The organism is Xanthomonas bonasiae (genome assembly GCF_014836395.1).
Classification (GTDB): Bacteria; Pseudomonadota; Gammaproteobacteria; order Xanthomonadales; family Xanthomonadaceae; genus Xanthomonas_A; species Xanthomonas_A bonasiae.
The window spans coordinates 273,719-329,921 of record NZ_JACSQX010000006.1 but is presented as its reverse complement, the minus strand read 5'-3'; the positions used below and the strand labels follow the sequence as shown (position 1 = coordinate 329,921).

Below are 56,203 nucleotides of genomic sequence, written 5' to 3'. Positions count from 1 at the left end.
TCGGTGGTTTCGTGCAGGTCGATGTGCATCGCGACGCGCCCGCGCAACGGCGCGACCAAGCGCAGCAGCGCGGCCGATTCCTGCGCCGGGCTGTCCTCGCGGAACGACCGGTTGGGATCGATGGCATCCGCATTCCAGCGATGGATGCGCTCGTAGGCCCATGGACTCACGCACGGCACCACCAGCAGGTTGGCGCGGCCGGCGTGCTCGGACGCGTGGCGGTCGGCGAACTGCAGCGCACCATGCACGCCGCTGGTTTCGTAACCATGCACGCCGCCGGTCACCAGCATGCACGGCAACGCGTCGTCCCACGCGCGGCTGCGCAACGCCAGCAGCGAATAACGCTCCCCGGCGTACTCCAGCACGCCGTACTCGACGATCTCCAGCGGCCCGCGCATGCGCTCGATCGCCGCCACCACGTCCGTTTGGTAGCTGCGCTGGCGACGCTGCCGCGCCAGCCACGCCGCCTTTTCCCCTTGCCCCCAGGGAATGCCGGGCGTGCCGATCGGATAAAAGGGATCGAGTGTCATCGTGCGAGTCCGCATGTACAGGTGAGGCGGATGACTTTAGCACCGGGAAACGCCGGCCACCGCGGCCACGTAAGCTCGCGGCCGCATCGACATGTATGCCTCGCATGCAATGCGCTCGCGCGCCGCACAGCGCCGACAGAACCAGATGCCGATCCCGCTTTGCATCGGCCAATGCAATGAATACGTATGTAGCCCGCGCATGCTGCGCCGCGATGCGCGCTTAGCATCCACGCAGCGCCGCACGCCGTGTGCGGCGCGTCCGGAAGGGGGCCGGATTTCCCGACGCCACGCAGCGCGCCCGGCATGCGCGGCGTCCCGACCGAAGGAGATCTGTGTGATGCGCGAACTGCCCGCCGCTGCAATCGCTCCATTGCGCCCGCACCGCTGGCGCCTGTTCCTCGTCGGCCTGCTGCTGACCCTGGCCACCGCCAGCGCCCAGGCCGATGTCATCCTGCACGCCTTCAATTGGCCCTATGCCACCGTGGAAGCGAGGGCGGCGCAGATCGCCGCGGCCGGCTATCACAAGGTGATGGTGGCGCCGGCCTACCGCTCGCAGGGCAGCGCCTGGTGGGCGCGCTACCAGCCGCAGGACATGCGCGTGATCGACAACCCGCTCGGCGACACCGAGGACTTCGCCAGCATGGTGCAGGCGCTGGCCGATGTCGGCGTGGAAACCTATGCCGACGTGGTGCTCAACCACATGGCCAACGAGGCGGCGACGCGCCCGGACCTGAACTATCCCGGCAGCGCGGTGCTGTCGCAGTACGCCGCGGATCCGTCGCGCTACGCATCGCTGCGGCTGTTCGGCGACCTGTCGGTGAACTTCCTCGGCGCCGGCGATTTCGGTCCGGCGCAATGCATCACCGATTACAACGACGCCTACCAGGTCCGCACCTACCGCATCTGCGGCGGCGGCAGCGATCCGGGCCTGCCCGACCTGGTCGGCAACGACTGGGTGGTGCAGCAGGAGCGCAGCTATCTGCAGGCGCTGAAGGCGCTGGGCGTCACCGGCTTCCGCATCGACGCGGCCAAGCACATGACCTTCGACCACCTCAACCGCGTGCTCGATGCCGGCATCCGTTCCGGGGTGCACGTGTTCGGCGAGGTCATCACCGGCGGCGGCAGCGGCAACGCCGACTACGACCAGTTCCTCGCGCCCTACCTGCAGGCCACGCCGCACGCGGCCTACGATTTCCCGCTGTTCAATTCGATCCGCAACGCCTTCGCCTACGGCGGCAGCATGGACCTGCTGGTCGATCCGGGCGCCTACGGCCAGGCGCTGCCCGGCAACCGCGCGGTGACCTTCGCGGTCACCCACGACATTCCCAACAACGCCGGCTTCCGCTACGCGATCCTCGACCCGGTCGACGAGACCCTGGCCTACGCGTATCTGCTCGGCCGCGACGGCGGCGTGCCGATGGTGTACTCGGACAACAACGAGAGCGGCGACAACCGTTGGGTGGACGCCTACCAGCGCGACGACCTCAAGCGCATGATCGGCTTCCACAACGCCGCGCAGGGCAGCGACATGCAGGTGCTGTCGCACGATGCCTGCCACCTGCTGTTCCGCCGCGGCGATCTGGGCATCGTCGGCATCAACAAGTGCGGTACCGCGGTCAGCGCCACGGTGGCGATGAGCGGCAGCGTGCTGCGCTGGAACGTGGACTACAGCGACGCGCTCGGCTCGGGCAGCGTGGTGCGCATTTCCAGCAGCAGCTACACCTTCAGCCTGCCGCCGCGGCAGGCGCGGATGTGGAAGCGCTGATCCTGGCGCACCTTGCGTAGCCGTGCGGCGGCGACCGCTGCCGCACGGCTGTGCCGCAGCCGGTGCCCCCCGCGCGATCCCGGCTGGCGTTTGCAGGCCGGCACTCACGAACAGCGGCGATTCGCGCGCACACCATGCACATCGGTCGCAGCCGACTGCATTGCGCGCTTGCCACGGCGCCCATCGACCGCGCGATGACGCATATGGGCGGCATTTCGACCATCTTCCATGCAGCACCGCCGCTCGTGAGCCGGCCGGCCAGCGGACAGCCGGAATCGGACCTGATCGCACATCCATCCGGATGAAGAGATATACTCCGGCAATCACCTGACGCGCCGCGCCCATGACCGCCATCAGCTTCGAGTTCTACCCGCCCAAGACCGACGAACAGCGTGCGCAGCTGGACCGCACCGCCGCACGCCTGAAGACCTACGCACCGGAGTACGTGTCGTGCACCTTCGGCGCTGGCGGCTCGACGCTGAGCTACACCTCCGAGACGGTGCGCCATCTGAAGCAGCACCACGGCTTCGAGGCCGCGCCGCACCTGTCCTGCGTCGGCGGCAGCCGCGAAGAGATCCGCGAGTTGCTCAAGCTGTACCGCGCGATCGGCTGCCGGCGCCTGGTCGCGCTGCGCGGCGATCTGCCCTCGGGCATGGGCCACCCCGGCGACCTGCGCTACGCCGCGGACCTGATCGCCTTCATCCGCGCCGAGCACGGCGACGCCTTCCATCTGGAGGTCGGTGCGTATCCGGAGACGCATCCGCAGGCCAGCGACGCGTTGAGCGACCTGCGCCACTTCAAGGCCAAGGTCGACGCCGGCGCCGACGGCGCGATCACCCAGTACTTCTACAACGCCGACGCGTATTTCCATTTCGTCGACGCGGTGCGCAAGCTCGGCGTGCAGATCCCGATCGTGCCGGGGATCATGCCGATCTCCAATTTCAGCCAGCTGAGGCGTTTCTCCGAGCAATGCGGCGCGGAGATCCCGCGCTGGATCGGCAAGCGCATGCAGGCCCTGGGCGACGATGCCGAGGCGATCCGCGAGTTCGGCGCCGACCTGGTCGCGGCGCTGTGCGAACGCCTGCTCGCCGGCGGCGCGCCGTCGCTGCACTTCTACACGCTCAACCTGGCCAAGCCCACCGTCGGCGTGCTGTCGCGTTTGGCGTGAGCGGCGTCTGCGTCTGCAGCTTCAGCGCGAATCGGCGAAGCAGCAGCATCCCGATAGTGCACAGCGTCGGGACTGAAGTCCCTGCCACAAAAGCCTTCGCAGCGCCTCGCACAACCCCCTGCAGGAGCGGCTTCAGCCGCGACAAACGGAGCGGGAAACCTGGCCGGCGTCGGAACCGATCGGTCGGGGCTGAAGCCCCTCCTACAAGACTCCTGGCGCCCGCACGTCCGAACCTTGTAGGAGCGGCTTCAGCCGCGACGAGCGAAGCAGTCAGACACACCATGCTCGCGAAGGATCAGGACCGATGTCCTTATCCCTCAGTGCGCGCTCACATGCCTCGCCCACGTTGCCACCTTCACCTGGCGCAGCTTCCCACACACCAGGCCTGCGGCTAGGCTGGCGCGATGCGCGCGCCCCCGTCGATCCTGTTGTTGCTGTGCCTGTGCGCCGCGCCTGCCGCCGCGCAGAAGGTGAATCGCTGCACCGGCGCCGACGGCGCCACCGTGTTCAGCGATCGCCGTTGCGAAGACCTGGGTGCGATCGACCGTTTGCCGCCGCGCACCGCGCCCAGTGCGGCCAGCGAAGGCGCCAGCGGCCTGTACCGGCCGCAATGCGTGCGCCGGCTCAGCGAACTGGCGCAGCAGATCCGCACCGCGGTGGACGCGCGCGACGTCAATCGCCTGTCCACGCTGTATTGGTGGAACGGGGTCTCGGACGAGGCGGCGCGGCGCATCCTCGACCGCCTCGACGCGATCACCCAGCGTCCGTTGGTGGCGATCGTGCCGGTGTTGCCGGACCCGTCGGCGCAGGCGGCTTACCCCGCGGCCACGCGCCCGGCGTCCGGCACGTTGGCCGCTGCCGAGCAACGCACACCCGATGCCGCCGCCGGAACACCCCAAACATCGGCCGGCGACAACGTCACACCGCCGCGCGCACGCGCGACCGGCTTGCGCCTGGAGCAGACCCTCGGCAGCAGTGCGACCCCGACATCGACGGTGCTGGGCCTGCGCCGCCAGTACAACTGTTTCTGGATCAGTTTCTAGCGCGCTTTCGGCTTGGGAATTCGCAATCGGCGCGATGCTGGAGGAGTTACTTCGATCGCGGCAGGCATCACTTGTAATGCCCGTCGCGACTGAAGCCGCTCCCACAACCCCCGCTCAGGCGGCGTCCACGTCCAACGGCCACAGCCCACGGATCGCGGCGATTCCCTGGCCGCCATGGCGGCGCGCTTCGGCCACCTGCGCCGGCAGCAGGCCGCCGATCGGGTACAGCGGCAGCGCCACTTCCTCGCGCAGGCGCTCGAACGCCTCCCACCCCAGCGGCGCGGCGCCGGGATGACTGGCGGTGGCGGCCAGCGGGCCGACCACGGCGAAATCGCAGCCGAGCCGCTGCGCCGCGTGCAGCTCTTCGACGCGATGGCAGGACGCGGCAACGCATTGCCCCGCCGGCAGCGGACGCGCGTCGAACTGCGGCAACTGCTCCGCGCCGAGGTGCACGCCGACCCCCAACTCCTGCGCCAGCGCGAGATCGCGATTGACCAGCACCTGCGCGCCGCGCGCCGCGCACAGCGCCGCCGCGGCCCGCGCCAGCGGCTGCCAGTGCCCGGCCGGCAGGCTGCGCGCACGCAACTGCACGCGCTGCACGCCGCCTTGCAGCGCGCGTTCCAGCGACGCCAGCCAGCGCTCGGGATCGACCGGCTCCGGCGTCACCAGATAGCGATCGGGCTGGCGCAGCATCGCCACCACCGGCTGGTCGGCCGGCGGCATCGCGTAGCGGCTCAGCTTGTCCGGCGCCACCCAGGTCAGCGCCTGGCCCTCGCGGCCGCGGGCGATGCCCTTCCACGACAGTACCTGGCGCATCTCCAGACGCAGCCGTTTGTCCGGATAGCGCTGCGGCACTTCCATCAGCTGCGCGCCGACCGTCGCCTCGATGCCCAGTTCCTCCTGCAGCTCGCGCACCAGGGCCTGCTCGGAGGTCTCGCCCGGTTCGCGCTTGCCGCCGGGGAACTCCCACAGGCCGGCGAGGTCGCGCCCCTCGGTACGCCGGGCCAGCAAGATACGGCCGCGGGCATCGGTGATGACCCCGGCGACGACATGGATGGATCTGAGCGGTTCGGACATGGCGCAAGCTTGCCGTCTTCGGCGGTGCCAACGCAATGAATCCGGTTCACATCGTCGGCGATCCGCGTATCGCGGCAGCGATCCGCACGCATTCGGCCAACGTACGGCGAGGCGACGGCCTGGACGACGCGGCAACAACGACGAAACCGACCGCATGCGGCCATGCGAATGGATACACCCACGGACAGCTGTGCCGGCGGTACCGCCACCGCCCGGACGCCCGCTCCCCGCTCACCCGGGCAAGTCGTGCCCGATCCGCCACAGCACCCCGCCCGGATCGTGCAGGGTGAAGTCGCGCATGCCCCACGGCCGATCCTCCGGCTCACCAAGGCGCGCGCCAAAGCGGCCGGCCAGATCCGCGGCACCCAGCCGCCGCCACCAGGCATCGGCATCCTCCACCCACAGGTGCAGCATCAGGTTGTGCGCCAGTGCCTGCTCGTAGGAATCCTGCAGCAGGAACGCACAGCGCTCGCCATGGCGGAAACAGACGAGGCCGTCGCCAAGCGGCTCCGCCACGAATCCCACCTCGCGATAGAACTCCACGGACAGCGCGAAGTCCCGCGCCGGCACGAACACCTTCAATTCAAAACTGGCGGAACGCTCCACGGCATGCATCCAACGGCAATGGCGACACCCGGCACCCTACCCGCAGAACGCGCGACACGCCACACAGGCAAGCCCTCGTCCGGACCGCCACCAAAACAAAGCGCCCCGCACAAGGCGGGGCTGCAGATACAAGGGTTTGACCAATCACCGCACCCCGTCTGGAGCCGAGCCCCCTTTAGTGAAGGGGGCGCGCCGATAGGCGCGGGGATTTGGGGAGAGATGAGCCGGGACCCACGTTTTGCGAAGCCAAACGTGGGGCTGTTGCGCGATTGCGCAACAGCGCTCTTAACTCAACTGCCCATGGCAATGCTTGTACTTCTTGCCGCTCCCGCACGGGCACGGATCGTTGCGGCCGACCTTGGGCGCCTCGCGGGTGACCTGCGCCACCTGCGGCGCGTTGGCGCCCAGCGCGACCTGCTCAGCCTCCTCGTCGGCGCTGTAGCCGCCGACGTCCTGGTGCTGGAACTGCGCCTGGCGCAACTGCGCCTCCATCTGCTGCCGTTCCTGCGCTTCCAGCGCCGCCACCTCTTCCTCGCTGCGGATGCGCACGCGCGCCAGCAAGGTCACCACCTCGCGCTTGGCGTGCTCGAGCATCTCCGAGAACAGTTCGAAGGCTTCCTTCTTGTATTCCTGCTTGGGCTGCTTCTGCGCGTAGCCGCGCAGGTGGATGCCCTGGCGCAGGTAGTCCATGCGCGCCAGATGCTCCTTCCAGCTCTGGTCGAGCACGGTCAGCATCACGTGCTTCTCCAGCGCGCGCATGGTCTCGCCGCCGACCGCGGTCTCCTTCTCCTGGAAGTGGCGATCGACTTCCTCGCGCACCTTCTCGGCGATGCCGGCCGCGTCCAGTTCCTCGTGGCGCTTGACCAGGTCAGTCAGCGACAGCGACAGGCCCAGGTCGCTGGCCAGGGTCGCTTCCAGCCCGGCCAGGTCCCACTGCTCGTCGATCGAATTCGGCGGCACGAAGCGCGCCACCAGGTCGTAGATCACGTCGTCGCGGATGCCGTCGACGTTGTCCTTGACCGACTCGGCGTCGAGCAGTTCGTCGCGCTGCGCGTAGATCACCTTGCGCTGGTCGTTGTTGACGTCGTCGAAGTCGAGCAGGTTCTTGCGGATGTCGAAGTTGTGCGCCTCGACCTTGCGCTGCGCCTTCTCGATCTGGCGGCTGACCATGCGGTCCTCGATGACGTCGTCTTCCTTCATGCCCATCATCCGCATCGCCTTCTGCACCCAGTCGGAGGCGAAGATGCGCATCAGGTTGTCTTCCAGCGACAGGTAGAAGCGCGAGGAACCCGGATCGCCCTGGCGGCCGGAACGGCCGCGCAGCTGGTTGTCGATACGCCGCGATTCGTGGCGCTCGGTGCCGATGATGTGCAGGCCGCCGGCGGCCTTGACCGCGTCGTGGCGCTCCTGCCAGGCCGCCTTCAGGCGCGCGCGCTCGGCGTCGCTCAGGTCCTCGCCCAGCGCGTGCAGCTCCGCTTCCAGCGAGCCGCCGAGCACGATGTCGGTACCGCGACCGGCCATGTTGGTGGCGATGGTCACCGCGCCCGGCTGGCCGGCGTTGGCGACGATCTGCGCCTCGCGCTCGTGCTGCTTGGCGTTGAGCACCTCGTGCTTGACCCCGGCCTTGCGCAGGTGCTCGGACAGCATCTCCGAGGTCTCGATCGAGGTGGTGCCGACCAGCACCGGCTGGCCGCGCTTGGCGCAATCCTCGATGTCGGCGAGCACCGCGTTGAACTTGCCCTGGCGGTTGAGGAACACCTGGTCCGGCCAGTCCTTGCGGATGGTCGGGCGGTTGGTCGGGATCACCACCACTTCCAGGTTGTAGATGCTCTGGAATTCGTAGGCTTCGGTGTCGGCCGTACCGGTCATGCCGGACAGCTTCTTGTACATGCGGAACAGGTTCTGGAAGGTGATGCTGGCCAGGGTCTGGTTCTCGCGCTGCACCGGCACGCCTTCCTTCGCTTCCACCGCCTGGTGCAGGCCGTCGGACCAGCGCCGGCCCGGCAGGGTGCGGCCGGTGAATTCGTCGACGATGACCACTTCGCCGTCGCGCACGATGTAGTCCACATCGCGCTGGTAGATCGCATGCGCGCGCAGCGCGGCGTTGAGGTGATGCACCACGCTGAGGTTCTGCGCGCCGTACAGGCGGTCCTCGTCGTTGGTCAGGATGCCGGCGGCGCGCAGCAGCTCTTCGGCGTGCTCCATGCCCGCCTCGGACAGGTGCACCTGCTTGCCCTTCTCGTCGACCCAGAAGTCGCCCTCGCCTTCCTCGGACTCCTGCTTGGTCAGCTGCGGCACGATGCGGTTGACGCGGATGTACAGCTCCGGCGAATCGTCGGCCGGGCCGGAGATGATCAGCGGGGTGCGCGCCTCGTCGATCAGGATCGAGTCCACTTCGTCGACGATGGCGTAGTTCAGGCCGCGCTGGTAGCGGTCGGCCTTGGACAGCGCCATGTTGTCGCGCAGGTAGTCGAAGCCGAATTCGTTGTTGGTGCCGTAGGTGATGTCGGCGGCGTAGGCGGCGTGCTTGTCGCTGTGCGGCATGCCCGGATAGACCACGCCCACGCTCAGCCCCAGCCAGTTGTACAGCTTGCCCATCTGCGCGGCGTCGCGGCGTGCCAGGTAGTCGTTGACGGTGACGACGTGCACGCCCTTGTCTTCCAGCGCGTTGAGGTACACCGGCAGCGTCGCCACCAGGGTCTTGCCTTCGCCGGTGCGCATTTCCGCGATCTTGCCCAGGTGCAGGACCATGCCGCCGATCAGCTGCACATCGTAGTGGCGCATGCCGAGCACGCGGCGGCTGGCCTCGCGGCACACCGCGAACGCTTCCGGCAGCACCTTGTCCAGGCTCTCGCCGCCGGCGATGCGCCCGCGCAGTTCCGGGGTCTTGGCCTGCAGCTGCGCGTCGGAGAGCTGCTCCATCTCCGGTTCCAGCGCATTGACCTTGGCGACGATACGGTGGAGCTGACGCAGCTGGCGTTCGTTGCGACTACCGAAAACGCGAGTAAGCAGACTGTTGATCATTGAAGGAACCGGTTGGAAAGGAACGCCCATACGGCCCGATCCCCCAGGGAATCGGCGGGCCGCAAACGAAACAGGGCGCGAGGCGCCCTGTCGTGGCAAAGCCTATTGTAGCTTGGGGCGGGCTCCGGCGATTCAAGCGCCGGCATCGCCGCCCCAGCGCTGCGTCAGCCGCGGCCGCGGCGGCCCACCGGCGTGGCGCCATCGCCGAGGAACTTGGCCGGATTCATCACCACGCCGTCCTTCCACACCTCGAAATGCACGTGCGCACCGGTGGAACGGCCGGTGGAGCCGGCCTTGGCCACTTCCTGGCCGACCCGCACCAGGTCGCCGACCTTCACCGACAAGCGCGAATTGTGCGCGTAGCGGGTGACATACCCGTTGCCGTGATCGACCTCGACCACGTTGCCGTAGCCGCCGCGCACGCCCGAGTAGCTGACCACGCCGTCGGCCACGGCCAGCACCGGGTCGCCGACGTTGGCGTGGAAGTCGATGCCCTTGTGGTTGCCGGCGCCGCGACCGAACGGATCGGCGCGGCCGCCGAAACCGGAGGTGATGTAGCTGTTGCGGATCGGCATCCGCGACGGCACCGCGTTCTGGTCGAGCTGGTGGTCGAACAGCAGCGATTCGAGCACCGACAGCTGCTGGCCGGAGGTGGCGAACTGCTGCTGCAGCCCGTCCAGTTCCTTGCTCAGCTGCGGCGCCGGCATGTCCTGGCTGACCTCGTCGTCGCCGCCACCGACGCCGACCGGCTGGTCGAAGTCGAATTCGCCGTCCTGCAGCTTGCCCATGCGGGTCAGGCGTTCGCCCAGCGCGTTCAGGCGCGTGGCCTGCGCCTGCAGCTCGCCCAGCCGCGCGGCCAGCGCGTTGACCTGGGTCTGCGCGTCGCGGCGCACCTGCGCCAGCTCCGCGTCCTGCCGCTCCACCTTGGCCCGCAGCTGCGCCGAACCGACGAAGCCGGTCGCGGCGCTGACGCCGATGCCGAGTACCATGCCCACCGCCAGCACCGTGCCCAGCACGGCCAGGGGACGCCGGTCTGCGAACTCGCGCAGCCGCCACGGCAGGTCCTTTATCCCCTTTTCACGCGAATTGATTACGATCTTCTTAAACGCCATATGAGTTTTCATGTCTAAGCGAAAGTCCGGCGAGGGCCATACCACCGCGCCGATGCCGGCGTTGGACGCCGCATTGGCGGACAAGGTGGGCGACCCGTTGCGGCGTGCCTTGTGGCTCGACGCGCTGGACCGACAGTTGCGCCCCCATCTGCCGCCGAACCTGGCCTCCCGGTGTCGGTTGGCCAATGTGAACGGCGAACAGCTCGTTTTTCTCGTTGACTCTCCGGTCTGGCACGCCCGGGTAAGGCTCGCCGAGGCCGATATCCTCGCTGCGGCCCGGTCCCTCGGGCTGAAGGCCACCAGGGTGACCGTCAAGACTGCGACTGCATCCGCGCATTCCCCAATGCAACAGGCAAGAAGCAAGCCAGCACCGGTTTCCGCGGCGACGCACAAGGGATTGCGCGACGCGCTGGCGTCCTTGCAGGACGTCGATTCCACGACGCCTGAAGCAGCGACGGCCTCCGGCCGGCGCGGTCTGCGTACGTAGACACGCACGTCACGACCCGACGCATCCTAGCGGGCGCCGGCGTCGCGGTCGTTATCGATTCGTTAAATAGAAGTTAAGAGGGGTCAAAGGTGCGACGGATCGCCCATTCCGTGATCCCGGACCGCCCCCGGCCGCGGGGCGGAAAACTTTAGGCGTAAGCCACGGCCCCGTAGGCCACCGGTGCCGGCACGGCCTTGGAATCGAAGCTCACCCACTCCCACGCGGCCTGCTCGGCGAGCAGCGCGCGCACCAGCTTGTTGTTCAGCGCATGGCCGGATTTGTAGCCTTCGTAGGCACCGAGGATGGCGCCGCCGGCCAGGTACAGATCGCCGATCGCATCGAGGATCTTGTGCCGCACGAACTCGTCGGCGTAGCGCAGGCCATCGTCGTTGAGCACGCGGAACTCGTCGAGCACGATGGCGTTGTCCATCGACCCGCCCAGGCCCAGATTGCGCTCGCGCATGTACTCCAGGTCGCGCATGAACCCGAAGGTGCGCGCGCGGGAGATTTCCTTGATGTAGGCCATGGTCGAGAACTCGATTTCCTGGCGCGACTGCTTGGCCGGGATCATCGGGTGATCGAACTGGATGGTGAAGCCCAGCTTGTAGCCGTCGTACGGCTCGAAGCGGGCGATCTTGTCGCCGTCGCGCACTTCCACCGGATGCTTGATGCGGATGAAACGCTTGGGCTTGCCCTGCTCGACGATGCCTGCCGACTGCAGCAGGAACACGAACGGGCCGGACGAGCCGTCCATGATCGGCAATTCGGCCGAGGACAGCTCGACGATGGCGTTGTCCACGCCGAGGCCGGCCATCGCCGACATCAGGTGTTCCACCGTCTGGATCTTGGCGTCGCCGCGACTGAGCCCGGTGCACAGCGTGGTCTCGGTGACCAGCTCGGCATCGGCCGGCACTTCCACTGCCGGTTCCAGGTCGACGCGCCGGAACACGATGCCGTGATCGGCCGGCGCAGGACGCAGGGTCATGTACACCTTGTCGCCGCTATGCAGGCCCACGCCGGTGGCGCGGATCGTGTTCTTGAGGGTGCGTTGCTGGGTCATGGGAGACAGTCTGGGAACGTCCGCTCAGACGGGAACTGAACGGAATTGAGAATATCACGCGTTTAGCCAAATTTTAACAAGACGGTCACAGCGTCCTATTTGCGCAACGCTGGCGCAGGCCGGCGTCGCGGTCGCAAAAACCTGCCGGGTCGAAACGACCCGGCAGCAAAGGACACGGCGCGCCGCCCGGGCGGACAGGCCCGATCGGCGGTGTTGCGGCCGGCGCAGGGCCGGCCTGGCGAAACGTCAGTCGGCCTGGCGGCGCAGGGCGGGCGGCGTGCTTGCGAAGCACTGCCTCGCACGCCGACCCGCGCCTGGCCACGGATGGCCAGGCCGGGCCATCCGCAAGCCGACCTGTCGCGCCAGGGACGGCATCAGTCGGCCTGGCGACGCAGGAACGCGGGAATATCCAGGTAGTCGTTGGGCAGATCGGCCGCCGCCGGTGCCGGTGCCGAAGACCCCATCGCATCGCTGCTCGGGCGCCGCAGGCCCAGGCCCATCGCGCCGCCGACCGCCTTGGACACGGCGTCGCCGCCATGCTCGAAGTCGCCGAATTCCGGCTGACCGGTGGTCGCGTTGCGCACCAGCTTGATCGGCGCGCGCTGCTCCGGACGCTGGGTCTGGCGCGACACGGCACGGTTCAGGCCGGTGGCGACCACGGTCACGCGCACTTCGTCCTGCATGTCCGGGTCGAGCACGGTGCCGACCACGACGGTCGCGTCTTCCGAGGCGAAGCCTTCGATGGTGCGGCCGATCTCGTCGAACTCGGCCATGGTGAAGTCCGGACCGGCGGTGATGTTGACCAGGATGCCGTTGGCGCCGGCCAGGTTGACGTCGTCCAGCAGCGGGTTCTGGATCGCCGCTTCGGCCGCGGCCTGCGCGCGGTCGTCGCCGCGGGCCGAGCCGGTGCCCATCATCGCCAGGCCCATTTCCGACATCACGGTGCGCACGTCGGCGAAGTCGACGTTGATCAGGCCCGGACGCACGATCAGGTCGGCGATGCCCTGCACGGCGCCCTGCAGCACGTCGTTGGCGGCGCGGAACGCCTGGATCATGGTGGCGTTGCGGCCGAGCACGGTGATCAGTTTTTCGTTGGGGATGGTGATCAGCGAGTCGCAATGCTGGCTCAGTTCCTCGATGCCCTTCAGCGCGACCTGCATGCGCCGGCGGCCTTCGAACGGGAACGGCTTGGTGACCACGGCGACGGTCAGGATGCCCATCTCCTTGGCCAGCTGCGCGACCACGGGGGCAGCGCCGGTGCCGGTGCCGCCGCCCATACCGGCGGTGATGAACACCATGTCCGCGCCCTGCAGCGCGTCCATGATGCGTTCGCGGTCTTCCAGCGCGGCCTGGCGGCCGACTTCCGGGTTCGCGCCGGCGCCCAGGCCCTTGGTGACGTTGGTGCCGAGCTGCAGCTGCAGCTTGGCGCCGCAGTTCTTGATCGCCTGCGAGTCGGTGTTGGCGGTGATGAACTCCACGCCGTCCACGCTGCTGCTGACCATGTGCGCGACCGCGTTGCCGCCGCCGCCGCCCACGCCGACCACCTTGATTACCGCGTTGGGTGCCATCTTTTCAATCAGTTCGAAATGCGCCATGTCCGTGTCCTCTTTGAGCCGGGATTCGGGATTCGGGAGTGGGGATTCGGAAGCACTCCGATCCTGCATCCCGCCTCTCCGTCCGGCGAGTGTTGTTGTTTGGAAGCCGGGATTCGGGATTCGGGAGTGAGGATTCGCAAAAGCGCGATCGCCCAACACCGTTGCCCGCTCCGCGGCGGAATCACTACAAAAAAAACCTGTCGCCTACCCTCTCTCCGCTCTCCGCTTTCTTGCTTTTGCTTTTGCTATTGCTCTTACGAATCCCAAATCCTGAATCCCGAATCCCGGCCCTCAAAACTCACCGCGATACCAGTTCTTCAATTTCTTGAACAGGCTGCCGGCGCGCCCGGTGGGCAGCGACGGACGCCGTGGGTGTTCGATCTGGCTGCCCATCAGCAGCAGGCCCACGCCGGTGGCGTGCACCGGGTTGCCGACCACTTCGCCCAGGCCGGTGACGTGCTGCGGGATGCCCACGCGGACCGGCATCTGCACCATTTCCTCGGCCAGTTCGACCACGCCTTCCATCTTCGAGGCGCCGCCGGTCAACACCATGCCGGCACGCACCAGTTCCTCGAAACCGGAGCGGCGCAGCTCGGCCTGCACCATCTCGAAGATCTCCTCGTAGCGGCCCTGCACCGCCTGCGCCAGCGAGTGGCGCGGCATGCGCCGCGGCGGGCGGTCGCCGACGCTCGGCACCTGGATGCTTTCCTCGGCGGTGGCCAGCTGCGCCAGCGCGCAGGCGTAGCGCACCTTGATCTGCTCGGCTTCCGGGGTGGGCGTGCGCAACATGTGCGCGATGTCGTTGGTGACGTGGTCGCCGGCGATCGGCAGCGAGGCGGTGTGGCAGATCGCGCCCTGCACGAACACCGCCAGGTCGGTGGTGCCGGCGCCCATGTCCACCAGCACCACGCCCAGCTCGCGCTCGTCGGCGGTCAGCACCGCGACCGAGGACGCCAGCGAGGACAGGATCAGGTCGTCCACCTGCAGGCCGCAGCGCTGCACGCACTTGCTGATGTTGGCCGCGGCCGACTGCGCGCACACCACCAGGTGCGCGTGCACCTCCAGGCGCACGCCGGTCATGCCGACCGGGTTGCGGATGCCTTCCTGCGAATCGTCGAGCACGTACTCGCGCGGGATCGCGTGCAGGATGCGCTGGTCGGCCGGGATCGCCACCGCCTTGGCCGCTTCCAGCACCCGGTCCAGGTCGTTCCAGGTGACCTCGCCGTCGCGGATCGGCACGATGCCGGGCGAGTTCTTGCATTGCACGTGGTTGCCGGAGATCGACGCGTACACCGAGCGGATCTCGCAGCCGGCCATCAGCTCCGCTTCCTCGACCGCGCGCTGGATCGACTGCACGGTGGATTCGATGTCCACCACCACGCCGCGCTTGAGCCCGCGCGATTCGTGCGAACCGATGCCGATCACCTCGATCGGATTGCCGGGCGAGTACTCGCCGACCAGCGCGACGACCTTGGAGGTGCCGATGTCCAGTCCAACGATGAGGGATTTGTCGCCTTTGCGGTTCATGTCTTGGAGCCGGGAATAGAGAATGGGGAATGGGGAATGGGGAAGAGCGGGCTCATGCGCGGGGATGGAGGGCCGGCCAATGCCGCATGGCGCGCGGGTTGGGTCGGAGCCGTGGGCTTTTTCTCCATTCCCGGTTCCCGATTCTCGATTCCCCGCTCCACCGTGAATCCATTGGTGTAGCGCAGGTCGGCGCGCGCGATCGGCGCCTGTTCCGGCGTGGCCAGTTGCGGCAGCACGCGTGCGAAGCGCGCCAGGCGGGCGCGGGCGTCGTCGCGGCCGACCACGACCTGCACGCCGTTGCCCAGCTGCAGCGACCAGCTGCCGCGCGCGTCCATCGCCACGCCGTCGACCTGCAGCCCGGCCGGCGCGAACAGCGCGCGCGATTCGTTGTACAGCGCGACCACGTCCTGCGCCTTGGCGTCCGGGCCGGCCAGTTGCGGCAACGCCATGCCGCGCAGTTCGCTCGGCAGCGCGAAGATGCGGCCCTGCTCGGACAGCATGCGGTCGCTGCCCCAGCGCGCGAACGGTCGGTGTTCAGTGACGCGCACTTCCAGCACGTCCGGCCAGCGCTTGCGCACCCGCGCGCTTTCCACCCACGGCAACCGTTCGATCGCGTCCTGCGCGTCCTGCAGGCGGACCGCGAAGAACCCGCGGCGCGCATACGGCAGCACCACCTGGCGCAACTGCTCGGCCGGCACGCGCTTGAAATCGCCGCTGACCTGCAGCCGGCTCAGCGGCCAGCGCTCGGCACCGACCCAGCCGTTGAGCACCGCCACCACCGGCAGCGCGACCAATGCCAGCGCCAGCAGCCAGGCGAGGATGCGCAGGAGGGCGGTCATGCGGCACTCCGTGCCGCGGGATTCGGGATTCGGAATTCGGGATTCGCGCAAGACACGCACGCGAGCGCACAGGCAGCGCGACGCTGCCGCTGTGCGAATCCCCAATCCCCAATCCCGAATCCCGGCTTCACAGCGTCTGCTCCAGCACGCGCCACACCAGCTCTTCGAAGCCGATGCCGGCCTGGCGTGCGGCCTTGGGCACCAGCGAGTGGCTGGTCATGCCCGGGGCGGTGTTGGCTTCCAGCAGGGCGAAATCGCCGCTGGCGCCGTCGCGCATCACGTCCACGCGGCCCCAGCCGCGGCAGCCGGCGGCGCGGAATGCGGCCAGCGCCAGTTCGCCCAGGGCAAGCTCGTCCTCACCGTCCAGGCCCGGGCACAGGTACTGGGTGTCCTCGGCCACGTACTTGGCGTGGTAGTCGTACCACTGGCCCTTGGGCACGATGCGGATCGACGGCAGCGCGGTGTCGCCGAGGATGGCCACGGTCAGTTCGTCGCCGACGATCATCTGCTCCATCAGCAGTTCGCCGTCGTAGCGCGCGGCCAGCGCCACCGCCTCGTCCAGCTGCGCCGGCTCGAACACGCGGGTCACGCCGACGCTGGAGCCTTCGTTGGCCGGCTTGACGATCACCGGCAGGCCCAGCTGCGCGGCCGCGGCGCGGATCGCGTCCGCCTGCGCGGTCGCCGCCAGGCGCACGTAGCGCGGCGTCGGCAGGCCCAGCGACAGCCACACCTGCTTGGTCCGCACCTTGTCCATGCTCAGCGCCGAGCCGAGCACCGGCGAGCCGGTGTAGGGCACGCCGAACGCGTCCATCAGACCCTGCACGATGCCGTCTTCGCCGCCGCCGTTGTGGCCGTGCAGCACGTTGAACACGCGGTCGAAGCGCTTGTCCACCAGCGCCTGCGCCAACGCCGGAATGCCGTCCACCGCCACCGCGTCGACGCCGCGCGCGCGCAGCGCCTCGAGCACGTTGCGGCCCGAATCCAGCGACACCTCGCGTTCGCTGGAAGTACCGCCGAGCAGCACCGCGACGCGGCCGAACACGGCCGGGTCGGTGTGGCGCGGCGGCGGGAAGTTCTGCGCGCTCATGGCTTGGCTCCGACGACGAACCCGTCCTGCGCGATGTGCTGGGCGACGTAGCCGATGTCGCCAGCGCCCATCATCAGCAGCAGGTCGCCGTCCTGCAGCACGTCCGGCAGCACTTCGCTCAGTTCGGCGACCTGCCCGACCACCACCGGCTCGCTGCGCCCGCGCGCACGGATCGCGCGCGCCAGCGAACGCGCGTCGGCGCCGGGGATCGGCGCTTCGCCGGCCGGATAGACCTCGCTGAGCACCAGTGCGTCCACTTCCGACAACACCGCGGCGAACGCGTCGAACTGGTCGCGGGTGCGGCTGTAGCGGTGCGGCTGGAACGCGACCACCAGGCGCTTGTCCGGCCAGCCGCCGCGCGCGGCGGCGAACACCGCGGCCAGTTCGCGCGGATGGTGGCCGTAGTCGTCGACCAGGCGCACGCGTGCGCCGGCGGCGGTGGTCACTTCACCCAGGTCGTTGAAGCGGCGGCCGATGCCGGCGAAGCTCTGCAGCGCGCTGGCGATCGCCTCAGGCGCCACGCCCAGCTGCCAGCCGATCGCGGCGGCGGCCAGCGCGTTGAGCACGTTGTGCCGGCCCGGCAAGGCCAGCGTCACCGGGGTGCTGCTGCCTTCCGGCAGGCGCAGGGTGAAGCGCATGCGCGGGCCGTCCTGGACCACGTCCTCGGCGCGCACGTCGGCGTTCTCGCTGAGCCCGTAGCTCATCACGTGGCGCGGGGTCTTGGCGGCCAGCGCGGCCACTTCCGGATCGTCGATGCACAGCACGGCCAGGCCGTAGAACGGCAGCCGCTGCAGGAATTCGGCGAACGCGGCCTGGACGCGGGCGAAATCGTTGCCGTAGTTCTCCAGGTGATCGGCGTCGATGTTGGTGATCACCGAGATCAGCGGGTTCAGGCGCAGGAAGCTGCCGTCGCTCTCGTCGGCCTCGGCCACCAGCCACTGGCCGCCGCCGAGCTTGGCGTTGGCGCCAGCGGCGAGCAGCTGCCCGCCGATCACGAAGGTCGGGTCCAGCCCGCCTTCGCTGAGCACCGCCGCGGCCAGGCTGGTGGTGGTGGTCTTGCCGTGCGTGCCGGCCACCGCGATGCCGCGGCGGAAGCGCATCAGCTCGGCCAGCATCGCCGCGCGCGGCATGATCGGGATGCGCTGGCTGCGCGCCTCCATCAGTTCCGGGTTGTCGTCGCGGATCGCGCTGGACACCACCACGCAGTCGGTGCCGAGCACGTTGGCCGCCGAATGCCCGCGCATCACCCGCGCGCCGAGCGTGACCAGGCGCCGCGTCGCCGCGTTGTCGGCGTTGTCCGAGCCGGACACCTCGTAGCCCAGGGTCAGCATGACCTCGGCGATGCCGCTCATGCCGGTGCCGCCGATGCCGACGAAATGCACGCGCGGAAACGCGCGGACCAGGTCGCCGGTGTCGTGGAGACGGCGGATCACAGGGCACCTCCTGCGGAGGTGCCGGGATTCGGAATTCGGGATTGGGGATTGGTGGCGTCGCCGGTGGCCTGTTGCCGCGGCGCATCGCCATGTACGGATGTCTGCATAGTGTCCTGCTTGTGCTCCTGCTCTTTACGAATCCCCAATCCCGAATCCCGACTCCCGGCCTCTTCCAGAATGATGTCCGCAATCCGCTCGGCCGCATCCGGCTTGGCCAGGCGGCGGGCGGCGTCGGCCATCGACAGGCGGCGTGCGGGGTTGCCGAGCAGGTCGCGCAGCACGCCCTGCAGGTTGGTCGCCAGGGCGTCGTCCTGCTTCAGCAGCACCGCGGCGCCGCGTTCGACCAGGTATTCGGCATTGCGGGTCTGGTGGTCGTCGACGGCGGCGGCGAACGGCACCAGCACGCTGCCGATGCCGACCGCGCACAGTTCGGCCAGGGTCGAGGCGCCGGCGCGGCACACGATCAGGTCGGCCCAGGCGTAGGCGGCGGCCATGTCGCCGATGAAGGCTTCGACGCTGGCAGCGACGCCGGCCTCGGCATAGGCCTGGGCCGCTTCGTCGCGCAATTTCTCGCCGCACTGGTGGCGCACTTCGACCTGCGCACCGAGCGCGGCCAGCGCGCGCGGCAGCGCCTGGTTCAGCGCGCGCGCGCCCTGGCTGCCGCCTAGCACCAGCAGGCGCACCGCGCCGTCGCGCGCGGCGAAGCGCTGCGCCGGCGGCGCCAGCGCGGCGATCTCGGCGCGCACCGGATTGCCCACCGCTTCCTCGCGCGCGGCGAAGCTGCCCGGGAACCCGGTCAGCACGCGACGCGCGACGCGCGACAGCACCTTGTTGGTCAGGCCCGGCGCGCGGTTCTGTTCGTGCACCAGCAGCGGCAGTTTCAGCAGGCGCGCAGCGATGCCGCCGGGGCCGGCGGCGAAGCCGCCGAAGCTGACCACTGCGCGCGGCATGCGCCGGCGCAACACGAAGCCGGCGGCGCGGATCGCACGCATCACCCGCAGCGGCGCGCCGAACAGCGCCAGCGCGCCCTTGCCGCGCAGGCCGCCGATTTCGATGGTGTCGATCTCGATGCCGTGCTGCGGCACCAGTTGCGTTTCCATGCGCCCGGCCGCGCCCAGCCACACCACCGGCACGCCGCGCGCGCGCAGCACCTTGGCCACCGCCAGCGCCGGGAAGATGTGCCCGCCGGTGCCACCAGCGAGGATCATCACCGGACGCGATGCAGCGTCGGTCATGGCGGTGCCGGTCATCGGCACGGACACACTCATCCCAGCCTCCCGAAGGTCGGCTCGACCCGCGGCTGCATGCGGCTGGTGCCGCGCGCCGGGGTGCCGGCCTGGATCGCCGCGGCCACCGCGCTGGCGCTGGCCTCGCGCGCGGCCTGCAGGTCCTCGGCGCTGTCCACGGTCTGCCTGACCGGCGGCGCGGCATCGCTGCGCACCTTCGCCACCTGGCGTTCGGCGCGATCGAGTTCGTAGGACACGCGCAGCAGCAGGCCCATCGCCACGCAAGTCATCAGCACGCTGGAACCGCCGGCGGAGATCAGCGGCAGGGTCAGGCCCTTGGTCGGCAGGATGCCCAGGTTGACGCCGACCGACACGAAGCTCTGCAGGCTGATCCACAGGCCGATGCCGAAGGCGATGTAGCCGGAGAAGTGGCGCTTCATTTCCACGCAGCGCATGCCCAGCCAGAACGCGCGCCCGACCAGCAGCGCGTACAGCGCGATGATCAGGCACACGCCGGTGAAGCCCAGCTCCTCGGCGATCACCGAGAAGATGAAGTCGGTATGCGCCTCGGGCAGGTAGTTGAGCTTCTGCACCGAGCCGCCCAGGCCGACCCCGAACAGTTCGCCGCGGCCCACCGCCATCAGCGCATTGGACAGCTGGTAGCCGGAACCGAGCTGGTCGGCCCACGGGTCCAGGAACGAGGTGATGCGGCGCAGGCGGTACGGTTCCAGGATCGCGATGAAGGCGAACACCGGCAGCCCGATCACGATCGGCATCGACATGCGCGGCAGGTTGACCCCACCCAGCACCAGCATGCCGGCGGTGATCGCCAGCAGCAGCGTGGAGGAACCGAAGTCCGGCTGCAGCAGCAGCAGGCCGACCAGCGCCACCGCCACGCCCAGCGGCTTGAGCATCGCCGGCCAGGTGGCGTTGACCTCGTCGCGGAAGCGCACCAGGTAGCTGGACAGCCACACGATGTACAGCACCTTCACCGCTTCCACGGTCTGGAAGCGGGAGATGCCCAGGTTGATCCAGCGCCGCGCGCCGTTGACGGTGCTGCCCAGCCCCGGCACGAACACCACCAGCAGCAGGCCGAAACAGGCCAGCAGCAGCAACTGGTTGTACTGCTCGATGTTCTTCAGCTCGGTGCGCATCGCCCAGATCGCCAGGCCGATGCCGCCGGCCAGGAACAGCAGGTGCCGGGTCAGGTAGTAGAACGGGCTGACGGTCAGCTCGATCGAGCTGGAACCGACCATCACCACGCCCAGCGACGCCAGCGCCACCACGGCGCCGAGCAGCCACGGGTCGTAGCGGCCGCCGATGGCCTCGAGTCGGGTTGCCTGGCGCGCGGCGTCGTTCATCAGCGCACCTTCAACGTGGCCAGGCCGACCAGCACCAGCACCACCGAGATGATCCAGAAGCGCACGATCACCCGCGGCTCGGGCCAGCCCTTCAGTTCGAAGTGGTGGTGGATCGGCGCCATGCGGAACACGCGCTTGCCGGTGAGCTTGAACGAAGCGACCTGGATCATCACCGACAGCGTCTCGACCACGAACACGCCGCCCATGATCACCAGCACCAGTTCCTGGCGCACGATCACCGCGATGGTGCCGAGCACCGCGCCCAGCGCCAGCGCGCCGATGTCGCCCATGAACACCATCGCCGGGTAGGTGTTGAACCACAGGAAGCCCAGACCCGCGCCGGCGATCGCCGCGCAGATGATGATCAGCTCGCCGGCGCCGGGAATCGAGGGAATCTTCAGATAAGCGGAGAACACCGCGTTGCCCGAGGCGTAGGCGAACACGCCCAGCGCGCAGGCCACCAGCACGGTCGGCATGATCGCCAGCCCGTCCAGGCCGTCGGTCAGATTGACCGCGTTGGAGAAGCCGACGATCCAGAAGTAGGCGATGGCGACGAAGCTGATCCCGGCCAGCGGCAGCGCGATCGACTTGAACATCGGGATGTAGAAAGTGATCGCGGCCGGCACGTCGGCGCTGTAGTACAGGAACAGGCCCGCGGCCAGGCCGAAGATCGACTGCAGCAGGTACTTCCAGCGCGACTTCAGCCCGTTCGGGTCGCGGCGCACGATCTTGATCCAGTCGTCGTACCAACCGATCACGCCGAACGCCAGCATCACCGCCAGCACCAGCCACACGTAGCGGTTGCGCAGGTCGCCCCACAGCAGCACCGACAGCAGCACGGTCAGCAGGATCATCGAGCCGCCCATGGTCGGCGTGCCGGCCTTGGAGAAATGGCTCTGCGGGCCGTCCTGGCGGATCGGCTGGCCGCCCTTGAACTGCGCCAGCTTGCGGATCACCGCCGGGCCCAGCCACAGCGACAGGAACAGCGAGGTCAGCGCCGCGAGGATGCCGCGGAAGGTGAGGTAGCCGAACAGCCCGAACAGGCTCTCCAGCTGCTGCAGCCAGCGGGACAGTTCAAGCAGCATGCGGCGCCTCCTCTCCCTGCGCCAGCAGCGCGCTCACGATCTTGTCCATGGCGCTGCCGCGCGAACCTTTGATCAGGAGGGTGGGAGGAGCCGGGAATCGGGAATCGGGAATCGGGAGTCGGGGGGGCAAAACGTCGTCTGCCACCGCGCCGGTGTTCTCATCCATCAGCTCTGTTTCCTGCTCTTGATCTTGCTCTTCACGAATCCCCAATCCCGCTCGCTGTTCGACAGCCGCAGGCTGGCCATCCCTACTCCCGGCCGCGCGCAGATCCGCACGCAGCGCGGCGATCAGCGCCGCATGGCTGTCGAACACGCGTCCGTTCTCGCCGAAGGCCTGCGCGGCGACGGCGCTGAGCGGGCCCAGCGCGTACAGCCGGGTCAGGCCGGCGTCGCGGGCGCGGCGGCCGCCGCTGGCGTGCAGCGCTTCGGCACCGTCGCCGAGTTCGCGCATGTCGCCCAGCACCAGCCAGCGCTCGCCGCCGGCGGCGGCCAGCGCGTCGATCGCCGCGGCCAGCGAACCGGGGTTGGCGTTGTAGCTGTCGTCGATCAGCACCGCGCCGCCGGGCAGCGTATGCGCGATCTGCCGGCCCGGCACCGGCTGCACCTGCGCCAGGCCCGCGGCGATCAGCGCCGGCGCGATGTCCAGCGCCAGCGCCAGCGAGGCGGCGGCCAGTGCGTTCATCAGGTTGTGCCGGCCCGGCAATGGCAGCGTCGTTTCGATCTCGCCCTGCGGGGTGACCAGCACGAACTGCGAGCGGTCCGGGCGCATGCGCAGCTGCGTGGCGGTGACCTCGGCGCTGGCCTGCAGGCCGAAGCGCAGCACGCGCGGGGCCAGCGGCGCCGGCAGGCGCTGCTCGAACCACAGCCCGAACGCGTCGTCGGCATTGATCACCGCGGTGCCGCCGGCGGTCAGCGCGGCGTAGATCGCGCCCTTGGTCGCGGCGACGCCGAGCAGGCTGCCCATCCGCTCCAGATGCGCCGGGGCGATGTTGTTCACCAGCGCCGCATGCGGGGCGACGATGTCGGTCAGGTAGGCGATGTCGCCCGGCTTGCCGGCGCCCATCTCGTAGATCGCGTAGTCGGCCGCGTCCGGCGCTTCGATCACCGCCAGCGGCAGGCCGATCTCGTTGTTGCGGTTGCCGGGATTGGCGTAGACGCTGCCGCCCTGGACCCGGCAGGCATGCTGCAGGATCGCCAGCAGCAGCGCCTTGACGCTGGTCTTGCCGTTGCTGCCGGTGATCGCAGCCACCCGCGTGGCGCGGCCGCGCTGCATGCCGGCGGCGATCCGCGCGAGCGCCAACTGGGTGTCGGCGACCAGGATCTGCGGCAGTTCGCTGTGCGGCTGCAGCAGCTCCACCAGCAACGCGCTGGCGCCGCGCGCGGCGGCATCGGCGACGAAGTCGTGGCCGTCGAAACGCTCGCCGCGCAGCGCCACGTACAGGCTGCCCGGCGCCAGCGTGCGGGTGTCGTGGGCGATCGCGTCGATCGCCACGTCGTCGCCGTGCAGCTCGGCGCCGGCCCAGTGCGCGATCATCGACAGCGGCAGACGCTTCATCGGGCGTGCTCCACTGACCGTGCGGCGCGCGCCTGCAGGGCCTGCGCGGCGATCTCGGTGTCGTCGAACGGATGCTGGATGCCGGCGATCTCCTGGTACGGCTCGTGGCCCTTGCCGGCGATCAGCACGATGTCGTCGGGGCCGGCTTCGGCCACGGCCAGGGCGATGGCCTGCGCGCGGTCGCGCTGCACGCGCACCGCCTGCAGGTCGGTGAACCCGGCCAGGATGTCGGCGACGATGCGGTCGCCATCCTCGCCACGCGGATTGTCGTCGGTGACGATCACCGCATCGGCCAGGCGCTGCGCGATCGCCGCCATTTGCGGGCGCTTGCCGGTGTCGCGCTCGCCGCCGCAGCCGAACACGCACAGCAGGCGGCCGTGGGCGTGGCCGCGCAGGCTGTCCAGCGCCTGCTCCAGCGCGTCCGGGGTGTGCGCGTAGTCGATCACCAGCAGCGGCTGCGCGTCGCTGCCGCCGAGGCGGTTCATGCGCCCGCGGATCGGCTGCAGCTGCGACAGCGTCGCGGCGATGCGCGCCGGCGCCACGTCCAGCGCGTGCAGCACGCCGGCCACCGCCAGCAGGTTGTCCACGTTGAAGCGGCCGAGCAGCGGCGACTGCAGCGGATGCCGCGCGTCGCCGATCAGCAGGTCGAAACCGATGCCGCGCGCGTCCAGGCGCAGCGCCTCGGCGCGCAGCGTGGCGTCGGCCTGGCCGCGCGAGCTGACGCCGATGCGGCGCAGCGCCGGGGCCAGCGTCGCCAGCAGCTCGCGGCCGAATGCGTCGTCGAGATTAACCACCGCTGCCTTCAGCCCCGGCGTGGCGAACAGGCGCGCCTTGGCTGCGCCATAGCCGGCCATGTCGCCGTGGTAGTCCAGATGGTCGCGGGTGAGATTGGTGAACACCGCCACGTCGAAGTGCACCGCATCGACGCGGCCCTGGTCCAGCGCGTGCGAACTCACTTCCATCGCCACCGCCTGCGCGCCGGCGTCGCGCAGCTGCGCCAGCAGCGCGTGCGTCTGCAGCACCAGCGGCGTGGTGAAACCGGTCGGCACCACGTCGCCGTACAGGCCGACGCCGAGCGTGCCGATGCTGCCGCTGCGCGTGCCCAGGCACTGCCAGGCCTGCGCCAGCAACTGCACGGTGGAAGTCTTGCCGTTGGTGCCGGTGACCCCGACCATGGTCATCGTCCGCGACGGATGGCCGTGGAACTGGTCGGCCATCGCGCCCATGCGCGCGCGCAGGCCCGGCACCGCGATCGCGTCGGCCGGCACCGGCAATTCGGCCGGGGCCGGCGGTTCGAACAGGATCGCCGCGGCGCCATTGGCCTGCGCCTGCGCGACGAAGCCCAGCCCGTGCGCGCCGAACCCGGCGATCGCCACGAACGCATCGCCGGCGCGCACCGCGCGGCTGTCCATGACCAGCCCGGACACCTGCACGTCGCGCGCCAGCGCCACGTCCGGCAGCAACTGCGACAGCGGCAGCGCGCGGCTCACTGGCGGGTCTCCTGCAACGGCACCGGCTGCGCGGCCGGCGGCGGCGTGACGGCACGGGCGATGGGCAGCGCCGCTTCCACTTCGGCGGCGGCATCGGGCACCACGGCCGGATCCGGCTCCACCGGCGCCGGCGGCGGCGCATGGCCGCTCTTGCCGGCGGCCTGCGCCGCCAGCCATGCCTGGATGTCGTCCGGCGGCACGTCCATCAGCCGCAGCGCACCTTCCATCACGTTGTGGAACACCGGCGCCGAAACCAGGCCGCCGTAGTACTTGGCGCCCTGCGGATCGTTGATCACGATGACCGTGGCGAAGCGCGGATTGGTCGCCGGCACCAGGCCGGCGAACAGCGCGTTGTAGTGGCCGCGGATATAGCCGCCGGGACCGTTCAGGCGCGCGGTGCCGGTCTTGCCGGCGACGTGATAGCCGAGGATCGCCGCGCCCTTGGCGCCGCCCTGGGTCACCACGGTTTCCATCATCGACACCACTTCCTTGGCGATCGCCGGGCTCAGCACTTCCTTGGTGTCCTCGTGCTGGCCCTTGACGAAGGTCGGCGTGACCAGCTTGCCGCCGTTGCCCAGCGCGCAGTACGCGCGCGCGATCTGCAGCGGCGTCACCGACAGGCCGTAGCCGTAGGACATGGTGGTCTTGGACGACCCGCTCCAGCGTGCCGGCGAGGGCAGCACGCCGGCCGATTCGCCGGGGAAGCCGCTGTGCGGGGCGCTGCCGTAGCCGTAGCTGTGGATCTGGTCGTAGAAGGTCTGGTCCGGCAGCTTGGCCGCGATCTTGGCCGCGCCGATGTTGGAGCTGCGGGTGATTACCCCGGTCACGGTCAGCACGCCGTTGTTGCGCGGCACGTCCTTGATGGTGAAGCGGCCGATCGCCATGTAGCCCGGGTTGGTGTCGATCAGCGTGTCCTTGGTCACCACCCCGGCCTTGAGCGCGGTGGAGATGGTCAACGGCTTCATCGTCGAACCCGGCTCGACCAGGTCGGTGACCGCGCGGTTGCGGCGCGCATCGGAATTGACCCCGGTGACCGAGTTCGGGTTGTAGGTCGGCAGGTTGACCATGGCCATGATCTCGCCGGTGGCCACGTCCATCACCACGATCGAACCGCCGGCGGCGTTGTTTTCCACCAGCGCGTTGCGCAGTTCCTTGTAGGCCAGGAACTGGATGCGGCGATCGATGCTGAGGGTCAAGTCCTTGCCCGGCTCGGCCGGTTTGACCAGGTCGATGCTTTCCACGATCGCGCCCTTGCGGTCGCGGATCACGCGCTTGGAGCCGGGCTTGCCGCGCAGCCATTCGTCGAACGCCAGCTCCAGCCCTTCCTGGCCGCGGTCGTCGATGTTGGTGAAGCCGAGCACGTGCGCCATCGCTTCGCCCTGCGGGTAGAAGCGGCGGAACTCGCGCTGCGAGAACACGCCCGGGATGCCCAGCGCGACCACCGCATGCGCCTTGTCCGGATTGATCCGGCGCTTGAGGTACATGAACTCCTTGTCCGACTTCTGCGACAGCTTGGCGGTCAGCTCGTCGCTGGGCAGTTCCAGCGCCTGCGCCAGCTGCGGGATGCGGTCGGGATTGCGCAGCAGCTCCTGCGGATTGACCCAGATCGACTCCACCGGCGTGGACACCGCCAGCGGCTCGCCGTTGCGGTCGGTGATCATGCCGCGCGAGGTCGCGATCGGCAGCTCGCGCAGGTAGCGCGCCTCGCCCTGGCGCTGGTAGAAGTCGCTGTTGATGATCTGCACGTAGGCGGCGCGACCGATCAGGGTGACCGAGCACAGGCTCAGCGCCGCACCGACCAGCACCAGCCGGCCACGGAGATTGAAGTTGCTGCGCGGGCGGTTGCGGCCGGTCTTGCTCATGGCCGCACCACCACGATGTCGCCGGTTTCCGGAAACTTCATGCCCAGCCGCTCGCGCGCGACCTGGTCGACGCGGTTGCTTTCGGCCCAGGTCGCCTGCTCCAGCTGCAGCCGGCCGAACTCGATGTTCAGCTCGTCGCGGTTGTGCTCCAGCCGCGACAGCTCGACGAACAGCTGGCGATGGCGATGGCGCATGTACACCACCCCGATCGCCGAGGCGATGGTGCAGGCGAGCAGGACGATCAACAGCAGCCGGCTCATTGGGCGTCTCCTGGCGGAGACGCCGGGATTGGGGATTCGGAATTGGGGATTGGAGAAGAGCGCTCGCCCAATCCCCAATCCCCAATCCCCAATCCCAGCTTCTCGGCCACTCGAAGCACCGCACTGCGCGCGCGCGGATTGAGCGCCAGCTCGGCGCCGTCGGCCTTGATCGCGCCGCCGTGCAGTTGCAGGGTCGGCACGAACGGCTGGGCCTCGGGCAGGCGGCGGTTGCTCGGCGGGGCCTTGGCGTGGCGGTTCATGAACTGCTTGACGATGCGGTCTTCCAGCGAGTGGAAGCTGATCACCGCCAGGCGCCCGCCCGGCTTGAGCTTGGCCAGCGCCGCGTCCAGCCCGGCTTCGAGGTCGGCCAGTTCGCGGTTGATGTGGATGCGGATCGCCTGGAAGCTGCGCGTGGCCGGATGGGTCTTGCTGTCGCCGCGCGGCATCACGCTGGCGATCAGGTCGGCCAGCTGCGCGGTGCGGGTCAGCGGCTGCTCGGCGCGGCGCGCCACGATCGCGCGGGCGATGCGCCGGCTCTGGCGTTCGTCGCCATAGGTCCACAGCACGTCGGCGATGGCGCGCTCGTCGGCGCGCGCCAGCCACTGCGCGGCGCTCTCGCCGGCGTCCGGATCCATGCGCATGTCCAGCGGGCCGTCCTTGCCGAACGAGAAGCCGCGCTCGGCCACGTCCAGCTGCGGCGAGGACACGCCCAGGTCGAACAGCACGCCGTCCAGATCGGCGGCGGCGTCCCACTGCGCCAGTTCGGCGAAGCTGCCGCGGCGGATGCGCACGCGCGCGTCGCCACCGAACGCATGTTCGGCTTCGGCGATCGCCTCGGGATCCTTGTCCATCAACAGCAGCCGGCCTCCTGGGCCGAGTTTGTGCAGCACCCCGCGCGCGTGTCCGCCACGCCCGAACGTGCCATCCAGATAGATTCCGTCTTCGATCACCTGCAGCCCGTCCATGACCTGCGCGAACAACACCGGCACATGCGCCGCCGGCGGTTGCGACACCGGAAGGTGACCGGCCTGCGCCTGTCCGCGCATCCGGACACCCCGGCTCACAACTTCAGATCGAGCAATCCATCGCCCAGATCCTCGTCAGACAATGTCTGCTGGATCAGTGCGCGATGAGCCTGCTCGCTCCATAGTTCGAACTTGTCGCCCATGCCCAACAGCACGGCGCGCTTTTCGATGCCCACCGCAGCGCGGTGGCTCGGCGGGATGGTGATGCGGCTGTTGGCGTCCAGCTCCAGCGCGGCCGAGGAACCGACCAGCTTCTGCTGCAGGACCCGCACCACGCGCTGGGTATTGGGCTTGGCCATGACGTCGTCACGGACCCGCTCCCATTCCTTCTCCGCGTACAGCCACAGGCATCCGGCCTCGAACGGGTTGTAGGTCAGCACCAGCCGATTGCCGCTCGCACGCACGACGAGGTCGCGGTACGCGGTGGGAACCGCCATACGCCCCTTGTCGTCCACTGTGATTGCGGTCTCGCCCTGAAACACGACGCCTACACCTTTCAAATCCGCCTGGACGGTCATTGAACCACGAAAAACCACAAAAAACCCGGTTTTCCCTCGAGTGCCCACCTTAGCAGCGCGCGAAAGGTTGTCAACAACTTTGCGAGCGATAAATCGCTAGCCACATCAATGGCTTGCGCCATTCTTTAGAGACTTGTTCAAAGCTTATCCACAAGTTGCTGTTTCGTCTCATATTTTGAGATTGAGCGGAAATTCAGCCCTGTGCACAAGGCGTTAAGACAGCGGCCAGCTGCCGCGGCCACGACCGACCGGCTCGCCTGCCGCTGCGCAAAACCGCACAATCGGCGGCCTATGTGCCTGGTCGCCCTCGCCCTCGAATCGCACCCGCGCTGGCGCCTGCTGCTGGTCGGCAACCGCGACGAATTCCACGCCCGCCCGACCGCGCCGCTGCAGCGCTGGGCGGCGCCGGCGCAGCGCGTGCTGGCCGGGCGCGACCTGCGTTCCGGCGGCAGCTGGGTGGGCCTGGACGACGCCGGCCGCTGCACCGTGGTCACCAACGTGCGCGACCCGCTGGCGTCGATGTCCGGCGCTTCGCGCGGCGCCCTGGTCGCCGACTACCTGGCCGGCGCCGCGCCGGCGGGCGCCTTCGCCGACGCCCTGGCGCTGCGCGCCGACGCCTACCCGCCGTTCAACCTGCTGCTGGCCGACGCCGAAGGCGCGCAATACCTGGGCAACCACCCGCCTGCCCGGCAGCGCCTGGCGCCCGGCATCCACGGCATGTCCAATGGCGCGCTGGACGCGCCATGGCCGAAGACGGTGCGCCTGTGCGAGGTCCTGGCGGGGTGGATCGCCGCCGGCGACGAGGACCTGTCCCCGCTGTGGCGCGCGCTGGCCGACGAGACAATCGCCGCCGACGCGCAGTTGCCCGACACCGGCGTGGGCCTGGAACTGGAGCGGCGCCTGTCGCCGGCCTTCATCCGCGGCCACGACTACGGCACCCGCGCCAGCACCATCGTTGCGGTGGACGGCGACGGATACGGCTGGATCCACGAGCGCCGCTTCGGCGCCGATGGGGTGTTCCTGGGGGAGAAGCGGCTGGAGGGGCTCGGGACCGGGGACTCGGGACTCGGGGCCCGGTAAGAGTTGCGTTGCGGCCATTCGCTTTTCCGGACATCCGATTCCGCGCGGCGCAGTGGCGCCGCACATGCGACAATGCCCACGGCGGAGTCGGCCAGACAGTCGCGTCATCCCGGTGCATTTCGGTGCAGTGGGGTGCCGAGGAAAGTCCGGGCTCCATAGGGCAAGGTGCCAGGTAACGCCTGGGCGGCGCGAGCCGACGGATCAGTGCAACAGAAAGATACCGCCTAAGTCTGCGCAAGCAGGCCGGTAAGGGTGAAATGGTGCGGTAAGAGCGCACCGCGAGTCCGGTAACGGACCGGTACGGCAAACCCCACCTGGAGCAAGACCAAATAGGGACCTCATGGCGCTGCCCGCGTCGGGTCCGGGTAGGTTGCTCGAGCGCCGCGGTGACGCGGCGCCTAGAAGAATGACTGTCCACGACAGAACCCGGCTTATCGGCCGGCTCCGCCACTTTCTCAAAAAATCTCCAGACTCCGGGCCAGACTCCCGGGTCCGGAGGCTTTAGCCCCTGTGCCGAAACATCTTTCAGACTGACGCACACGCCCAGGGCATCTCATTGATGACCTGGCGCTCGCCAGCGACAACCTGCGAGCACTCGCCATCGAGCAGGCCGGCGACTACTCGCACCAGCAGATCGTCGCCTGGATGCATCGCCACGACCTGACGCTGGATTCGGCCGCCGCGGCATTGGGTGTGAGCCGGCGCATGCTGGCCTACTACCGCAGCGGCGAGAAGCCCGTCCCCAGGAGCATCGGGTTGGCGATGCTGGGATGGGAAGCCGAACAGGCAGGGTTCCGATTCCCGGCAGTCGCCTGACAGCGCATTCGCCTGGGAACGGCAGGTTTGCGATCGCCTGTTGCAGGCCAGTCGGCACCGGCTCGGTTTACAGCCGCCTCATCCCCCATACAACGCCTTGCGCGGCGCCCCGGTGATCTCCGCGGCCAGCTTGGCGGCGGTGGACGGCGGCAGGTGCGCGCTGAGCGTGGCGTAGACGCGGCGACCCTCGGCCAGTTGCGCGTCGGCATCGTCGCCGGCGCCCTGCACGATCAGCACGAACTCGCCCTTGCGCTGATTGTCGTCGGCTTCCACCTGCGCCTGCAGCTCGGCCAGGCTGCCGTCGAGCACGGTCTCGAACAGCTTGGTCAGCTCGCGCGCCAGCACCGCCGGCCGCGCGTCGCCGAACGCGGCACGGCAGTCGGCCAGGGATTCGACGATGCGGTGCGCCGATTCGTAGAACACCAGGGTGCGCGGCTCGCCGGCCAGGCGCGCCAGGCGCTCGCGGCGGCCGGAGGCCTTGGCCGGCAGGAAGCCCTCGAAGCTGAAACGGTCGCTGGGCAGGCCGGCCACGCTGAGCGCGGCGATCGCCGCGCAGGCGCCGGGCACCGGGCTGACCCGCACCCCGGCCTCGCGCGCCGCGCGCACCAGCCGGTAGCCGGGATCGCTGACCAGCGGGGTGCCGGCATCGCTGACCAGGGCCAGCGACTCGCCGCCGAGCAGGCGCGCGACGATGCGCTGCGCCAGCGCGTCCTCGTTGTGCTCGTGCAGCGCGACCAGCGGCTTGTCGATGCCGAAATGCGCCAGCAGCTGGCCGCTGCGGCGGGTGTCCTCGGCGCAGATCGCGGCGACCGCGCGCAGCACCTCCTGCGCGCGCGGCGTCAGGTCGGCGAGATTGCCGATCGGCGTGGCGACGACATGCAGGGTTCCGGGCTGGGCGCTCATCTACGGCTTTCCATGGTCAAGGGTAGAATCGTAGCGGTTTTCCCCGGCACGCCCCGGCGTGCCCTGCCGAATGGACCAGAAATGAACAAGCGATTCGCAAGGATTTCCGCCCTGTCGCTGCTGGCGCTGCTGTTCGCCGGCTGCGCCACCACCAGCGTGACGCAGAGCGCGTCCTCGCCGGCCCAATCCGCGGCGCTGGCGCTGCTCGACCAGGGCAAGCCGCGGGAAGCGGCGCAGCAGCTCGAGGCGCAGGCCGCCACGGCCACCGGCAGCGAGCGCAACCAGCTGCTGGCCGATGCCGCCTTCGCCTGGTACGAGGGCGGCGACGTCGCCCGCGCGCGCAGCCTGGCCGCGCAGGTGCAGCCGCGCCAGCTATCGGGCCTGAGCAAGGTCCGGCTGGCTCTGGTCAACGCCGAACTGGCCCTGGTCGACCGCCAGCCGGCGCAGGCGCTGCAGGCGCTGGGCAGCGATCCGCAGGCGGTGCCGCAGAACCTGCGCGCGCGCTGGCACCTGGCCCGCGCGCAGGCGCTGGAAGGCACCGGCGACGCCACCGCGGCGCTGGACGAACGCGCCCGCGCCGATATCGGCCTGACCGGCCAGGCGCGCAGCGACAACCAGCGCGCCATCGTGCGCCAGCTGGCGGCGTTGAACGACGCCACGCTGCAGGCGCGCGCCGCCGCGCTGCCGGCCGGCGATCCGCTGTACAACTTCGCCGGGCGCGCGCTGATCAGCCGCGGCCTGGCGCTGCCGCGGCCGTTCGACCGCGGCGAGCAGTGGGGCTTCGACACCAGCAAGCGGCCGCCGGCCGAGCGCGACGGCTACCGCCCGCCGGCCAAGCTGGCGGTGCTGCTGCCGCTGAGCGGCACCCTGGCGACCGCGGCCGCGCCGGTGCGCGACGGCCTGCTCGCCGGCTACTACGGCGAGACCCGGCGCCGCCCGGAGATCAACTTCATCGACACCACCGGCACCCCCGCCGGCGCGCTGGCCGCCTACCAGAAGGCGATCGATGGCGGCGCCGACTTCGTGGTCGGCCCGCTCGGCCGCGACGAGGTCACGGCGCTGTTCGCGCGCGACGCGCTGCCGGTGCCGTTGCTGGCGCTGAACCGCGGCACCGGCGCCCCGCCCGCCGGCAGCGCCGGCTTCTCGCTGGCGCCGGAAGACGACGGCATCGCCGCCGCCGAATACCTGCTGGCGCACGAGCGCCGCAACGCGCTGGTGATCGGCAGCAACGACGACAACGGCCGCCGCGCGGTGGCCGCGTTCCGCGAGCGCTTCAGCGAGCGCGGCGGCAAGGTCGCCGCCAGCGTCAGCGTGGCCGAGGTGCCGGGCGATGTCGGCGCGCAGCTGCGCAACGCCGGTGCCGCCGACGCGGTGTTCCTGGCGGTGAAGGGCAGCACCGCGCGCGCGCTGGCGCCGCAGCTGGCGCTGGCCGGTTTCGCCGGCAAGAGCAGGGTGGCGACCTCGCAGCTGGTGCTCGGCACCGGCAAGCCGGAGGACGACCTGGTGCTGGATGGCATCGCCTACCCGAGCGAACTGTGGAGCGTGCGCGGCGTCGGCGGCCTGCCGGCGGCGACCAGCGTGGCCGAGACGCTGCCGACCGCGCGCGGCCCGGCCGCGCGCCTGTTCGCGTTCGGCTACGACGCCTGGCAGATCAGCGCCTACCTGGAGAAGCTCGCCACCGGCGCCGAGGCCAATCTGCGCGGCGCCACCGGCGTGCTGCACCTGGACGGCTTCGGCAACATCCTGCGCACCCCGGCCTGGTCCACCTTCAGCGGCGGGCGCGCGACGCCGCTGCCCGATGGGCGTTGACCGCCGGCAGCGCGGCAACGATGTGGAAGCGGCGGCGCGCGCCGAACTGGAGCGCGCCGGCCTGCAACTGATCGCCGCGAACGTGCGCTATCGCGGTGGCGAACTGGATCTGGTGATGCAGCAGGCGCAGTGCCTGGTGTTCGTCGAGGTGCGCTACCGGCGCAACGACGCGTTCGGTGGCGGCGCCGCCTCGGTCGACCTGCGCAAGCGCCGCCGGCTGGTGTTGGCGGCGCAGTTGTTCCTGGCCGCGCATCCGCACTACGCGGACTGGCCGTGCCGCTTCGACGTGGTCGAGGCCGAAGGCGAACCGCCGCGGCTGACCTGGCTGCGCGACGCGTTTCGCGCCGACGACTGCTGACGTGCCCAGCATCTTCACCCACGCCGCGATCCCGCTGGCGCTGTGGGCCGCCGCCGATCGCGGACGCATTTCCGCGCGCCTGCTCGGCGCCGGCATCGGCGCATCGATGCTGCCCGATCTGGACGTGGTCGCGTTCGCCCTGCACATTCCCTACGCCGATACGTTCGGCCATCGCGGCGCCAGCCATTCGCTGCTGTTCGCCGCGGCGCTGGGCGTGTTGGGTGCCCTGCTGCACCGACCGCTGCGTGCCGGCGCGCTGCAGGCGGCGACCTGGATATTCGTCTGCACGCTCTCGCACCCGCTGCTCGATGCGCTGACCTCCGGCGGCCTCGGCGTCGCCCTGGCCTGGCCGTGGAGCGAGCAGCGCTGGTTCGCGCCGTGGCGGCCGATCCGCGTCTCGCCGTTCGCCAACGGCTTCTTCGGCGCGCGCGGCATGGCCACGCTGTTGTCCGAGTTGCGCTGGGTGTGGCTGCCGCTGGCAGTGACGGTCGGCACCTGGAAACTGCTGCAGCTGCCGCCCTCTTCCGCTTCGCGATCCCAGCCATGACCACGCCGCTGCCTGCCGCCCTGACCGACACCCTCGCCGCGCTGCTCGGCGCCGACGGCTGGCGCACCGACGACGCCAGCCGCCGCAGCTACGGCGAGGACGATTCGCGGCGCTGGGCGCTGGCCGACGCGGTGGCGCTGCCGCAGACCCGCGACCAGGTGCAGGCGATCGTGCGTGCCTGCCGCGAACACCGCGTGCCGATCGTCGCGCGCGGCGCCGGCACCGGCACCGCCGGCGCCGCGGTGCCGTTCGACGGCGGTGTGGTGCTGTCGTTCGCGCGCATGAACCGCATCGTGCAGCTGCGCCCGCAGGACCGCTGCGCGGTGGTCGAGCCGGGCGTGCTCAACGGCGACCTGCAACAGGCGCTGGCGCCGCACGGCCTGTTCTGGCCGCCGGACCCGTCCAGCGCCGAGATCTGCAGCATCGGCGGCAACCTGTCGACCAACGCCGGCGGCCCGCGTGCGGTGAAGTACGGCGCCACCCGCGACAACGTGCTCGGCGTGGTCGCGGTGACCGGCGCCGGCGAACTGATCCGCTGTGGCGGCGCCTACACCAAGGACGCCACCGGCTACGACCTGAGCCACCTGCTGGTCGGCAGCGAAGGCACCCTGGCGCTGATCGTGGAGGCCACCCTGAAACTGTCGCCGCGGCCGCTGGCGCAGGCCGGGCTGCGCGCGTTCTACCGCGATGCCGGCAGCGCCGCGGCGGCGGTGTCGCGACTGATGGCGCAGCCGACCACGCCGGCGATGCTGGAATTCATGGACCGCAGCGCGATCGCGCTGCTGCGCCGCAACGGCAGCGACGTGCCCGAGGCCGGCGCGATGCTGTTGATCGAGGCCGACGGCGACCACGACACCCTGCCCTACGCGCTGCAGGCGCTGGGCGCGGCCGCCGAAGGCGACGGCCTGCTGTCGCTGGACGTGGCCACCGACGGCGCCGCGCGCGACCGGCTGTGGGCGGCGCGCCGCGCGCTGTCGCCGGCGCTGCGCACGATCAAGCCAGGCAAGATCAACGAAGACGTGGTGGTGCCGGTGTCGCGCATTCCCGAGCTGGTCGCAGGAGTCGAGGCACTGGCGGCGGAATTCGAGCTGCCGATCGTCGCCTTCGGCCACGCCGGCAACGGCAACCTGCACGTCAACATCATGTACGCGCCCGACGACGCCGCCGAGACCGCGCGTGCGCACGCCGCGCTGCCGCGCCTGTTCGCGCTGGTGCTGGCGCTGGAAGGCACGCTGTCGGGCGAGCACGGCATCGGCGTGGCCAAGCGCGACTACATGGCGCAGGCCTTCGACGCGGCCACGCTGGACGCGATGCGCGCGGTGAAGCGCGCGCTGGACCCGGACGGCATCCTCAATCCGGGGAAGGTGTTGCCGGACAGATAGCGGGACTCGGGACTCGGGACTCGGGACTCGCAAGAATCGGCCCGATACCGCGCGCAGGCGACCGGCGACCGTTTTTTTTGTAGGAGCGGCTTCAGCCGCGACGAACGAAGTGGAAAAAGCTGACGACCTGGGAATCTGTCGGGGCTGAAGCCCCTCCTACAGTGCACCGGGCCGGGTTATCGACCGTCTTGCAGAACCGGCTCCGATTAACCGCGCGTCTCAGCCGCTGCGCTCGCTCATCCCGATGAAGCGCAGGCCCACGCCCGGCTCGGTGGCGATGTAGCGCGGCGCCACCGCGCTGTCGCCGAGTTTCTGCCGCAGTTTGCCGACCAGGATGCGCAGGTAGTGGGTGTCCTCCTGGTGGGTCGGCCCCCACACTTCGCGCAGCAGTTGCGGCTGGGTGAGCACGCGCCCGCTGTGCCGCAGCAGCAGCGCGAGCAGCGCGTATTCCTTGCGGCTCAGCGGCAGCGGCTCGCCGTCCAGGCGCACCTCGCGCAGGCCCAGGTGGATGTGCAGGTGGCCGTCGTCGAACACCGGCTCGGCCTCGCCGGCGGCCGGCTGCATGCGCAGCAGCACGCGGATGCGCGCCATCAGTTCCTGCACGCCGAACGGCTTGGTCACGTAGTCGTTGGCGCCGGCGTCCAGCGCCTGCACTTTCTCCGCTTCGCCGGCGCGCACGGTGAGCATGATCACCGGCACCGCGGACCACTGCCGCAGTTCGCGCAGCACGCTGTGCCCGTCCTGGTCGGGCAGGCCCACGTCGAGCACCACCAGTTCGGCGCCGTGCGCGGCCAGTTGCGCCAGGCCGTCGCCGCCGCTGGCCGCCTGCAGCACGCGGTAACCCTGCGCGCGCAGGCTGATGTCCAGGAAACGCCGGATCTGCGGCTCGTCGTCGATGACCAGCACGCGCGGCGGCGGAATCGGATCGGCGTGGGACTCAGTCGGCATCGGGGCGGGGCGGCGGGGCGGCGGGTTCGATCAACGGCAGAGTAATGCGGATCGTGGTGCCGCAGCCATCGGCGCCGGGCAGCGCCTCGACACTGCCGCCGTGCGCGCCGATCATGCCCTGGCAGATGGTCAGGCCCAGGCCGGTGCCGTGGCGGCCGCGGTCGCCGCGTTCGACGCTGTAGAACATGTCGAAGATGCGCGCGCGCTCGTCCTCGGGAATGCCCGGGCCGCGGTCGCCGATGTCGATGCGCAGGCGCCCGTCGACCATCGCCGCGGCGACCCGGATCGCCTCGCCCTCCGGCGAAAATTTCGCCGCGTTCTCCAGCACGTTGAAGATCGCCTGTTCGACCAGCGCCGGATGCACCCACAGCGTCGGCAGCTCGGCGGCCAGGGCGATGTCCAGCCGCACCTGCGGCTGGTAGCGCTGCAGCCGCCGCGCGGCCGAGCCGATCAGTTCGTCCACATCGATCCAGTCGCGGTTCAAGGTCAGCCCGGTGTGGCCGAGCCGGGTCATGTCGAGCAGGTTCTGGATGTAGCGGTCCAGGCGCTCGCCTTCCAGCTGGATCGTCTCCAGCAGGCTGCGGCGGTCGTCGGCGTCCATCGCCTGGCCGTAGCTGGACAGGCTGCTGGCCGCGCCGATCATCGCCGCCAGCGGCGAGCGCAGGTCGTGCGACACCGACGACAGCAGCGCCGAGCGCAGGCGTTCGGTCTCGCCGCTGACCCGCGCGCTTTCCAGGTCGGCGACCAGCCGCGTGCGCAGTGCGGCCTGGCCGATGTCCTCGACCATGGCTTCGGCCAGGCGCTGCTGCTCCAGCCCGGGACGCTGCACGCCGGCGGCGAATTTCAGCCCGACCACGCCGATCGCGCCGCGCTCGTGGCGCACCGGCAGGAACCACCAACTGGCGCCGGCCAGGGTGTCGGTGAAGCGGCCGGTAGCCTGGCCGTGGCGCTGCGCCCAGTCGGCGGCGCTGCGGTCCACCGCAGCCATCGACGCCGCGTAGTCGTGCGCGCCGTCCTGCGCCGCGGCGTGCGCCGCTTCCAGCGGCTGCAGCCGCACCCAGGCCTCGGCCTCGAGCGTTGCCGCCAGCGCGCGGCGCCCGGCCTCCAGCACCTGGCCCAGGTCGGCGGCGCTGGTCAGTTCGCGACCCAGCCGCTGCAGTGCGGTGGTCTGCGCGTTGGCCGCGCGCAGCGCCAGCACCTGCATGCGCAGCCGCGATGCCAGCCGCCCGGCGACCAGCGCCGCGACCAGGAACAGCAGCACCGTGACCACGCCCTGGCGCGCGCCGATGTGCAGCGTGTAGCGCGGTTCGATGAAGAAGAAGTTGTAGGCGAAGAAGCTCAGCAGCGCCGACAGCACCGCCGCGGCCATGCGCGTCTTCGCCGCGACCATCACCACCGCGACGATGAACACCATCGACAGGTCGTCGATGCCGACCCAGCGTTCGGCGATCCAGGCCACCGCCACCGCCAGCAGCGACGCGACGGTGGCGAACGCCAGGTCGTCGCGCGACAGCCAGTGGCCGGGACTGCGCCAGCGCCGCCGCGCGCGTGCGCGCGCCTCCGGCGAGCTGATGATGACCAGTTCGTAGTGCGCGCCGCGCTGCAGCAGTTGCTGGGTGAGCGTGCGGTTGATCATCCGCGCCAGCGGCCGTTCGCGGGTGCGGCCGAGCAGCAACGTGGACACGCCGTTGTGCGCGGCGTGGTCGAGCAATGCATCGGCCACGCTGGCGCCGTGCAGCAGCGCGGCGTCGCCGCCGAGCCGCCGCGCCAGCGCGAAGGCGCGATCGACTTCCAGTTGCCAGGCTTCCTCCGGCTGCGCCTGGGTCTGCACGGTGACCACGCTCCACGGCGCGCCGCGGCGCTCGGCCAGGCGCCGCGCCACCCGCACCAGATAGTCGGACTGGCCGCGCCCGTCGATCGCCACCAGCACCCGCCGCCGCAACGCCACGCCGGGCCGGCCCTGCGCGGCGTGCTCGTCGCGCAGATCGTTGTCGACGCGGTCGGCCGCGGTCTGCATCGCCAGTTCGCGCAGCGCGGCCAGGTTCGACGGCGAGAAGAACGCCTGCAGCGCCTGTCCCGCCTGCTCGGGCAGATACACCTTGCCCTGCTGCAGGCGTTCGATCAGTTCGCGCGGCGGCAGGTCGACCAGCACGATGTCGCGCAGCCGGTCGAAGATCGCATCGGGCACGGTCTCGCCGACGCGGATGCCGGTGATGCGGTGGACCACGTCGTTGAGGCTTTCCAGGTGCTGGATGTTGACCGTGCTGTAGACGTCGATGCCGGCGTCGAGCAGCTCCTGCACGTCCTGCCAGCGCCGCTCGTGGCGGCTGCCGGGCGCGTTGCGGTGGGCCAGTTCGTCGACCAGCACCAGCGGCGGGCGCCGCGCCAGCAGCGCGTCCAGGTCCATTTCCTCGAGGGTGCGGCCGCGGTACTCCACGCGCTGCCGCGGCTGCACGGCCAGCCCGTCCAGCAATGCCGCGGTTTCGGCGCGGCCATGGGTCTCGACCACGCCGACCACCACCTCGCTGCCCTGCTGCTGCAGCTGGCGCGCGCGCGACAGCATCGCGTAGGTCTTGCCGACGCCGGGCGCCGCACCCAGAAACACGGTCAGCCGTCCACCGCGTTCGCGCTGGAGTGCGCCGATCAAGGCGTCGGCCTGCTGGGTTCGTGAATCGGACATGTGAGCGCCGGGATTGGGGATCGTGAGTCGGGATTCGCAGAGCCTACAGCCTTGGGCCGCCGGGACTACTGCTTTTGCTTTTCTCCATTCTTGATTCCCGCCTCCCCGTTCCCGGCTCCATCCAATGCCAGATTCAGCGCCAGCACATTCACCCGCGGCTGACCGAGCACGCCGAACTGGCGCGGCTGCGCCTGTGCGGCGACCAGCGCGGCGACGGTCGCCACCGGCAGGTCGCGCGCCTTGGCCACGCGCGCGACCTGCTGCTGCGCCGCGGCCACGCTGATGTCCGGGTCCATGCCGCTGCCGGACTGGGTCAGCAGGTCGTCCGCCACCTGCGCCGGGGCGACGCCGTCGCGCGCGGCCACGCTGGCGCGCGCGTCGGCGATGCGCTGCTGCAGCTCCGGATTGCTGCGCGCCTGGTTGCTGCCGGCCGCGGCCATCGGGTCGAACTTGGCCGCCGACGGACGCGGCTGGAAATAGCCGGGCGCGGCGAACGGCTGCGCGACCAGCGCCGAACCGAACACGCGGCCATCGCGTTGCAGCAGGCTGCCGTTGGCCTGCGCCGGGAACAGCGCGCCGGCGAGCAGGGTGGACAGCAGCGAGTACAGCGCGGCGGCGCCCAGCACCAGCAGCGGCAGCAGCAGCGCCGCGCGCCAGCGCAGCGGTTCGCGGTAGGAAGAGGAAACCGGGGAAACGTTCATCGCGGGAGGTCCGGAAAGGAAGCGGAAGATCGGCGCCGGGTTCAGCCCAGCGCCACCAGCAGCAGGTCGATGAGCTTGATCCCGACGAACGGCAGCAGCACGCCGCCGACGCCGTAGATCAGCATGTTCCGGCGCAGCAGCGAGGTCGCCGTGGCCGGGGTGAAGCGCACGCCGCGCAACGCCAGCGGGATCAGCGCCGGGATCACCAGCGCGTTGAAGATCAACGCGGCCAGCACCGCATGCACCGGGCTGGACAGGCGCATCACGTTCAGCGCCGCCATCTGCGGGATCGAGGCGGCGAACAGAGCCGGCAGGATCGCGAAGTACTTGGACACGTCGTTGGCCAGCGAGAACGTGGTCAGCGCGCCGCGGGTGATCAGCTGCTGCTTGCCCACTTCCACCACCGCCAGCAGCTTGGCCGGATCCGAATCCAGGTCGACCATGTTGCCGGCTTCCTTGGCCGCCTGCGTGCCCGAGTTCATCGCCAGGCCGACGTCGGCCTGCGCGAGTGCCGGCGCATCGTTGGTGCCGTCGCCGACCATCGCCACCAGCCGGCCGCCGGCCTGCTCGGCGCGAATGCGCGCGAGCTTGTCTTCCGGCGTGGCCTCGGCGATGTAGTCGTCGACGCCGGCCTCGGCGGCGATCGCCGCGGCGGTGAGCGGGTTGTCGCCGGTGATCATCACCGTCTTCACCCCCATCGCGCGCAGCCGTGCGAACTTCTCGCGCACGCCATGCTTGACCACGTCCGACAGCTCGACCACGCCGAGCACGTGTCGGCCCTCGGCCACCACCAGCGGCGTGGCGCCGCTGCGCGCGACCTGCTCCACGCGGCCCTTCAGTTCCGCCGGCACCAGCCCGCCCAGCGCGGTGACGTGGCGGATCACCGCATCGGCCGCGCCCTTGCGGATCGAACGCGGCGGCTGTTGCCCATGCGCGGCCAGATCGACGCCGGACATGCGCGTCTGCGCGGTGAAGGCGACGAAGCTGGCGCCGTCCGGATCGGCCGGCGGCATGCCCTGCTCGCGCGCCAGGCGCACGATCGACTTGCCTTCCGGGGTCGGGTCGGCCAGCGAGGACAGCATCGCCGCCTCGCGCAGTTGCACCGCATCGACGCCGCTGAGCGCATGGAACGCGGTGGCCTGGCGGTCGCCGTAGGTGATGGTGCCGGTCTTGTCCAGCAGCAGCACATCGACGTCGCCGGCCACTTCCACCGCCTTGCCCGACTTGGCCAGCACGTTCGCCGACAGCGCGCGGTTCATGCCGGCGATGCCGATCGCCGGCAGCAGCCCGCCGATGGTGGTCGGGATCAGGCACACCAGCAGCGCGATCAGCAGCAGCGGATCGATGCGCACGCCGACGTAGCCGGCGATGACCGGCAAGGTCGCGACCACGATCAGGAAGGTCAGGGTCATCGCCGCCAGCAGCATGGTCAGCGCGATCTCGTTCGGGGTCTTCTGCCGGTTGGCGCCTTCGACCAGCGCGATCATGCGGTCCAGGAAGCTGTGGCCGGGCTCGGCGGTGACCTTCACCACGATCTCGTCGGACAGCACCTTGGTGCCGCCGATCACGCCGGAACGGTCGGTGCCGGCCTCGCGCAGCACCGGCGCCGATTCGCCGGTGACCGCCGCTTCGTTGATCGTGGCCACGCCGTGCACGATCTCGCCGTCGGCCGGGATCAGTTCGCCGGCGGAGATCACCACCAGGTCGCCGGGCTTCAGTTCGGCGGCGGGAATGCTGGTTTCGCCGTCCAGTTGCGCGCTGCTCACCCGGCGCGCCACCAGGTCCTTGCGCGCGCGTCGCAGCGAGGCGGCCTGGCCGCGGCCGCGCGCCTCGGCCACCGCTTCGGCGAAATTGCCGAACAGCACGGTGATCAGCAGGATCGCGGTCACCGCCCAGCCGAACGCGGGCGCGCCCTGCCCGGCCACGGTGATCAGGGCCGACAGCAAGGTGCCGGCGAACACCACCGCCATCACCGGACTGCCGAGCAGATGGCGTGGCGAGAGTTTCAGCACGCTGGCGCGCAGCGCCGCACGCAGTGCGGGGCCGTCGAGCAGACCGGGCTTGTGGACGGAGGAAGAAGCTTGCGGAAGCGGGGTGCTCATGGTCGTGGTCTCAGTGCGCGGCAAGCGTCAGGTGATCGGCGATCGGGCCCAACACCAGTGCCGGCGTGAATTGCAGAACGGTCAGGACCGCGATGACCGCGATCAGGGTCAGCGCGAAGGTCGGCGTTTCCACCTGCAGGCTGCCGCCGGTTTCCGGCGCCACGCGCTTGCGCGCCATCTGCGCGGCCACGATCAGCGGCACGATCAGCGCCGGATAGCGGCCCAGGATCAGCACCAGGGTGCAGGTCAGGTTCCACCACGGAATGCCGTCGCCGAGGCCTTCGAAACCGGAGCCGTTGTTGGCGAACGCCGAGGTGTACTCGTAGAACACCTGACTGATGCCATGGAAGCCGGGATTGGAGGTGGCGGTGATCGCCGCCGGCATGGCCAGGGTCAGCGCGGTGAAGCCGAGCAGCACCAGCGGCTGCAGCAGGATCAGCAAGGCCAGCAGGCGCACTTCGCCGGCTTCGATCTTGCGGCCGAACAACTCAGGCGTGCGCCCGGTCATCAAGCCGGCCAGGAACACGCTGAGCAGCAGGTACACCAGGAACTGCTGCAGGCCGCAGCCGATGCCGCCCCAGATCGCGTTGACCAGCATGTTGACCATGGCCACGCCGCCGGTCAGCGGCGCCAGCGAATCGTGCATCGCATTGACCGAGCCGTTGGAGGTCTGCGTGGTCAGCGACGACCACGCCGCCGAGGCATCGGCACCGAAGCGCACTTCCTTGCCCTCCATCAGTGCCACGCTGGCGGTACTGGCCGAATGGCCTTCGGACCACACCGACACCGCGGTGGAGGCCAGCGACATCGCCAGCATGCTGCCGAACACCAGCACGGTGAATTTGCGGCGCCCGGTGAACGGACCGACCATGAACGCGATCGCCACCGGGATCAGCACGATCGCCAGCATCTCCAGCAGATTGGAGAACGGGGTCGGATTCTCCAGCGCCATCGCGCTGTTCGGGCCGTACCAGCCGCCGCCGTTGGTGCCGAGCTGCTTGATCGCCACCATCGCCGCGACCGGGCCGAGCGGGATCTTCTGCGCGGCCATGCCGGCGCTGGCGTCCAGCGGCGTCGCGGTGGGACCGGCGGCCAGCGTGGACGGCACGCCCTGCTGGGTCAGCAGCACGGTCCACAGCAGGCACAGCGGCAGCAGGAATCGCAGCGTCGGCCGGATCACGTCGGCCCAGTAGTTGCCGACGTCGGCTTCGTCGACGCTGAGCGTCGCCTGCTGGGTCCCAGCGTTCGCGGCGGCCGCTCGCCCACCGAACAGCGCACGCAAGGTCGCCACCACCAGCGCCAGGCCCATCATCGGCGTGATGAACTGCAAACCGACCACGCCCACCGCCTGCGACAGATACGACAGCTGCGCCTGGCCGGAGTAGTGCTGCTGGTCGGTGTTGGTCAGGAACGAGACCATGGTGTGCAGGGCCACGTCCCAGCGCATGTTCGGCACCGCATCGGGATTCAGCGGCAGCCACGCCTGGGTCACGAACAGGGCGAACACCAGCGCGCCCAGCACCAGGTTGCTGGCCAGGAACGCGCCGGCATAGCCGCGCCAGCTCATGCCGCGCGCCGGATCGGTGCCGAGCAGGCGGTACAGCGGGCGTTCGATCCAGCCGAACAGCGCGTCGCCGCGCATCGGCGCACCGCGCATCACCTTGGCCAGGTACAGGCCCAGCGGCCAACCCAGCAGCAGCGCGAGCGCATAGACAAGCAATGTATCGATCATGGCAGTAGCACTCGGCTCAGAAATCTTCGGGACGCAGAATCACGTACAACAGGTAGCCGGCGGCGACGATCACCGCCACGCCGCAGATCAGCGATAGCCAGGTCGGCATGTCATCTCTCCTCAGGACTCAAAAGGTGGCTTGCAGCGCGGCTTCGACCCGCGTGCCGGCCATGTCGGGGAACAGCCGCTCGGCGGCGCGGTCGGTGTCGTGCGCGGTCAGCCGCAGCTCCAGCCCCGGTCCGCCCTGGCGAATGCCGGGCAGGGTGAACACGGCGCTGACCAGCCCATGCGTATAGCTATCCGCGTAGCTGCGGGCGAGCCAGTAATGGCCCACCGCCGCCTCGACGCGGAAGCGCTCGTTGAACGGGTAGCGCGCGCCGAGCTGCGCGTAGGTGCCGGTGGTGTCGCTGGCCAGCGCATCGTCGGACCAGCCCAGTTGCGCCCACACGCGCTGCTTCCAGGTCACGGTGGCGCCCAGCTCGGTCCAGTTCAGTGCGGCGGCCGAGGGGTATTGGTAGCGGGTCAGGTTCGCGTCCCAGGCCCAGTCCGGCGTCCACTGGCCGCGCCAGCCGAGCACGCCGTCGACTTCGGTGCTGGCATGCGGGGTGCTGTCGAACTTGATCGACGAGGCCCACAGCGACGCGTACGCGCCGTTGTCGGCGGCCAGCGCCAGACCGGCCTGCACGGCAGGATCGCCGTCGCTCTGGGTGCTGCCGCGCCAGACGTAGTCGCTGGTGAGCGTGGCATTGCCGCTGACGCTGGCGGCGTTGGCCGCTGCGCTGCCGGCAAGGAGAAAAAGCGCAAGCGCGCCGCGCGACAGGAGTCGGCGGGCGGCACAGGAAAGCGGGGAACGCATGACGTCGGATCCAGGGCGGAACCATTCCGCCGACCTGGTCATGTTCCGGCGCGGGGCCGTAAAGTCGCTATCGGCCGATACCGGCGGCCGCGTAAATTCCGCGTAATTTCCGCGGCCGTGCGGCTACGGCAAGACGCGGGAAAGGCCGGCATTGCGCCGGCCTTTCCGTCAAACGCAGGTCAGTGCAGCGGCACGCTCAGGCTCGACGGCGCGGCCGCCGGCGAACTGAAGCTGACGCTGCCGCCGAAGCGGCTGGCCGAGGTGTAGCGCGGATCGGTGGTGTCCACCACCAGCACCAGGCGGTTGCCGGCCGGGATATCGACCGCGGTCGCCTGCAGCGGCAGGTCGATCGTGGTCGCCACGCCCGGGGTCGCGTTGCGCAGCGAGTACGGCGCGTGGCTCAGCAATTGCGCCACGCCGAGCCCGTTCATGCTGTACAGGTAGGCGAACAGCGACACGTTGGCCTGGCTCGGGGTCACCGTCACCCGCAGCGATGGGCTGCCGGCCAGGCGCTTGGCGCTGGTGTACACCGGCCCGCTCCATACCGCCGCGCCGTTGCGGTCCACCAGCGGGATCGAGGTGGTGACCGGCTGGCCCAGGCCCTGCAGCAGGCCGCTGACCAGCAGCACGCCCGAATCGGCCAGGGTCGGTACGCCGGTGGCGATGCCCTTGCTCCAACCGGTGCTGGTGCCGGTGCTCAGCGCACCGGTCGCGATCAGGCCGCTCGGGCGGGTCAGGCCATAGCGGGTCGCGCCGGCCTGCACGCTGTTCCAATCGGCGTAGCGCAGCCAGGTGCCGTCGAGCGTGGCCAGCTGCACCGGCTGCTCACTGTCCACGCCGTTGGCCTGGCCCTTGAGGTAGTGGTCGAACCAGCGGGTGGTTTCCGTGTACACCTCGTTCGGCAGGCCGAGCGCGCCCGGCAGTTCGGCCGTGGCGTGATCGCCCTGGCTGAACATCAGGTGCTTGGGCACGCTCAGGCGGTTGTACAGGTCGATGTACTGGTTCGGCGGGAACAGGCCGTCGTTGAACGCATTGGCCATCAGCACCGCAGGGCCGTTGCGGTTGAGCGCCTGCACTTCGTTGATCACGCTGCGCTCGCCCGCCTTGGGCAGGAAGCCCTGCACCGCGCCGTCGTAGTCGCCGACCGCGACCCGCGCGCTGATCTGCGCCAGATCCGGCCCGGGCCGGCCGGTGATCGCGCCGGAGGCCACCAGCAGGGCGACGCCCTGTTCGCTGACCGTGGCGTTCGCGTACAGCGAGGCCTGCAGGTCGGCCCAGCCGCTGAGCGCGGCCACCGCCTTGATCCGCGGATCGCGCGCGGCGGCGAGCAGGCTGGTGCCGGCGCCGTAGGAAATGCCGGACACGCCGATCGCCTTGGCGTTGGCCGGGGTATTGGCCAGCGCCCAGTCGATCACCGTGCTGACGTCTTCCACCGTCGGCGCCCCGGCGATGTCGATCACGCCCGCCGAATCCCAGAACCCGCGCGAGGTGTAGCTGACCACCACGTAGCCGTTGCTGGCCAGCTCGCTGGCGCGGCCAACGTATTCCAGGTTGGGCAGCGACCAGCTGGCCGGCATCACCACCAGCGGGAACGGCCCGGTCCCCTGCCCCTGCGGCACCAGCACCAGTGCGCCGAGCTTGGTGCCGTCCCAACTGGAAATGGTCTGGTACTGCTTGCTGAAACCTCCGGCGGACGCGGCGGCGGAGAACAACAGCATCGCGCACAGGGCGATGCAGCGGGACACGGACATACGCATGTACTGCCTCCCAAACGGCGCCGGGTCGGAATGGCCCAGCTGCCAGAAACGGTTACGGGTGCGCGACGTGGGGATCGGACGCCGCGACCATACCAGCCGGTACGGACAACTTCACGCCGCAGTGCGGCACGGTATGGTGGGGGCTCTTGTGGCCGCCCAGTAGGTCCATCTGTGGTCCACCGTCTCTGTTTCGGCCGGACCCTCATCCGCCCCTACGGGGCACCTTCTCCCGAGGGGAGAAGGGAACGGCCGCGGTGTGCTTTAGCCCCTCTCCCACCGGGAGAGGGGTTGGAGTGAGGGTACGGCGCGAAGCGACTCGCGGTGTTTGGGGACCCGAGGCTGCGCCCGAACCCTCATCCGCCCCTGCGGGGCACCTTCTCCCGAGGGGAGAAGGGAACAGCCGCTAGCCCCTCTCCCGCCGGGAGAGGGGTTGGGGTGAGGGTCCGGCGCGAAGCGACTCGCGGACTTCCGCTAACCGGCGAAAAAATGCTCGTAGCCGCACCGCGGCGGCTGCCACGGCTGACCGTCCGCGTCGCGCACGACGATGCCGCCGCCGGCGACGATGCGCCCGATCGGCGTCGCCTGCTCGCCGATCGCCTGCAATGCCTGCACGATCGCCGCGCGTTGCGCCGGCGCGGCGGTGAAGCACAGCTCGTAGTCGTCGCCGCCGCCCAGTTGCCAGGCGTGCACCTGCGCGGCGCTCGCCTCCGCCGGCGCGGCGACCACCGGCAACGCGGCCAGCCACAGTTCGGCGCCGACGCCGCTGCGCGCGCAGATGTGGTCCAGGTCGGCCAGCAGGCCGTCGGAAATGTCCACGCAGGCGTGCGCCAGACCGCGCAGGCGCAGCCCGGCCTGCACCCGCGGCGACGGCCGCAACAGGCGCTGGCGCAGATGCTCGTGGACGGGATCGGCGGCGGCACGGGCCACATCCAGGCGCCCGGCCTGCCACAGCGCCAATGCCGCGGCAGCCTCGCCCGGACGGCCGCTGACCCAGATCTCGTCGCCGGGCAGCGCGCCGTCGCGGCGCAGCGCCGCGCCGGGCGCCACGCTGCCGATCGCGGTGACCGACAGCGACAGCGGCCCGCGCGTGGTGTCGCCGCCGGCCAGCACGATGCCGTGCGCATCGGCCAGCGCGAAGAAGCCGTCGGCGAAGGCGTCGATCCAGCGCGCATCCTCATGCGGCAACGACAGCGACAGCGTGCACCAGCGCGGCTGCGCGCCCATCGCGGCGAGGTCGGACAGGTTCACCGCCAGCGTCTTCCAGCCGATGTCGGCAGGCGCGGTCTCAAGCGGAAAGTGCACGCCGGCGTTGAGCGTATCGGTGGTGATCGCCAGCTGCTCGCCCGGCGGCGGCTGCAGCAGCGCCGCATCGTCGCCGATGCCCAACGGCACGTCCGCATGCGTCCCGATCCGGGCACGCAGGCGATCGATCAGATCGAATTCAGGCATTTTGGGAGCCGGGATTGGGGATTCGGCATTGGGGATTGGCAACAGCCAGGCCACAGCCGTGGCTCGGGAGGGAATGCAGCGCCTGCGAATCCCCAATCCCAAATGCCCAATCCCGCGCCCTCAGGCGCCCGCGCCACCCGACTCCACCGTGCGCCATTCCAGCGCGGCGCGGTCGAGCACGCCGTTGACGTAGGTGTGGCCGTGTTCGGAGCCGAAACGCTTGGCGGTCTCGATGGCTTCGTTGATCACCACGCGGTACGGCACGTCGTGGCGGTGCAGCAGTTCGTAGGCGGCCAGGCGCAGCACCGCGCGCTCGATCGCGTCCACTTCCTCGACGGTACGGTCCAGGTAGCCGACCAGCGCCGCATCCAGTTCGGCGCGGTGCTTGAGCACGCCTTCGACCAGGTTCTCGAAGTAGACCAGGTCGGCGATCTCGTGCGCCTGCTCGTGCGCGAACTGCGCGATCACGTGCTGCGCCGTGCCGCCCGCGATCTGCCAGGCGTAGATCGCCTGCAGCGCACGCCGGCGCGCGCGCGAACGCAGCACCGGATCGACGCCGTCGCGACGGACATGCTTGTGGCCAGCGGGCTTGTTCATGGCAGCAGCTCCAGGAGATTGACCATTTCCAGCGCAGTCAGCGCCGCTTCCTCGCCCTTGTTGCCATGGCTGCCGCCGGCGCGCGCCTCGGCGTCCTCGACCTGCTCCACCGCCAGCACGCCGTTGAGCACCGGGATGCGGAAGTCCAGCGACACCCGCAGCAGGCCTTCGGCGCAGCCATCGGCCACGTGTTCGTAGTGGCGGGTGTCGCCGCGGATCACGCAGCCCAGCGCGATGATCGCCGCGTGCTGGCCGGCGGCGGCCAGGCGCGCGGCGGCCAGCGGCAGTTCCCACGCGCCGGGCACGCGGATCACGTCCACCGCGTCGTCGGCGATGCCGTTGCCGGACAGGCTCGCGCGCGCGCCGGCGACCAGCACGTCGGTGATGCGCGCGTTCCAGCGGCTGGCGATGATCGCGAAACGGGCCGCTTCGGGAGCGCGGAGGTCGCCTTCGTAGTGGGTCATGGCGGTGGCAGGTTCAGTGGGTGGGAGAGTTTAGCAGGCGGCGTGTTCCGGGCTCGGGCCCCGGAAGCGCTTGCAGCGCCGATAGCGAAGCAGCGTAAGGGAATCAGCCTTTCCCGACTCCCGACTCCCGACTCCCCAATCCCGGCTCCAACTCCACATGCTCCACCACCTCCAGCCCGAACCCGGCCAGGCCGATCTGGCGGCGCGGCGTGCCCAGCACGCGCAGCTTGCCCAGGCCCAGGTCGGCCAGGATCTGGCTGCCGGCGCCGTTGCGCCGCCACTGCCCCACGTCCTTGCTGTTGGCGGCCACGTCGGGCTGCTTGCGCAGCCGCGCCAGCAGCGCCTGGCTGTCGCGCGGCGCCGACAGCACCACCATGACCCCGCTGTCGGCCGCGGCGATCGCGCGCAGCGCGTCGCTGGCGGCCACGCCGAAATCGTCGCGGCGCCAGTGCAGCAGGTCGGCCAGCGGGTTCTCCACCTGCACCCGCACCAGGGTCGGCGTTTCGGCGTCGGGAGTGCCGCGGACCAGCGCGAAATGCAGGTCGTGGGCGATGCGGTCGCGGTAGGTGACCAGGGAGAAGCTGCCGAACTCGGTCTCGATGGGGCGCTCGTCGATGCGCTCGACGGTGTGCTCGGTGGCCAGGCGGTAGGCGATCAGGTCGGCGATCGAGCCCATCTTCAACCCGTGCAGGCGCGCGAACTCCTCCAACTGCGGGCGCCGGGCCATGCTGCCGTCGGGATTGAGCACTTCCACCAGCACCCCGGCCGGTTCCAGCCCGGCCAGCAGCGGCAGGTCGCCGGCCGCCTCGGTGTGGCCGGCGCGGGTCAGCACACCGCCGGGCTGGGCGATCAGCGGGAAGATGTGGCCCGGCTGGCTCAGGTCGTGCGGCTTGGCGTCGGGTTTGACCGCGGTACGCACGGTATGCGCGCGGTCGTAGGCCGAGATGCCGGTGGTGACGCCCTCGGCGGCCTCGATGCTGACGGTGAAGTTGGTGTGGAACTGCGCGGTGTTGTGCTGGACCATCGGCGCCAGCCCGAGCTGCGCGCAGCGCTCGCGGGTCAGCGACAGGCACACCAGGCCGCGCGCATGGGTGACCATGAAATTGATGTCCGAGGGCTTGACCAGCTCGGCGGCCATGATCAGGTCGCCCTCGTTCTCGCGGTCCTCGTCGTCGACGATGACCACCATGCGGCCGGCGCGGATTTCCTCCAGCAGCTCGGGGACGGGGGCGAAGTTCAGGCTAGGGGCGGTGGATGGCGACATGAGGGACTCGCAGAAGACGGAAGGCGCCAAGCGCCGCCGCGGGCAGCGGCGACGGCACGGCAGACGACGGGAAGGCGCAGGTCAGTCCTGGCGGCCGTGCAGCAGGCGTTCGACGTAGCGCGCGACCAGGTCGATTTCCAGGTTCACCGCCGATCCCACCGCGGTGTGCGCGAACGCGGTGTGCGCCACCGTGTGCGGGATCAGCGCCACCTCGAAGCCGGCATCGTCCACTTCGTTGACGGTCAGGCTGACCCCGTCCACGCAGATCGAGCCCTTCTTGGCGATGTAGCGCAGCAGCGCCGGCGGCGCGGCGAAGCGCCAGCGTTGCGCACGCGCGTCCTCGTGGATCGACAGCACGCTGCCGAGGCCATCGACATGGCCGCTGACCAGATGCCCGCCGAGCCGGTCGGTCGGGCGCATCGCCCGCTCCAGGTTCAGCGCCGCGCCTTCGGCGAGCGCGCCGAGCGTGGTCAGGGACAAGGTTTCGGTGGACGCATCGGCCTGGAACGACGCCGCGTCGAAGGCGACGACGGTCAGGCATACGCCGTTGACCGCGATGCTCTCGCCGAGCTGCACGTCGGCGAACGGCAGGCTGCCGGTGGAAAAGGTGAAGCGGATATCGCCGCCCTGCGGCTGGCGCGCGGCCAGGCGGCCGACCCCTTCGATGATTCCGGTGAACATAAACGTTTCTCGCAAGCATGGTGAGCGAAAAACGCCACAAGGCAAACAGGCACGCGCACAGCCGCAAGGCTGCGCGAAGGCCGTCTTCTTTCATCCGGACTATACCGTCGGCTCCGGCATCGGACCGGATCTGCTGACCTTGCGTCCCCGAACCGCACCTGCGTGCCGGTCCGACGACCCAAGCGCTCGCGGGCTCGTGCGCGAACGCACCTACCGCCGGTGGGGAATCGCACCCCGCCCTGAAGACGTTTGTGGTTGCCGGCGAACCGGCTCGCGCATTCTAGCAGGGCGCGGCATGACGGCCGCTGCGGCGGGGCGGGCCACCGATGGGACGTAGCGTCACGGCGGAGGCGGCAACCTTGCGCCATGGCGGCAGCACGCCGGCGCAGCAGATGCCGGTTGCCGTTACCCGGCGTCCGTCGCCACCGGCCGCAGCAGCAGGCGCAGGTCGTCGCCGACCTGGCGCGTCTCCAGCAACTGCAGCGGCACGCGCTGCGCCATCGTGTCGATGCCCAGCCCGGCCAGCAGCGGGCGCGCGGCGGCGCCGAGCAGCAGCGGCGCCAGGTACAGCAGCAGCTCGTCGACCAGGCCGGCGCGCAGCAGCGCACCGCTCAGGGTCGCGCCGGCCTCGACCTGCACCTCGTTGATGCCGCGCGCGGCGAGCAACTGCAGCACCGCGCCCAGATCGAAGCGGCCGGCCTGCAGCGCGACCGCGGCGAACTCGACCCCGGGCAGCGATGGCGGCGCCACGCCCGGCGCATGCAGGTACAGGGTCGGCGCCGCGGAGTCGCGTACCTTGGCCTGCTGCAGCGTGCGCAGCTGCGCATCCAGCACCACGCGCAGCGGCGGCACGACCTCGGCGCCGTCGTCCAGGCGCACGCTCAGCGACGGGTCGTCGGCCAGCACGGTGCCGGCACCGGTGAGGATCGCCCCGGCGCGCGCGCGCCAATGCTGCACGTCCTGGCGCGCGGCCGCGCCGGTGATCCATTTCGATTCGCCGCTGGCCAGCGCGGTGCGCCCGTCCAGGCTGGCGCCGAGCTTGACCCGCAGCCACGGCCGGGCGCGTTCCACCCGCGACAGGAAGCCGCGATTCAGCGCGCGCGCCTGCGCTTCCATCAGCCCGAAGCGAACCTCGACGCCGGCCTCGCGCAGCAGCGCGAAACCGCCGCCGTTGACCTGCGGAAACGGATCGGCCATCGCCGCCACCACCCGCGTCACTCCGGCTTCGATCAGCGCCAGTGCGCACGGCGGGGTGCGCCCGTAGTGCGCGCACGGTTCCAGGGTCACGTAGGCGGTGGCGCCGCGCGCGCCCGCGCCGGCGGCGCGCAGCGCGAACACCTCCGCATGCGGGCCGCCGGCGCGCTGGTGGAAGCCCTCGCCCACCACGGCGCCGTCGCGCACGATCACGCAGCCGACCATCGGGTTGGGACGCGTGGTGTAGGCGCCGCGCTCGGCCAGGCGCAGCGCCTGCGCCATGTGCCGATGATCGTCGGCGGAGAAATCGCTCATGACGTCCGCGCTCACGACGTCCGCGCTCATGCGGTCTGCGCCGGTGCCGCCAACGCGCCGGCGTCGATGCGCATCACCGTCACCTGCAGCGGGCCCAGCGGCAGCTGCACATGCGGCTGCCAGCCCAGGCCTTCGTAGTACGGCACCAGCCGCGGTTCGCAATACAGATACAGATACCCCACCTGCAGCCGCGCTGCGGCCTGCACGCAATGCGCGACCAGCCGCGCGCCGACGCCGCCGCTGCGCGCCTGCGGGCGCACGTACAGCGTCGCCAGCCACGGCGAGAACTGGCGGATGCGCGCATCGTCGTTCTGCAGCAGGCTGACCGAACCGAGCCAGTCGTCGCCCTCGAGCGCGATCCAACTGGTCGGGATGCGGCTGTCGCAGCGATGGCTGCGCAGGTCGGCCTCGGCCTCGACCACGTTCCACTCCGGCAGCATGTCGCCGAAGGCCTGCAGGTGTTCGCGGGCCAGCGCCGGAATGTGCTGCGGCGCCTCGGCCAGGCAGACGATGCGCATGCCGCCCTCAGCGCTTGCCGGACTTGTCGCCCGGCTTGTCGGCGCGGACCAGCTCCAGCAGCGGCAACTGCTCGCTGCCCACCGGCAGCTCGCGCTCGAGCTTCTCGATCTCCTCGCGGAAATCGGCCACGTCCTGGAAGCTGCGGTAGACCGAGGCGAAGCGCACGTAGCCGACGTGGTCGAGCTTGCGCAGCTCGGCCATCACGTACTCGCCGACGCGGATCGACGGCAATTCGCGCTCGCCGGACATGCGCAGCTGGTGCACCACCGCGCGCACCGCCGCCTCGATCTGCTCCTCGGCCACCGGCCGTTTCTGCAGCGCGCGATCGAAGCTGGTGCGCAGCTTGCGCGCATCGAAGGCCTCGCGGCCACCGTCGCTCTTGATCACCGTCGGCAGCTTGAGCTCGATCGTCTCCAGCGTGCTGAACCGTTCGCCGCACGCCTCGCACTCGCGGCGGCGACGGATCGTCGCGCCGTCCTCGGACACCCGCGAATCGATCACGCGGGTGTCGGTGTGCTGGCAGAAGGGGCAGTGCATTCAGAGTGCCGGGATTGGGGATTGGAGATTGGGGATTCGGGAACGCGCGAGTCCACGGGAACGGCCGTTGGCCAATCCCGAATCCCCAATCCCGAATCCCCGCCGCTCAGCCATACACCGGATACTTCCTGCACTGCGCGGTCACCGCGTCGCGCACGCGGGCGATGACCGCGGCGTCGGCCGGGGCGTCGAGCACGTCGGCGATCCAGTTGGCCAGGTCGATGCTGTCCTGCTCCAGGTAGCCGCGGGTGGTGATGGCCGGGGTGCCCAGGCGCAGGCCCGAGGTCACGAACGGCGAGCGCGGGTCGTTGGGCACCGAGTTCTTGTTGACGGTGATGTGGGCCTTGCCCAGCGCCGCTTCCGCGTCCTTGCCGGACACGTCCTTGCCGATCATGTCGACCAGCATCAGATGGTTCTCGGTGCCACCGGAGACGATCTTGTAGCCGCGCGCGATCAGGGTGTTGGCCATCGCCTGCGCGTTCTTCACCACCTGCTGCTGGTAGTCCTTGAACTCCGGCTCCAGCGCTTCCTTGAACGCCACCGCCTTGGCCGCGATCACGTGCATCAGCGGACCACCCTGGATGCCCGGGAACACGATCGACTGCAGCTTCTTGACCAGGTCCTCGCTGGCGCCCTTGGCCAGGATGATGCCGCCGCGCGGGCCGCGCAGGGTCTTGTGGGTGGTCGAGGTGACCACGTGCGCATGCTCCAGCGGGCTCGGATACACGCCGGCGGCGACCAGGCCGGCCACGTGCGCCATGTCCACGAACAGCACCGCGCCGACCTTGTCGGCGATGGCACGGAAGCGCGCCCAGTCGATCTTCTGCGAATACGCGGAGAAGCCCGCCACGACCATCTTCGGCTTGTGCTCCAGCGCCAGCCGCTCGACTTCGTCGTAGTCGATCAGGCCCTGCTCGTTCACGCCGTACTGCACCGCGTTGAACAGCTTGCCGGAGACGTTGACCTTGGCGCCGTGGGTCAGGTGGCCGCCGTGGGCCAGCGACATGCCCAGGATGGTGTCGCCGGGCTGCAGCAGCGCCAGGTACACCGCCTGGTTGGCCTGCGAACCCGAATGCGGCTGCACGTTCGCGTAGTCGGCGCCGAACAATTGCTTGACCCGGTCGATCGCCAGCTGCTCGGCGATATCGACGAATTCGCAGCCGCCGTAGTAGCGCTTGCCCGGGTAGCCCTCGGCGTACTTGTTGGTCAGCTGGCTGCCCTGGGCTTCCATCACCAGCGGGCTGCAGTAGTTCTCGCTGGCGATCAGCTCGACATGGTCTTCCTGGCGGCCGGCTTCGGCGGCGATGGCCTGGGCCAGTTCGGGATCGTAGGTTTCGATGCGGGCGGCACGCGGGAACATCGGGTCTCCAGGGGCATGGACAAAAGGCAGACCGCTAGTTTAAGCCCCGCGCAGGGCCGGCGGCGAACCAAAACGACGACGGCCTCCCGAAGGAGGCCGTCGTGGCGTGCCATGCGGCCCGGATCAGCGGCCGTTGAGCACCAGGTCGGCGATGATGCCGCTGGCGATGGCGACCATCAGCAGGTTGCCGCGGTCGTCGCGCACCCAGCGGTAGCCGTATGGCGGGCGCCGCACCTGGTAGCGGTCGTAGTCGTAGACCACGTAGTTGGGGCCGTAGTAGCGCTGGCCGCGCGCCCACGGCGGCGGACCCGGACGGTAGTAGACGACGTCCGGACGGCTGCGATACCCGTCGCGATAGCCCTGGCTGTAGTAGCGGCGGTCGTCGTGGCGTTCGCGTTCGCGCCAGTAGCGGTCGCGATCGCGGTCGCGCCGGTCGTAGTCGCGCCGGTCGTGATCGCGGTCGTGCCAGCCGCGCGGATCGCGGTCGTCCCAGCCGTCGCGGGCGAATGCGGCGGGCGCCATGAAACCCAGCGCCAGCAGGGACGAAAGGGCAAGGGTGGCAATGCGTTTGATGTTCATGGCTGCTCCGTCACTTTTGGTGTCACGACTGCATTAATGCGCTTGTCGTCTGAACCGCTTCCTGCTGGAACCGGTTACGTATTCAGCTTTCCCGAAACGGGTAAGCGCGCATTACGTTTCGGCCCTCTTTTTCCTGTCCACAGCGGCGTTTCGACGTGATCGGCGCCACCGGCGCGGGCCTGTCCGCCGCAACCCGACACGCGGTCGCCACCTGCGCAGTCCCAGCCCCCTGGTCCCGGACTGCGCGCCTGCGCTCAATGGTGATGGGCCGGCGCGGCGACCTCGGCCGACTGCGCATGCAGTTGCAGCAGCGCGACCCGCGCCGCCTCGTCGGCAGGCAGGTACACCACCAGCCGATTGCCGTTGCGCGGCGCCGACCACCAGTTGACCTGCTGCAGGTGCAGTTCGCCCGCCTGCGGGTGGCGGAAGCGCTTGAGTTGGTTTTCCACTCCGCGCACCTCGCGCCGCTGCTGCCACAAGGCGTCGAACTCGGGCGAGGCGGCGCGGTAGCGCGCCAGCAGGCGCTCCCAGGCCGGCTCGCCCAGGTGCTCGCCCATGGCGGCGCGCAACAGCGCCACCATGTGCTGCAGGACGTTGTCCCGATCGACCAGGCGGGCGCGCCAGTGCGGGTTGGTGAACGCCTGGTAGACGCAGTTGCGGTCGGCGTCCGGCAGATCCGCCAGGGTCACCCCCATCAGCCGCTCGAAGGCCGGATTGGCGCCGAGGATGTCGAAGCGCGGACTCTGCAGCATCGCCGGCCAGGGGCCGAGCTGGTCGAGCAGCATGCGCCCGGTGTCGGTCAACTGCTCGCACAGCGGCTGCAGCCGGGGCGCCGCAT

Annotated in this window: 50 protein-coding genes, 1 other RNA gene and 1 riboswitch (2 of these 52 cut by a window edge); of the genes, 11 read left to right on the top strand and 40 right to left on the bottom strand. The window is 70.0% G+C overall.

What is annotated here, in order from left to right; genetic code table 11:
- Positions 1-530, bottom strand: the 5' portion of a protein-coding gene (locus H9658_RS12010; RefSeq protein WP_191825504.1) for a M14 family metallopeptidase. Its footprint begins 394 nt before the window's first position; only the first 530 of its 924 coding nucleotides appear in the window; the start codon lies at positions 528-530; its stop codon lies off the left edge, out of view.
- A gap of 337 nt (positions 531-867) precedes the next feature.
- Here H9658_RS12010 and H9658_RS12005 point away from each other — a divergent pair, with 337 nt between their 5' ends.
- The 3 genes from H9658_RS12005 to H9658_RS11995 all read left to right on the top strand — a co-directional run bounded on the left by H9658_RS12005 (position 868) and on the right by H9658_RS11995 (position 4,506).
- On the top strand, positions 868-2,295 hold the full coding sequence (locus H9658_RS12005; RefSeq protein ID WP_191825503.1) for an alpha-amylase family protein: 1,428 nt from the start codon (positions 868-870) through the stop codon (positions 2,293-2,295).
- 343 nt (positions 2,296-2,638) lie between these two features.
- Complete coding sequence (metF, locus tag H9658_RS12000) at positions 2,639-3,463, top strand: methylenetetrahydrofolate reductase [NAD(P)H] (RefSeq protein WP_179568363.1); 825 nt, start codon at positions 2,639-2,641, stop codon at positions 3,461-3,463.
- A 404-nt stretch (positions 3,464-3,867) separates the two neighbouring features.
- Positions 3,868-4,506, top strand: a complete 639-nt coding sequence (locus tag H9658_RS11995) for a DUF4124 domain-containing protein (RefSeq protein ID WP_191825502.1) — start codon at positions 3,868-3,870, stop codon at positions 4,504-4,506.
- A gap of 114 nt (positions 4,507-4,620) precedes the next feature.
- Here H9658_RS11995 and H9658_RS11990 read toward each other — a convergent pair whose 3' ends face one another.
- The 4 genes from H9658_RS11990 to H9658_RS11975 all read right to left on the bottom strand — a co-directional run bounded on the left by H9658_RS11990 (position 4,621) and on the right by H9658_RS11975 (position 10,325).
- Positions 4,621-5,583, bottom strand: a complete 963-nt coding sequence (locus tag H9658_RS11990; protein WP_191825501.1) for a Nudix family hydrolase — start codon at positions 5,581-5,583, stop codon at positions 4,621-4,623.
- Between the two features lie 231 nt (positions 5,584-5,814).
- Positions 5,815-6,198 (bottom strand): VOC family protein, encoded by a 384-nt coding sequence (locus H9658_RS11985; protein ID WP_406848122.1) that lies wholly within the window; start codon positions 6,196-6,198, stop codon positions 5,815-5,817.
- A 276-nt stretch (positions 6,199-6,474) separates the two neighbouring features.
- A complete protein-coding gene (gene secA, locus H9658_RS11980; protein ID WP_191825499.1) occupies positions 6,475-9,213 on the bottom strand; it encodes a preprotein translocase subunit SecA in 2,739 nt (912 codons plus the stop codon).
- A 164-nt stretch (positions 9,214-9,377) separates the two neighbouring features.
- The gene (locus H9658_RS11975) at positions 9,378-10,325 is read right to left on the bottom strand and encodes a M23 family metallopeptidase (RefSeq protein ID WP_179568373.1); all 948 of its coding nucleotides are present in this window, start codon (positions 10,323-10,325) and stop codon (positions 9,378-9,380) included.
- Between the two features lie 10 nt (positions 10,326-10,335).
- Between H9658_RS11975 and H9658_RS11970 the strand changes: the two genes are divergently transcribed.
- Complete coding sequence (locus tag H9658_RS11970) at positions 10,336-10,812, top strand: DUF721 domain-containing protein (protein ID WP_191825498.1); 477 nt, start codon at positions 10,336-10,338, stop codon at positions 10,810-10,812.
- A 148-nt stretch (positions 10,813-10,960) separates the two neighbouring features.
- Here H9658_RS11970 and lpxC read toward each other — a convergent pair whose 3' ends face one another.
- From lpxC to H9658_RS11895, 15 genes are all read right to left on the bottom strand, one after another.
- The gene (lpxC, locus tag H9658_RS11965; RefSeq protein WP_191825497.1) at positions 10,961-11,872 is read right to left on the bottom strand and encodes a UDP-3-O-acyl-N-acetylglucosamine deacetylase; all 912 of its coding nucleotides are present in this window, start codon (positions 11,870-11,872) and stop codon (positions 10,961-10,963) included.
- Between the two features lie 374 nt (positions 11,873-12,246).
- Positions 12,247-13,467 (bottom strand): cell division protein FtsZ, encoded by a 1,221-nt coding sequence (ftsZ, locus tag H9658_RS11960; RefSeq protein ID WP_179568378.1) that lies wholly within the window; start codon positions 13,465-13,467, stop codon positions 12,247-12,249.
- A 291-nt stretch (positions 13,468-13,758) separates the two neighbouring features.
- Positions 13,759-14,994: a cell division protein FtsA gene (ftsA, locus tag H9658_RS11955; RefSeq protein ID WP_003465508.1), complete on the bottom strand. Its 1,236-nt coding sequence runs from the start codon at positions 14,992-14,994 to the stop codon at positions 13,759-13,761.
- Entirely contained in the window at positions 14,991-15,833 is an 843-nt protein-coding gene (locus H9658_RS11950) for a cell division protein FtsQ/DivIB (protein WP_191825496.1), read from the bottom strand. The genes ftsA and H9658_RS11950 overlap by 4 nt, the downstream gene beginning before the upstream one ends.
- Before the next feature lie 127 nt (positions 15,834-15,960).
- Complete coding sequence (locus H9658_RS11945) at positions 15,961-16,920, bottom strand: D-alanine--D-alanine ligase (protein WP_191825495.1); 960 nt, start codon at positions 16,918-16,920, stop codon at positions 15,961-15,963.
- Positions 16,917-18,353 (bottom strand): UDP-N-acetylmuramate--L-alanine ligase, encoded by a 1,437-nt coding sequence (gene murC / locus H9658_RS11940; protein ID WP_191825494.1) that lies wholly within the window; start codon positions 18,351-18,353, stop codon positions 16,917-16,919. Before murC ends, H9658_RS11945 begins: the two co-directional genes overlap by 4 nt.
- Positions 18,350-19,621 carry an undecaprenyldiphospho-muramoylpentapeptide beta-N-acetylglucosaminyltransferase gene (gene murG / locus H9658_RS11935; RefSeq protein ID WP_191825493.1) on the bottom strand — a complete coding sequence of 424 codons (1,272 nt, stop codon included), beginning with the start codon at positions 19,619-19,621 and terminating at the stop codon, positions 18,350-18,352. The genes murC and murG overlap by 4 nt, the downstream gene beginning before the upstream one ends.
- Complete coding sequence (ftsW, locus tag H9658_RS11930; protein ID WP_179568388.1) at positions 19,618-20,940, bottom strand: putative lipid II flippase FtsW; 1,323 nt, start codon at positions 20,938-20,940, stop codon at positions 19,618-19,620. The genes murG and ftsW overlap by 4 nt, the downstream gene beginning before the upstream one ends.
- Complete coding sequence (gene mraY, locus H9658_RS11925; protein WP_179568390.1) at positions 20,940-22,025, bottom strand: phospho-N-acetylmuramoyl-pentapeptide-transferase; 1,086 nt, start codon at positions 22,023-22,025, stop codon at positions 20,940-20,942. Before mraY ends, ftsW begins: the two co-directional genes overlap by 1 nt.
- Positions 22,015-23,580, bottom strand: coding sequence for a UDP-N-acetylmuramoyl-tripeptide--D-alanyl-D-alanine ligase (locus tag H9658_RS11920; protein WP_191825492.1), 1,566 nt, complete (start codon positions 23,578-23,580; stop codon positions 22,015-22,017). The genes mraY and H9658_RS11920 overlap by 11 nt, the downstream gene beginning before the upstream one ends.
- Entirely contained in the window at positions 23,577-25,070 is a 1,494-nt protein-coding gene (locus tag H9658_RS11915; RefSeq protein ID WP_191825491.1) for a UDP-N-acetylmuramoyl-L-alanyl-D-glutamate--2,6-diaminopimelate ligase, read from the bottom strand. The genes H9658_RS11920 and H9658_RS11915 overlap by 4 nt, the downstream gene beginning before the upstream one ends.
- Positions 25,067-26,932, bottom strand: coding sequence for a peptidoglycan D,D-transpeptidase FtsI family protein (locus tag H9658_RS11910; RefSeq protein ID WP_179568397.1), 1,866 nt, complete (start codon positions 26,930-26,932; stop codon positions 25,067-25,069). Before H9658_RS11910 ends, H9658_RS11915 begins: the two co-directional genes overlap by 4 nt.
- Entirely contained in the window at positions 26,929-27,192 is a 264-nt protein-coding gene (ftsL, locus tag H9658_RS11905; protein WP_009576670.1) for a cell division protein FtsL, read from the bottom strand. The genes H9658_RS11910 and ftsL overlap by 4 nt, the downstream gene beginning before the upstream one ends.
- Entirely contained in the window at positions 27,189-28,238 is a 1,050-nt protein-coding gene (rsmH, locus tag H9658_RS11900) for a 16S rRNA (cytosine(1402)-N(4))-methyltransferase RsmH (RefSeq protein ID WP_191825546.1), read from the bottom strand. The genes ftsL and rsmH overlap by 4 nt, the downstream gene beginning before the upstream one ends.
- 14 nt (positions 28,239-28,252) lie before the next feature.
- A complete protein-coding gene (locus H9658_RS11895) occupies positions 28,253-28,735 on the bottom strand; it encodes a division/cell wall cluster transcriptional repressor MraZ (protein ID WP_179568399.1) in 483 nt (160 codons plus the stop codon).
- Positions 28,736-29,026: 291 nt separating this feature from the next.
- On the opposite strand from H9658_RS11895, the gene H9658_RS11890 reads away from it, so the two are divergent.
- The 3 genes from H9658_RS11890 (at position 29,027) to H9658_RS11880 (ending at position 30,631) form a co-directional block, all read left to right on the top strand.
- Positions 29,027-29,815, top strand: coding sequence for an NRDE family protein (locus H9658_RS11890; RefSeq protein WP_191825490.1), 789 nt, complete (start codon positions 29,027-29,029; stop codon positions 29,813-29,815).
- Between the two features lie 83 nt (positions 29,816-29,898).
- Positions 29,899-30,265: RNase P RNA component class A (gene rnpB, locus H9658_RS11885), an RNA gene on the top strand.
- 195 nt (positions 30,266-30,460) lie between these two features.
- Positions 30,461-30,631, top strand: coding sequence for a hypothetical protein (locus H9658_RS11880; protein ID WP_225209908.1), 171 nt, complete (start codon positions 30,461-30,463; stop codon positions 30,629-30,631).
- Positions 30,632-30,709: 78 nt separating this feature from the next.
- Here the strand turns inward: H9658_RS11880 and rsmI are convergent, their stop codons facing one another.
- Complete coding sequence (gene rsmI, locus H9658_RS11875) at positions 30,710-31,534, bottom strand: 16S rRNA (cytidine(1402)-2'-O)-methyltransferase (protein ID WP_179568403.1); 825 nt, start codon at positions 31,532-31,534, stop codon at positions 30,710-30,712.
- 81 nt (positions 31,535-31,615) lie between these two features.
- Here rsmI and H9658_RS11870 point away from each other — a divergent pair, with 81 nt between their 5' ends.
- From H9658_RS11870 to H9658_RS11855, 4 genes are read left to right on the top strand one after another with little or no spacing between them, the layout of a single operon-like run.
- Positions 31,616-33,343: a penicillin-binding protein activator gene (locus H9658_RS11870; RefSeq protein ID WP_191825489.1), complete on the top strand. Its 1,728-nt coding sequence runs from the start codon at positions 31,616-31,618 to the stop codon at positions 33,341-33,343.
- Positions 33,333-33,701 (top strand): YraN family protein, encoded by a 369-nt coding sequence (locus H9658_RS11865; protein WP_179568407.1) that lies wholly within the window; start codon positions 33,333-33,335, stop codon positions 33,699-33,701. The genes H9658_RS11870 and H9658_RS11865 overlap by 11 nt, the downstream gene beginning before the upstream one ends.
- 1 nt (position 33,702) lies before the next feature.
- Positions 33,703-34,248 (top strand): metal-dependent hydrolase, encoded by a 546-nt coding sequence (locus H9658_RS11860; protein WP_191825488.1) that lies wholly within the window; start codon positions 33,703-33,705, stop codon positions 34,246-34,248.
- On the top strand, positions 34,245-35,630 hold the full coding sequence (locus H9658_RS11855; RefSeq protein WP_191825487.1) for an FAD-binding oxidoreductase: 1,386 nt from the start codon (positions 34,245-34,247) through the stop codon (positions 35,628-35,630). Before H9658_RS11860 ends, H9658_RS11855 begins: the two co-directional genes overlap by 4 nt.
- A 219-nt stretch (positions 35,631-35,849) precedes the next feature.
- Here H9658_RS11855 and H9658_RS11850 read toward each other — a convergent pair whose 3' ends face one another.
- From H9658_RS11850 to H9658_RS11760, 19 genes are all read right to left on the bottom strand, one after another.
- Positions 35,850-36,578: a response regulator gene (locus tag H9658_RS11850; protein ID WP_191825486.1), complete on the bottom strand. Its 729-nt coding sequence runs from the start codon at positions 36,576-36,578 to the stop codon at positions 35,850-35,852.
- The gene (locus tag H9658_RS11845) at positions 36,568-39,258 is read right to left on the bottom strand and encodes a sensor histidine kinase (protein ID WP_191825485.1); all 2,691 of its coding nucleotides are present in this window, start codon (positions 39,256-39,258) and stop codon (positions 36,568-36,570) included. The genes H9658_RS11850 and H9658_RS11845 overlap by 11 nt, the downstream gene beginning before the upstream one ends.
- A 65-nt stretch (positions 39,259-39,323) precedes the next feature.
- Complete coding sequence (gene kdpC, locus H9658_RS11840; protein ID WP_191825484.1) at positions 39,324-39,959, bottom strand: potassium-transporting ATPase subunit KdpC; 636 nt, start codon at positions 39,957-39,959, stop codon at positions 39,324-39,326.
- Positions 39,960-40,000: 41 nt separating this feature from the next.
- Entirely contained in the window at positions 40,001-42,061 is a 2,061-nt protein-coding gene (gene kdpB, locus H9658_RS11835; protein WP_191825483.1) for a potassium-transporting ATPase subunit KdpB, read from the bottom strand.
- Between the two features lie 10 nt (positions 42,062-42,071).
- On the bottom strand, positions 42,072-43,793 hold the full coding sequence (gene kdpA, locus H9658_RS11830; protein WP_191825482.1) for a potassium-transporting ATPase subunit KdpA: 1,722 nt from the start codon (positions 43,791-43,793) through the stop codon (positions 42,072-42,074).
- A gap of 16 nt (positions 43,794-43,809) precedes the next feature.
- A complete protein-coding gene (locus tag H9658_RS11825) occupies positions 43,810-43,902 on the bottom strand; it encodes a potassium-transporting ATPase subunit F (protein WP_046977662.1) in 93 nt (30 codons plus the stop codon).
- Positions 43,903-43,920: 18 nt separating this feature from the next.
- Positions 43,921-44,649, bottom strand: a complete 729-nt coding sequence (locus tag H9658_RS11820) for a TorF family putative porin (RefSeq protein ID WP_191825481.1) — start codon at positions 44,647-44,649, stop codon at positions 43,921-43,923.
- A gap of 179 nt (positions 44,650-44,828) precedes the next feature.
- Entirely contained in the window at positions 44,829-46,406 is a 1,578-nt protein-coding gene (locus H9658_RS11815; RefSeq protein ID WP_179568425.1) for a CocE/NonD family hydrolase, read from the bottom strand.
- Positions 46,407-46,877: 471 nt separating this feature from the next.
- Positions 46,878-47,855, bottom strand: a complete 978-nt coding sequence (thiL, locus tag H9658_RS11810; RefSeq protein ID WP_191825480.1) for a thiamine-phosphate kinase — start codon at positions 47,853-47,855, stop codon at positions 46,878-46,880.
- A 120-nt stretch (positions 47,856-47,975) separates the two neighbouring features.
- Positions 47,976-48,452, bottom strand: coding sequence for a transcription antitermination factor NusB (gene nusB, locus H9658_RS11805; RefSeq protein WP_179568429.1), 477 nt, complete (start codon positions 48,450-48,452; stop codon positions 47,976-47,978).
- A complete protein-coding gene (gene ribH, locus H9658_RS11800; protein ID WP_179568431.1) occupies positions 48,449-48,916 on the bottom strand; it encodes a 6,7-dimethyl-8-ribityllumazine synthase in 468 nt (155 codons plus the stop codon). Before ribH ends, nusB begins: the two co-directional genes overlap by 4 nt.
- 103 nt (positions 48,917-49,019) lie before the next feature.
- Positions 49,020-50,156 (bottom strand): 3,4-dihydroxy-2-butanone-4-phosphate synthase, encoded by a 1,137-nt coding sequence (gene ribB, locus H9658_RS11795; RefSeq protein ID WP_191825545.1) that lies wholly within the window; start codon positions 50,154-50,156, stop codon positions 49,020-49,022.
- A gap of 105 nt (positions 50,157-50,261) precedes the next feature.
- A complete protein-coding gene (locus H9658_RS11790; protein ID WP_179568433.1) occupies positions 50,262-50,861 on the bottom strand; it encodes a riboflavin synthase in 600 nt (199 codons plus the stop codon).
- Between the two features lie 78 nt (positions 50,862-50,939).
- Positions 50,940-51,112, bottom strand: a riboswitch (FMN riboswitch).
- A gap of 154 nt (positions 51,113-51,266) precedes the next feature.
- Positions 51,267-52,400 (bottom strand): bifunctional diaminohydroxyphosphoribosylaminopyrimidine deaminase/5-amino-6-(5-phosphoribosylamino)uracil reductase RibD, encoded by a 1,134-nt coding sequence (gene ribD / locus H9658_RS11785; protein ID WP_225209907.1) that lies wholly within the window; start codon positions 52,398-52,400, stop codon positions 51,267-51,269.
- Complete coding sequence (locus H9658_RS11780) at positions 52,397-52,888, bottom strand: GNAT family N-acetyltransferase (RefSeq protein WP_179568437.1); 492 nt, start codon at positions 52,886-52,888, stop codon at positions 52,397-52,399. The genes ribD and H9658_RS11780 overlap by 4 nt, the downstream gene beginning before the upstream one ends.
- A 7-nt stretch (positions 52,889-52,895) precedes the next feature.
- Positions 52,896-53,426, bottom strand: coding sequence for a transcriptional regulator NrdR (gene nrdR, locus H9658_RS11775; protein WP_009576486.1), 531 nt, complete (start codon positions 53,424-53,426; stop codon positions 52,896-52,898).
- Positions 53,427-53,532: 106 nt separating this feature from the next.
- Complete coding sequence (gene glyA, locus H9658_RS11770; protein ID WP_191825479.1) at positions 53,533-54,786, bottom strand: serine hydroxymethyltransferase; 1,254 nt, start codon at positions 54,784-54,786, stop codon at positions 53,533-53,535.
- 123 nt (positions 54,787-54,909) lie between these two features.
- Positions 54,910-55,365, bottom strand: coding sequence for an RcnB family protein (locus H9658_RS11765; protein WP_179568441.1), 456 nt, complete (start codon positions 55,363-55,365; stop codon positions 54,910-54,912).
- A 254-nt stretch (positions 55,366-55,619) separates the two neighbouring features.
- On the bottom strand, positions 55,620-56,203 hold the 3' portion of the coding sequence (locus H9658_RS11760) for a helix-turn-helix transcriptional regulator (RefSeq protein ID WP_191825478.1). The gene runs 331 nt beyond the window's last position; the window shows 584 of its 915 coding nt (coding positions 332-915); its start codon lies off the right edge, out of view — the gene reads right to left on this strand; the stop codon is at positions 55,620-55,622.

Excerpts from the sequence above, each read along its gene's own strand:
- H9658_RS11815 (WP_179568425.1), bottom strand. The coding sequence starts at position 46,406 with ATGCGTATGTCCGTGTCCCGCTGCATCGCCCTGTGCGCGATGCTGTTG.
- H9658_RS11910 (WP_179568397.1), bottom strand. The coding sequence starts at position 26,932 with ATGAGCAAGACCGGCCGCAACCGCCCGCGCAGCAACTTCAATCTCCGT.
- ftsL (WP_009576670.1), bottom strand. The coding sequence starts at position 27,192 with ATGAGCCGGCTGCTGTTGATCGTCCTGCTCGCCTGCACCATCGCCTCG.
- mraY (WP_179568390.1), bottom strand. The coding sequence starts at position 22,025 with ATGCTGCTTGAACTGTCCCGCTGGCTGCAGCAGCTGGAGAGCCTGTTC.
- H9658_RS11765 (WP_179568441.1), bottom strand. The coding sequence starts at position 55,365 with ATGAACATCAAACGCATTGCCACCCTTGCCCTTTCGTCCCTGCTGGCG.
- rsmI (WP_179568403.1), bottom strand. The coding sequence starts at position 31,534 with ATGAGCGCCCAGCCCGGAACCCTGCATGTCGTCGCCACGCCGATCGGC.
- H9658_RS11950 (WP_191825496.1), bottom strand. The coding sequence starts at position 15,833 with ATGACCGCCCTCCTGCGCATCCTCGCCTGGCTGCTGGCGCTGGCATTG.
- H9658_RS11895 (WP_179568399.1), bottom strand. The coding sequence starts at position 28,735 with ATGACCGTCCAGGCGGATTTGAAAGGTGTAGGCGTCGTGTTTCAGGGC.
- ftsW (WP_179568388.1), bottom strand. The coding sequence starts at position 20,940 with ATGAACGACGCCGCGCGCCAGGCAACCCGACTCGAGGCCATCGGCGGC.
- lpxC (WP_191825497.1), bottom strand. The coding sequence starts at position 11,872 with ATGACCCAGCAACGCACCCTCAAGAACACGATCCGCGCCACCGGCGTG.
- H9658_RS11890 (WP_191825490.1), top strand. The coding sequence starts at position 29,027 with ATGTGCCTGGTCGCCCTCGCCCTCGAATCGCACCCGCGCTGGCGCCTG.
- glyA (WP_191825479.1), bottom strand. The coding sequence starts at position 54,786 with ATGTTCCCGCGTGCCGCCCGCATCGAAACCTACGATCCCGAACTGGCC.
- secA (WP_191825499.1), bottom strand. The coding sequence starts at position 9,213 with ATGATCAACAGTCTGCTTACTCGCGTTTTCGGTAGTCGCAACGAACGC.
- thiL (WP_191825480.1), bottom strand. The coding sequence starts at position 47,855 with ATGCCTGAATTCGATCTGATCGATCGCCTGCGTGCCCGGATCGGGACG.
- rsmH (WP_191825546.1), bottom strand. The coding sequence starts at position 28,238 with ATGCGCGGACAGGCGCAGGCCGGTCACCTTCCGGTGTCGCAACCGCCG.
- kdpB (WP_191825483.1), bottom strand. The coding sequence starts at position 42,061 with ATGAGCACCCCGCTTCCGCAAGCTTCTTCCTCCGTCCACAAGCCCGGT.
- H9658_RS11990 (WP_191825501.1), bottom strand. The coding sequence starts at position 5,583 with ATGTCCGAACCGCTCAGATCCATCCATGTCGTCGCCGGGGTCATCACC.
- H9658_RS11985 (WP_406848122.1), bottom strand. The coding sequence starts at position 6,198 with ATGCATGCCGTGGAGCGTTCCGCCAGTTTTGAATTGAAGGTGTTCGTG.
- H9658_RS12005 (WP_191825503.1), top strand. The coding sequence starts at position 868 with ATGCGCGAACTGCCCGCCGCTGCAATCGCTCCATTGCGCCCGCACCGC.
- H9658_RS11870 (WP_191825489.1), top strand. The coding sequence starts at position 31,616 with ATGAACAAGCGATTCGCAAGGATTTCCGCCCTGTCGCTGCTGGCGCTG.
- nusB (WP_179568429.1), bottom strand. The coding sequence starts at position 48,452 with ATGAACAAGCCCGCTGGCCACAAGCATGTCCGTCGCGACGGCGTCGAT.
- ftsZ (WP_179568378.1), bottom strand. The coding sequence starts at position 13,467 with ATGGCGCATTTCGAACTGATTGAAAAGATGGCACCCAACGCGGTAATC.
- H9658_RS11790 (WP_179568433.1), bottom strand. The coding sequence starts at position 50,861 with ATGTTCACCGGAATCATCGAAGGGGTCGGCCGCCTGGCCGCGCGCCAG.
- ribH (WP_179568431.1), bottom strand. The coding sequence starts at position 48,916 with ATGACCCACTACGAAGGCGACCTCCGCGCTCCCGAAGCGGCCCGTTTC.
- kdpA (WP_191825482.1), bottom strand. The coding sequence starts at position 43,793 with ATGATCGATACATTGCTTGTCTATGCGCTCGCGCTGCTGCTGGGTTGG.
- H9658_RS11975 (WP_179568373.1), bottom strand. The coding sequence starts at position 10,325 with ATGGCGTTTAAGAAGATCGTAATCAATTCGCGTGAAAAGGGGATAAAG.
- H9658_RS11820 (WP_191825481.1), bottom strand. The coding sequence starts at position 44,649 with ATGCGTTCCCCGCTTTCCTGTGCCGCCCGCCGACTCCTGTCGCGCGGC.
- ribD (WP_225209907.1), bottom strand. The coding sequence starts at position 52,400 with ATGAGCGCGGACGTCGTGAGCGCGGACGTCATGAGCGATTTCTCCGCC.
- H9658_RS11865 (WP_179568407.1), top strand. The coding sequence starts at position 33,333 with ATGGGCGTTGACCGCCGGCAGCGCGGCAACGATGTGGAAGCGGCGGCG.
- H9658_RS11995 (WP_191825502.1), top strand. The coding sequence starts at position 3,868 with ATGCGCGCGCCCCCGTCGATCCTGTTGTTGCTGTGCCTGTGCGCCGCG.
- H9658_RS11880 (WP_225209908.1), top strand. The coding sequence starts at position 30,461 with ATGCATCGCCACGACCTGACGCTGGATTCGGCCGCCGCGGCATTGGGT.
- ftsA (WP_003465508.1), bottom strand. The coding sequence starts at position 14,994 with ATGAACCGCAAAGGCGACAAATCCCTCATCGTTGGACTGGACATCGGC.
- kdpC (WP_191825484.1), bottom strand. The coding sequence starts at position 39,959 with ATGAACGTTTCCCCGGTTTCCTCTTCCTACCGCGAACCGCTGCGCTGG.
- H9658_RS11780 (WP_179568437.1), bottom strand. The coding sequence starts at position 52,888 with ATGCGCATCGTCTGCCTGGCCGAGGCGCCGCAGCACATTCCGGCGCTG.
- H9658_RS11945 (WP_191825495.1), bottom strand. The coding sequence starts at position 16,920 with ATGAGCGCGCAGAACTTCCCGCCGCCGCGCCACACCGACCCGGCCGTG.
- H9658_RS11845 (WP_191825485.1), bottom strand. The coding sequence starts at position 39,258 with ATGTCCGATTCACGAACCCAGCAGGCCGACGCCTTGATCGGCGCACTC.
- H9658_RS11825 (WP_046977662.1), bottom strand. The coding sequence starts at position 43,902 with ATGCCGACCTGGCTATCGCTGATCTGCGGCGTGGCGGTGATCGTCGCC.
- H9658_RS11855 (WP_191825487.1), top strand. The coding sequence starts at position 34,245 with ATGACCACGCCGCTGCCTGCCGCCCTGACCGACACCCTCGCCGCGCTG.
- H9658_RS11920 (WP_191825492.1), bottom strand. The coding sequence starts at position 23,580 with ATGAAGCGTCTGCCGCTGTCGATGATCGCGCACTGGGCCGGCGCCGAG.
- H9658_RS11970 (WP_191825498.1), top strand. The coding sequence starts at position 10,336 with ATGTCTAAGCGAAAGTCCGGCGAGGGCCATACCACCGCGCCGATGCCG.
- metF (WP_179568363.1), top strand. The coding sequence starts at position 2,639 with ATGACCGCCATCAGCTTCGAGTTCTACCCGCCCAAGACCGACGAACAG.
- nrdR (WP_009576486.1), bottom strand. The coding sequence starts at position 53,426 with ATGCACTGCCCCTTCTGCCAGCACACCGACACCCGCGTGATCGATTCG.
- murG (WP_191825493.1), bottom strand. The coding sequence starts at position 19,621 with ATGAGTGTGTCCGTGCCGATGACCGGCACCGCCATGACCGACGCTGCA.
- H9658_RS11850 (WP_191825486.1), bottom strand. The coding sequence starts at position 36,578 with ATGCCGACTGAGTCCCACGCCGATCCGATTCCGCCGCCGCGCGTGCTG.